52 protein-coding genes, 1 tRNA gene and 1 other annotated feature (2 of these 54 cut by a window edge) are annotated in these 57,671 nt (G+C 47.3%); of the genes, 7 read left to right on the forward strand and 46 right to left on the reverse strand.

What is annotated here, in order from left to right:
• The 28 genes from Q7C19_RS07920 to Q7C19_RS08055 all read right to left on the reverse strand — a co-directional run.
• A protein-coding gene (locus tag Q7C19_RS07920) for a bifunctional folylpolyglutamate synthase/dihydrofolate synthase (RefSeq protein ID WP_375091933.1) crosses the window boundary here: on the reverse strand, positions 1-314 show its start. 931 nt of this gene lie to the left of the window's left edge; 314 of the gene's 1,245 nt are visible here — the first part of the coding sequence; its start codon is at positions 312-314; the stop codon falls past the left edge of the window.
• Positions 315-368: 54 nt separating this feature from the next.
• Positions 369-3,005, reverse strand: a complete 2,637-nt coding sequence (locus Q7C19_RS07925) for a valine--tRNA ligase (protein ID WP_375091934.1) — start codon at positions 3,003-3,005, stop codon at positions 369-371.
• Between the two features lie 50 nt (positions 3,006-3,055).
• Positions 3,056-3,285 (reverse strand) — a binding site (T-box leader).
• Positions 3,286-3,339: 54 nt separating this feature from the next.
• Positions 3,340-4,650: a glutamate-1-semialdehyde 2,1-aminomutase gene (hemL, locus tag Q7C19_RS07930; RefSeq protein WP_375091935.1), complete on the reverse strand. Its 1,311-nt coding sequence runs from the start codon at positions 4,648-4,650 to the stop codon at positions 3,340-3,342.
• Positions 4,647-5,636, reverse strand: coding sequence for a porphobilinogen synthase (gene hemB, locus Q7C19_RS07935; protein ID WP_035406433.1), 990 nt, complete (start codon positions 5,634-5,636; stop codon positions 4,647-4,649). Before hemB ends, hemL begins: the two co-directional genes overlap by 4 nt.
• The gene (locus Q7C19_RS07940; protein WP_290772038.1) at positions 5,633-6,313 is read right to left on the reverse strand and encodes a uroporphyrinogen-III synthase; all 681 of its coding nucleotides are present in this window, start codon (positions 6,311-6,313) and stop codon (positions 5,633-5,635) included. Before Q7C19_RS07940 ends, hemB begins: the two co-directional genes overlap by 4 nt.
• On the reverse strand, positions 6,303-7,229 hold the full coding sequence (gene hemC / locus Q7C19_RS07945) for a hydroxymethylbilane synthase (RefSeq protein WP_056062591.1): 927 nt from the start codon (positions 7,227-7,229) through the stop codon (positions 6,303-6,305). Before hemC ends, Q7C19_RS07940 begins: the two co-directional genes overlap by 11 nt.
• Before the next feature lie 83 nt (positions 7,230-7,312).
• The gene (hemA, locus tag Q7C19_RS07950) at positions 7,313-8,653 is read right to left on the reverse strand and encodes a glutamyl-tRNA reductase (protein WP_035406423.1); all 1,341 of its coding nucleotides are present in this window, start codon (positions 8,651-8,653) and stop codon (positions 7,313-7,315) included.
• 214 nt (positions 8,654-8,867) lie between these two features.
• The gene (locus tag Q7C19_RS07955) at positions 8,868-10,010 is read right to left on the reverse strand and encodes an AI-2E family transporter (protein WP_052018986.1); all 1,143 of its coding nucleotides are present in this window, start codon (positions 10,008-10,010) and stop codon (positions 8,868-8,870) included.
• 27 nt (positions 10,011-10,037) lie between these two features.
• A complete protein-coding gene (locus tag Q7C19_RS07960; RefSeq protein ID WP_056062594.1) occupies positions 10,038-11,471 on the reverse strand; it encodes a glycosyltransferase family 2 protein in 1,434 nt (477 codons plus the stop codon).
• Positions 11,461-12,480 carry a HEAT repeat domain-containing protein gene (locus tag Q7C19_RS07965; protein ID WP_375091936.1) on the reverse strand — a complete coding sequence of 340 codons (1,020 nt, stop codon included), beginning with the start codon at positions 12,478-12,480 and terminating at the stop codon, positions 11,461-11,463. Before Q7C19_RS07965 ends, Q7C19_RS07960 begins: the two co-directional genes overlap by 11 nt.
• Entirely contained in the window at positions 12,480-13,226 is a 747-nt protein-coding gene (locus tag Q7C19_RS07970) for a response regulator (protein WP_035406415.1), read from the reverse strand. The genes Q7C19_RS07965 and Q7C19_RS07970 overlap by 1 nt, the downstream gene beginning before the upstream one ends.
• Entirely contained in the window at positions 13,227-16,274 is a 3,048-nt protein-coding gene (locus Q7C19_RS07975; protein ID WP_375091937.1) for a hypothetical protein, read from the reverse strand.
• Positions 16,275-16,458: 184 nt separating this feature from the next.
• Positions 16,459-17,040 (reverse strand): ribosome biogenesis GTP-binding protein YihA/YsxC, encoded by a 582-nt coding sequence (gene yihA, locus Q7C19_RS07980; RefSeq protein ID WP_023468975.1) that lies wholly within the window; start codon positions 17,038-17,040, stop codon positions 16,459-16,461.
• A gap of 1 nt (position 17,041) precedes the next feature.
• Positions 17,042-19,351 (reverse strand): endopeptidase La, encoded by a 2,310-nt coding sequence (lon, locus tag Q7C19_RS07985; protein ID WP_035406409.1) that lies wholly within the window; start codon positions 19,349-19,351, stop codon positions 17,042-17,044.
• A 69-nt stretch (positions 19,352-19,420) separates the two neighbouring features.
• Positions 19,421-20,686, reverse strand: a complete 1,266-nt coding sequence (gene clpX / locus Q7C19_RS07990) for an ATP-dependent protease ATP-binding subunit ClpX (protein ID WP_023468977.1) — start codon at positions 20,684-20,686, stop codon at positions 19,421-19,423.
• A 234-nt stretch (positions 20,687-20,920) separates the two neighbouring features.
• Positions 20,921-22,213: a trigger factor gene (tig, locus tag Q7C19_RS07995; RefSeq protein WP_290772025.1), complete on the reverse strand. Its 1,293-nt coding sequence runs from the start codon at positions 22,211-22,213 to the stop codon at positions 20,921-20,923.
• Between the two features lie 110 nt (positions 22,214-22,323).
• Positions 22,324-23,310 carry a hypothetical protein gene (locus tag Q7C19_RS08000; protein ID WP_056062604.1) on the reverse strand — a complete coding sequence of 329 codons (987 nt, stop codon included), beginning with the start codon at positions 23,308-23,310 and terminating at the stop codon, positions 22,324-22,326.
• Between the two features lie 27 nt (positions 23,311-23,337).
• Positions 23,338-23,862, reverse strand: coding sequence for a hypothetical protein (locus tag Q7C19_RS08005; RefSeq protein WP_231496831.1), 525 nt, complete (start codon positions 23,860-23,862; stop codon positions 23,338-23,340).
• Positions 23,863-23,964: 102 nt separating this feature from the next.
• Positions 23,965-24,038, reverse strand: a tRNA-Arg gene (locus Q7C19_RS08010).
• Between the two features lie 73 nt (positions 24,039-24,111).
• Positions 24,112-24,621: a metallophosphoesterase family protein gene (locus tag Q7C19_RS08015; RefSeq protein WP_214852973.1), complete on the reverse strand. Its 510-nt coding sequence runs from the start codon at positions 24,619-24,621 to the stop codon at positions 24,112-24,114.
• A 5-nt stretch (positions 24,622-24,626) separates the two neighbouring features.
• A complete protein-coding gene (locus tag Q7C19_RS08020) occupies positions 24,627-25,220 on the reverse strand; it encodes an XTP/dITP diphosphatase (protein ID WP_375091938.1) in 594 nt (197 codons plus the stop codon).
• Positions 25,217-25,972, reverse strand: coding sequence for a ribonuclease PH (rph, locus tag Q7C19_RS08025; protein ID WP_375091939.1), 756 nt, complete (start codon positions 25,970-25,972; stop codon positions 25,217-25,219). The genes Q7C19_RS08020 and rph overlap by 4 nt, the downstream gene beginning before the upstream one ends.
• Positions 25,973-26,779 (reverse strand): glutamate racemase, encoded by an 807-nt coding sequence (racE, locus tag Q7C19_RS08030; RefSeq protein ID WP_035406391.1) that lies wholly within the window; start codon positions 26,777-26,779, stop codon positions 25,973-25,975.
• Between the two features lie 86 nt (positions 26,780-26,865).
• Complete coding sequence (locus Q7C19_RS08035) at positions 26,866-27,129, reverse strand: phosphocarrier protein HPr (protein WP_012371023.1); 264 nt, start codon at positions 27,127-27,129, stop codon at positions 26,866-26,868.
• Between the two features lie 65 nt (positions 27,130-27,194).
• A complete protein-coding gene (locus Q7C19_RS08040; RefSeq protein WP_035406388.1) occupies positions 27,195-27,650 on the reverse strand; it encodes an acyl-CoA thioesterase in 456 nt (151 codons plus the stop codon).
• Positions 27,651-27,706: 56 nt separating this feature from the next.
• On the reverse strand, positions 27,707-28,513 hold the full coding sequence (gene sdhB, locus Q7C19_RS08045) for a succinate dehydrogenase iron-sulfur subunit (RefSeq protein ID WP_023468986.1): 807 nt from the start codon (positions 28,511-28,513) through the stop codon (positions 27,707-27,709).
• Positions 28,513-30,276, reverse strand: coding sequence for a succinate dehydrogenase flavoprotein subunit (sdhA, locus tag Q7C19_RS08050; protein ID WP_056062614.1), 1,764 nt, complete (start codon positions 30,274-30,276; stop codon positions 28,513-28,515). Before sdhA ends, sdhB begins: the two co-directional genes overlap by 1 nt.
• Before the next feature lie 19 nt (positions 30,277-30,295).
• Positions 30,296-30,913 carry a succinate dehydrogenase cytochrome b558 subunit gene (locus Q7C19_RS08055; protein ID WP_035406385.1) on the reverse strand — a complete coding sequence of 206 codons (618 nt, stop codon included), beginning with the start codon at positions 30,911-30,913 and terminating at the stop codon, positions 30,296-30,298.
• Between the two features lie 213 nt (positions 30,914-31,126).
• Between Q7C19_RS08055 and Q7C19_RS08060 the strand changes: the two genes are divergently transcribed.
• Together Q7C19_RS08060 and Q7C19_RS08065 are read left to right on the forward strand one after the other, a co-directional pair.
• Complete coding sequence (locus tag Q7C19_RS08060) at positions 31,127-31,564, forward strand: YslB family protein (RefSeq protein ID WP_035406382.1); 438 nt, start codon at positions 31,127-31,129, stop codon at positions 31,562-31,564.
• Between the two features lie 99 nt (positions 31,565-31,663).
• Complete coding sequence (locus tag Q7C19_RS08065; protein ID WP_023468990.1) at positions 31,664-32,278, forward strand: PH domain-containing protein; 615 nt, start codon at positions 31,664-31,666, stop codon at positions 32,276-32,278.
• A 42-nt stretch (positions 32,279-32,320) separates the two neighbouring features.
• Here Q7C19_RS08065 and uvrC read toward each other — a convergent pair whose 3' ends face one another.
• Positions 32,321-34,105: an excinuclease ABC subunit UvrC gene (uvrC, locus tag Q7C19_RS08070; RefSeq protein ID WP_056062620.1), complete on the reverse strand. Its 1,785-nt coding sequence runs from the start codon at positions 34,103-34,105 to the stop codon at positions 32,321-32,323.
• A gap of 82 nt (positions 34,106-34,187) precedes the next feature.
• Between uvrC and Q7C19_RS08075 the strand changes: the two genes are divergently transcribed.
• Both Q7C19_RS08075 and Q7C19_RS08080 read left to right on the forward strand, forming a co-directional pair.
• A complete protein-coding gene (locus Q7C19_RS08075) occupies positions 34,188-35,510 on the forward strand; it encodes a dihydrolipoyl dehydrogenase family protein (RefSeq protein WP_375091940.1) in 1,323 nt (440 codons plus the stop codon).
• A gap of 11 nt (positions 35,511-35,521) precedes the next feature.
• Positions 35,522-35,902 carry a VOC family protein gene (locus tag Q7C19_RS08080; RefSeq protein WP_035406375.1) on the forward strand — a complete coding sequence of 127 codons (381 nt, stop codon included), beginning with the start codon at positions 35,522-35,524 and terminating at the stop codon, positions 35,900-35,902.
• A gap of 60 nt (positions 35,903-35,962) precedes the next feature.
• Here Q7C19_RS08080 and trxA read toward each other — a convergent pair whose 3' ends face one another.
• The 11 genes from trxA to zapA all read right to left on the reverse strand — a co-directional run bounded on the left by trxA (position 35,963) and on the right by zapA (position 47,199).
• A complete protein-coding gene (gene trxA / locus Q7C19_RS08085; RefSeq protein WP_023468994.1) occupies positions 35,963-36,274 on the reverse strand; it encodes a thioredoxin in 312 nt (103 codons plus the stop codon).
• A 162-nt stretch (positions 36,275-36,436) separates the two neighbouring features.
• A complete protein-coding gene (locus tag Q7C19_RS08090; protein WP_375091941.1) occupies positions 36,437-37,402 on the reverse strand; it encodes an electron transfer flavoprotein subunit alpha/FixB family protein in 966 nt (321 codons plus the stop codon).
• A gap of 13 nt (positions 37,403-37,415) precedes the next feature.
• Positions 37,416-38,189, reverse strand: a complete 774-nt coding sequence (locus tag Q7C19_RS08095; RefSeq protein WP_035406369.1) for an electron transfer flavoprotein subunit beta/FixA family protein — start codon at positions 38,187-38,189, stop codon at positions 37,416-37,418.
• A gap of 74 nt (positions 38,190-38,263) precedes the next feature.
• Positions 38,264-38,842, reverse strand: coding sequence for a fatty acid metabolism transcriptional regulator FadR (locus Q7C19_RS08100; protein WP_052018985.1), 579 nt, complete (start codon positions 38,840-38,842; stop codon positions 38,264-38,266).
• Between the two features lie 71 nt (positions 38,843-38,913).
• On the reverse strand, positions 38,914-40,587 hold the full coding sequence (locus Q7C19_RS08105; RefSeq protein ID WP_056062630.1) for an AMP-binding protein: 1,674 nt from the start codon (positions 40,585-40,587) through the stop codon (positions 38,914-38,916).
• A 197-nt stretch (positions 40,588-40,784) separates the two neighbouring features.
• Entirely contained in the window at positions 40,785-41,681 is an 897-nt protein-coding gene (locus Q7C19_RS08110; protein ID WP_035406360.1) for a YitT family protein, read from the reverse strand.
• Positions 41,682-41,864: 183 nt separating this feature from the next.
• Positions 41,865-42,272 carry a DUF350 domain-containing protein gene (locus Q7C19_RS08115; protein ID WP_023469001.1) on the reverse strand — a complete coding sequence of 136 codons (408 nt, stop codon included), beginning with the start codon at positions 42,270-42,272 and terminating at the stop codon, positions 41,865-41,867.
• A gap of 10 nt (positions 42,273-42,282) precedes the next feature.
• Positions 42,283-44,649, reverse strand: coding sequence for an endonuclease MutS2 (locus tag Q7C19_RS08120; protein ID WP_312085271.1), 2,367 nt, complete (start codon positions 44,647-44,649; stop codon positions 42,283-42,285).
• Entirely contained in the window at positions 44,650-46,365 is a 1,716-nt protein-coding gene (polX, locus tag Q7C19_RS08125) for a DNA polymerase/3'-5' exonuclease PolX (protein WP_290785298.1), read from the reverse strand. It lies immediately after the preceding gene.
• A gap of 45 nt (positions 46,366-46,410) precedes the next feature.
• Positions 46,411-46,959, reverse strand: a complete 549-nt coding sequence (locus Q7C19_RS08130) for a CvpA family protein (RefSeq protein WP_035406349.1) — start codon at positions 46,957-46,959, stop codon at positions 46,411-46,413.
• 3 nt (positions 46,960-46,962) lie between these two features.
• Complete coding sequence (gene zapA / locus Q7C19_RS08135) at positions 46,963-47,199, reverse strand: cell division protein ZapA (protein ID WP_029342308.1); 237 nt, start codon at positions 47,197-47,199, stop codon at positions 46,963-46,965.
• A gap of 120 nt (positions 47,200-47,319) precedes the next feature.
• Here zapA and rnhC point away from each other — a divergent pair, with 120 nt between their 5' ends.
• Positions 47,320-48,240 (forward strand): ribonuclease HIII, encoded by a 921-nt coding sequence (rnhC, locus tag Q7C19_RS08140; RefSeq protein ID WP_290751929.1) that lies wholly within the window; start codon positions 47,320-47,322, stop codon positions 48,238-48,240.
• A gap of 21 nt (positions 48,241-48,261) precedes the next feature.
• On the opposite strand, the gene Q7C19_RS08145 is transcribed toward rnhC, so the two are convergent.
• Positions 48,262-49,728 carry a UDP-N-acetylmuramoyl-L-alanyl-D-glutamate--2,6-diaminopimelate ligase gene (locus Q7C19_RS08145; protein WP_290751932.1) on the reverse strand — a complete coding sequence of 489 codons (1,467 nt, stop codon included), beginning with the start codon at positions 49,726-49,728 and terminating at the stop codon, positions 48,262-48,264.
• A gap of 248 nt (positions 49,729-49,976) precedes the next feature.
• Here Q7C19_RS08145 and Q7C19_RS08150 point away from each other — a divergent pair, with 248 nt between their 5' ends.
• A complete protein-coding gene (locus tag Q7C19_RS08150; protein WP_035406341.1) occupies positions 49,977-50,405 on the forward strand; it encodes a MarR family winged helix-turn-helix transcriptional regulator in 429 nt (142 codons plus the stop codon).
• Positions 50,402-51,589: an MFS transporter gene (locus tag Q7C19_RS08155; protein WP_035406338.1), complete on the forward strand. Its 1,188-nt coding sequence runs from the start codon at positions 50,402-50,404 to the stop codon at positions 51,587-51,589. Before Q7C19_RS08150 ends, Q7C19_RS08155 begins: the two co-directional genes overlap by 4 nt.
• A gap of 67 nt (positions 51,590-51,656) precedes the next feature.
• Here Q7C19_RS08155 and pheT read toward each other — a convergent pair whose 3' ends face one another.
• From pheT to Q7C19_RS08180, 5 genes are all read right to left on the reverse strand, one after another.
• Positions 51,657-54,053, reverse strand: a complete 2,397-nt coding sequence (pheT, locus tag Q7C19_RS08160) for a phenylalanine--tRNA ligase subunit beta (RefSeq protein WP_035406335.1) — start codon at positions 54,051-54,053, stop codon at positions 51,657-51,659.
• 12 nt (positions 54,054-54,065) lie between these two features.
• On the reverse strand, positions 54,066-55,088 hold the full coding sequence (gene pheS, locus Q7C19_RS08165; protein ID WP_035396564.1) for a phenylalanine--tRNA ligase subunit alpha: 1,023 nt from the start codon (positions 55,086-55,088) through the stop codon (positions 54,066-54,068).
• 308 nt (positions 55,089-55,396) lie between these two features.
• Positions 55,397-56,149: a TrmH family RNA methyltransferase gene (locus tag Q7C19_RS08170; protein WP_050677644.1), complete on the reverse strand. Its 753-nt coding sequence runs from the start codon at positions 56,147-56,149 to the stop codon at positions 55,397-55,399.
• A gap of 7 nt (positions 56,150-56,156) precedes the next feature.
• Positions 56,157-57,239: a M42 family metallopeptidase gene (locus Q7C19_RS08175; RefSeq protein WP_029342316.1), complete on the reverse strand. Its 1,083-nt coding sequence runs from the start codon at positions 57,237-57,239 to the stop codon at positions 56,157-56,159.
• Between the two features lie 12 nt (positions 57,240-57,251).
• A protein-coding gene (locus Q7C19_RS08180) for a dUTP diphosphatase (protein WP_035406331.1) crosses the window boundary here: on the reverse strand, positions 57,252-57,671 show its 3' portion. 63 nt of this gene lie beyond the right edge of the window; 420 of the gene's 483 nt are visible here — the last part of the coding sequence; its start codon lies off the right edge, out of view; the stop codon is at positions 57,252-57,254.

A 57,671-nucleotide genomic window follows, 5' to 3' on the forward strand; every position in this document is an offset into this window, starting at 1 on the left:
TCTTGAACCGCGATGGCAGCTGTAACAAGATCGTCTTCTGCGATCGGTACCCCATTCAACATGATTCGTTCCTCAAACTGAATGATGTACGGTGACGTGAATGTCCCGATTTGCAATTCTTCCGCAATTCCCATCTCACGCAAGAACGCGACCGTCGATCCTTTTCCGTTCGTTCCGGCGACATGAATCGTCGGAATCGCGTCCGGGTCAATCTGTAATTCCAGTAACATCGCCTGCATCCGTTCAAGACCTGGTTTGACGCCGAATGCTAGTAAGCTCGATAACCAATCCAATACATCTTCTCGCGTCCTCATGCTGTTCGCTCCTTTAAAAAAAGTGGCTCAAGGAGACTTGAGCCACTGCTGTAATTAGTGTGAGAGTTCGTTGATACGTGCTTCGACAGCTTGACGTTTTTCCGTATAATCAAGTGCTTTCGCTTTTTCTTCATCAATGACATGTGCTGGTGCTTTGCCGACGAAGCCAGGGTTGTTGAGTTTTTTCTCGACCCGTTCGACTTCTTTCGTATACTTAACGAGTTCTTTATTCAAGCGCGCGATTTCTTCCTCGATGTTGATCAAGTCTGCGAGCGGGATGAACAATTCTGCTCCCGTTACGATCGCACTCATCGCTTTTTCTGGCGCTGGCATTTGCTCTTCAATCCGGAGTTCAGACGCGTTCGTGAACTTTTGCAAGTACGAGCTGTTTGACGACAAGTCGTCTTGAACACGTGCGTCATTCGTCGAGATGAACAGTTGGATCTGTTTCGACATCGGTGCGTTCACTTCCGCGCGGATGTTACGAACCGAACGGATGACGTTCTGAACCGCTTCAAATGCTGGAACAGCTTCCGGGAAGTCGAGTGACGCCTCGCGTGTCGGCCATGCGGCACGTGTGATCGTCTCACCTTCATGCGGTAAGTGTTGCCAGATTTCTTCCGTGATGAACGGCATGAATGGATGCATCAAGCGCATGATCCGGTCGAGTGTATAGGCAAGAACCGAACGCGTCGTTTGTTTCGCTGCTTCGTCTTCTCCGTTGAGCGGCAACTTCGCCATCTCGATATACCAGTTACAGAAGTCTTCCCAGATGAAGTGATAGAGAATACGTCCTGCTTCACCAAACTCATATTTATCCGATAGACGTGTCACGTCATCAATCGTTGTCTGTAAACGTGTCAGGATCCACTTATCTGCGAGTGATTTTTCGCCTGTCAAATCAATCTGATCAAACGTTAAATCGTCCATGTTCATCAAGGCAAAACGGCTTGCGTTCCATAGTTTGTTCGAGAAGTTCCACGTTGCTTCAATCTTTTCCCAGTAGAAGCGGAGGTCGTTGCCTGGTGTCGATCCAGTCGTTAAGAACCAACGCAGTGAATCAGCACCGTATTTCTCGATGACATCCATCGGATCAATCCCATTTCCGAGGGATTTCGACATTTTGCGTCCTTCCGAATCACGAATCAATCCGTGGATCAAGACGTCTTGGAATGGACGTTGTCCCGTGAATTCATACGATTGGAAGATCATCCGTGATACCCAGAAGGCGATGATGTCGTATCCCGTAACCAGTGTCGATGTCGGGAAGTATTTCTGATAATCTGCTGCGTCCGTATTCGGCCAACCCATCGTTGAGAACGGCCAAAGGGCTGAAGAGAACCATGTATCGAGAACATCGTTGTCTTGCTCCCAGTTCTCGAGATCGGCTGGTGCTTCCTTGCCAACGTATACTTCGCCTGTTTCTTTATGGTACCAAGCCGGAATCCGGTGTCCCCACCACAGTTGACGGCTAACACACCAGTCACGGATATTTTCCATCCAGCGTACGTATGTGTTTTCAAAGCGTTGTGGAACGAAGTTGACCTTGTCTGGTCCTTGTTGTTCCTCGAGTGCTTTTTGCGCGAGTGGTTCCATTTTGACGAACCATTGTAATGAGAGATACGGCTCGACGATTGCATCTGAACGTTCCGAGTGACCAACAGAGTGCAAGTGTGGTTCGATTTTGATTAGAACACCTTCTGCTTTTAAATCTTCAACGATTTGTTTCCGGCATTCGAAACGATCCATGCCTTCGTATTTACCTGCATTCTCGTTCATCGTTCCATCTTCATTCATGACGAGGACACGTGGTAATTCGTGGCGGTTACCGACTTCGAAGTCGTTCGGGTCGTGTGCAGGTGTAATCTTCACGACACCTGTACCGAACTCCATGTCGACATATTCATCCGCAACAATCGGAATCTCGCGACCAACAATTGGTAACGTGATCGTTTTTCCGACGAGGTGAGCGTAACGCTCATCCTTCGGGTTCACGGCAATCGCTGTATCACCAAGCATCGTCTCAGGACGTGTCGTCGCTAGTTCAACATGACCTGAACCGTCCGTCAGTGGATAGCTGAGGTGGTAAAACGCCCCTTCGATATCCTTGTAGATGACTTCGATATCCGAGATCGCTGTTTTCGTCGCTGGGTCCCAGTTAACGATGTATTCGCCACGATAGATCAAGCCTTTTTCGTAAAGTTTAACGAAGACTTCTTGAACTGCTTCTGACAACCCTTCGTCGAGCGTGAAGCGTTCACGCGAGTAATCGAGTCCAAGACCGAGTTTTGCCCATTGTGCACGGATCGTTGACGCATACTCTTCTTTCCATGCCCAAGATTGCTCGAGGAATTTCTCACGACCCATTTCAAGACGTGATTTCCCTTCTGCCCGCAGTTTTTGTTCGACTTTTGCTTGCGTCGCGATACCGGCATGGTCCATTCCTGGTAAATAAAGAACGTCAAATCCTTGCATCCGTTTCATCCGCGTCAGCATGTCTTGTAACGTCGTGTCCCACGCGTGACCAAGGTGTAATTTACCTGTGACGTTCGGGGGTGGAATGACGATCGTGTACGGCTCTTTTTCTGGATCTTGATCGGCTTTGAAATAGTCACCTCTCACCCAAAAGTCGTACCATTTTTCTTCCGTTGCCTGCGGATCATACTTCGTTGGCATTGATAATTCCTGCATCTTGATCGCTCCCTTTTTGTCCATAATAAAAACGGCTTCTCTCGTCCTATGCTAAGGACGAAAGAAAGCCGTTGCTTTTTTCCGCGGTACCACCTTAGTTCATCCAACATCGGATGCCCTCGAGCCACGTAACGTGTGGAGGACGGATATCGCTCGTAAGACTCACGATACCAGCTCGTGGGGTGACCTTCCTCCTGTTCGTCCGTCACATCTTTCAGCCAAGGATGTGTTCTCTACGCCGGTACGAATACAGGACTACTCTTCCCGTCATCGCTGTTGCCATTTTCTTCTTTATTCATTTTAGCCGAGAGTTCAAGCAATCGTCAAGAACTGCTTAACGATCGAACTCAACTTGGAGTTCCTTGAACGTCAATTCGACGGCTTCAATCGTCTGTTCGATATCTTCGTCCGTATGGGCAATCGAGAGGAAGAGACCTTCGAATTGTGATGGTGGTAAGAAGACACCACGCGCCGCCATCTTTTGATAATACGAACGGAACATCTCAAGGTTCGATGTTTTCGCTTTTTCGAAGTTCGTGACACGTTCATCCGTGAAGAAGACACCAAACATCGCACCCGCACGGTTCGTCGTCAGTGGAATGTTATATTTCGCCGCAGCATTCAGGTAGCCTTCAGACAGACGGCTCGCTTTCCAGTCGAACTCTTCATAGTGCTCGGGTTTCAATTGCGTCAGTGTCGCTAGACCCGCTGCCATCGCAAGTGGGTTCCCGGATAACGTACCTGCTTGATAAATTGGACCTTGTGGTGCGATCTGTTCCATGATGTCACGACGTCCGCCATAAGCACCGACTGGCATTCCGCCGCCGATGACTTTACCGAGACACGTGATATCCGGCGTGACACCGAAGTGTCCTTGCGCACAGTGGAATCCGACACGGAAACCAGTCATGACTTCGTCAAAAATTAATAACGCACCGTTTTCTGATGTGATTTCCCGTAAGCCTTCAAGGAATCCTGGTTCTGGTGGCACGAAGCCCATGTTCCCAGCAGCCGGTTCGACGATGACACCCGCGATATCGTCGCCGTGTTTTTCAAACGCGATCCGGACAGCATCCAAATCGTTGTAAGGAACCGTCAGTGTCATGCTCGCAATTTGCGCTGGAACGCCTGGTGAATCCGGTAGTCCAAGTGTCGCGACACCTGAACCTGCTTTAATCAAGAGTGAGTCCCCATGACCGTGGTAACAGCCTTCGAACTTCAAGATTTTTGTCCGACCTGTATAGCCGCGCGCGAGACGAAGGGCAGCCATCGTCGCTTCTGTACCCGAATTGACCATCCGGACGACTTCGACCGACGGTACACGACTGATGACGACTTCCGCCATCGCTGATTCGATTTCTGTTGGTGTCCCGTAACTCCAGCCACGCGTCGCTTGTTCTTGAATCGCTGACGTGACGATTGGATCGGCATGACCGAGAATCATCGGTCCCCATGACAGGACGTAATCGATATACTCTTTTCCGTCGATATCATAGAGCTTTGATCCTTTCGCATGATCTGCGAAAATTGGTGTCATCCCGACCGATTTATAAGCACGCACTGGACTGTTGACACCACCCGGCATGAGCGGGAGTGCCCGCTCGAACGCTTCTTTTGATTTTGAGTTCTGGTTAATTAAGCTCATTTCGACCCCTCCAGGTAACGACAAATGTCTTTTGCGAAATAGGTGATAATTAAATCAGCTCCTGCTCGTTTAAAGCCAAGCATCGTCTCAAGGACGATTCGTTCTTCGTCGATCCAGCCGTTCAGGGCTGCAGCTTTGACCATCGCATACTCACCCGATACGTTATACGCAACGATTGGTAGATCAATCCGCTCGCGCACATCACGAATGATGTCCATGAACGCAAGCGCAGGTTTGACGATCATGAAGTCAGCTCCTTGATCGACGTCCGCTGTTGCTTCTCGGAACGCTTCGCGACGGTTTGCTGGGTCCATTTGGTAGCCTTTCCGGTCGCCTTCTCCTGGTGCCGAGTTTGCCGCGTCACGGAATGGACCATAATAAGCAGATGCATATTTAACGCCATAGCTCATGACCGGAATATGGCTGAAGCCGTTCTCGTCCAACCCTTGACGAATCGCTGCGACGAATCCGTCCATCATTGATGATGGAGCGATGACATCGGCACCCGCCTGAGCTTGTGAGATGGCTGTTTTGACGTGAAGCGGTAATGACGCATCATTATCGACCGTTCCGTCCGCAACGATTCCACAGTGACCTGTCGACGTATATTCACATAAGCATGTGTCGGCAATGACCGTTAGCTGCGGAGCAACTTTTTTGACGAGACGTGTTGCCTCTTGAACGATCCCGTGATCGTGAAACGCACCTGATCCTTGCTCGTCTTTTAAGTGGTCGTGCGGGACACCGAATAAGATGACGGATTCGATTCCGAGTGCGACGACTTCTTCGATCTCAGCCGTCAGATGATCGAGTGATAAGTTGAAGACGCCAGGCATCGAGCTGACTTCGCGTTTGATATCTTCGCCTTCAGCAACGAAGATCGGATAAATCAAATCCGATTTATGCAACTGGTTCTCGCGGACGAGTGACCGGAGTGATGCGGTATGACGTAAACGACGGTGACGTGCGTATTCTAATGTGTTCATGCTGATTCCTCCTCAATGATACGATCAATCATGCCGTCCACCGTGAATTCACGGGCGACATGAATCGGTTGAAGTCCGGCTGCTTTTGCTGCTTGCTCCGTGATCGTCCCGATGACGATGAAGGTCGTCTTCAGGTCTAGCGGAGCAATCGCTTCGACAGCGGAAGGACTCTGCAGTCCAATATAGGTGGCATTTCTGATAAGAGCTTCAGGTAGTCGACGGGTGACGGTTTCATAGGTGATAATATCCTCGATCGTATATCGATTCAGTTTTCGTAACTGATCGACCGGTGCTTGCCGCGATCGGTTCCCTCGCGCAAAAACGATATGATCGCCGTCAGACAAGTGTGGTCCCAGTTCTGCGACGAGTGCGTCTCCTGTAAAGGTTGACGGACAAAAGTCGGCTGTTCGACCATACTTCGCAAGTGCATCTGCTGTCTTTCGTCCAACGACCGCGATACGCGTTTCTGCTAATTCAGGCAATGCATCAGCAACCCGGTGGACGCCATTCGGACTCGTCACGATGAGCCAATCAATTCCCTTCGGCAACGTAAACGAAACAGGTCGCGTTTCAATGACTGGATAATGCACTGACTCGATTGCGACGTCACGCAGTCGCGCCATCTGCTCGTTCGTCGGTGGTCGACTTCCCGTGAACAATACCTGCTTACAAGTCATCCGGAAGTGTTGCGAGAATCTCACGACCGCCCGAAGCAAGCAGACGTTCGGCAACGTCTTGACCGAGATGCATCGGGTCAAGACCTGATTCGCGTTCGATTAGAATTTGCTCCCCATCGACGGATCCGATGAATCCGACAAGTGTCGTTGACATGTCTTCGTTGATCGTCGCGAATCCACCGACAGGAACGTGACAGCTACCTTCGATGGCTGCTAGGAAAGCGCGTTCTGCGTATGCCACTTTTTCTGTCATCTGATCATGGATCAGGTGCAGGAGATCACGTACTTCTTGATCATGTTCGCGACATTCGATACCGAGGATTCCTTGACCGACAGCTGGAATCATGTCTTCTGTTGAAAGATATTCCGATACGACATCTTCAGACCAACCCATCCGTTTTAAACCAGCTGCTGCAAGCAGAATCCCGTCAAACGGACCATTTTTTAATTTATCAAGTCGTGTATCGATGTTCCCGCGAATCGATTCGATTTTTAAATCAGGGCGGAGTTTTAGCAATTGTGATCCACGACGTAAGCTGCTCGTGCCGACAACCGCACCTTCTGGCAAGGAAGCAAGACCTTCTCCTGTTTTCGTGATCAAGGCATCACGCGCATCGACACGTGCCGGTGTGGCACCGATGATGAGACCATCCGGTAGTTCAGACGGTAAATCCTTCATGCTGTGAACAGCAAAATCGATTTCTTCGTCAATCATCTGCTGTTCGATCTCTTTTACGAATAACCCTTTACCACCGACTTTTGAGAGCGTCACATCCAAAATGCGGTCTCCTTTTGTGATGATGTTCTTGATTTCGAACTCATACGGCGCGCCGGCTTGTTTCAACTGGTCAATGACCCATTTCGTCTGTGTCATCGCTAGCTTCGAGCTTCGCGATCCAACAATGATTTTTCGCATGCTAAAATCCCCCTGTACAATGATAAAGGGGCGGCACAAGTCCGCCCCATGCATTTTCTATTGTAACACAAATCGTACTTTGTTCACCGGTTCACAGCTTTTGCTGAAGGTGTCGTCTCTTCTGACGTCACGATTTCATCTTCGAGCCCATCAAACAAGTCTTCGTTTAATGCGAACGTATCCATGAACTGCGCAATCCGCTCATCAGCATCCGGTTTCGCTGCCGCATCTTTGATGTAAGATAGCGGTTCACGCAACAATTGATTGATGATGGATTTCATGTGTTTACCAATGACGGTTTTTTCACGTTTTGACATCTCCGGTAATTTCCGTTCCAAGCTTTGCATTGTCTCTTGTTGAATCCGCAATGCTTGGTCTCGTAATTCCGTGATGATCGGCACGACACCAAGTGTCGTCATCCACCCTTCGAACTCAGCGATTGCCGCTTCGATTCGTTGTTCGATTTTCGCCGCTTCCTTCATCCGTTCCGCCATGTTTTGCTGGACGATCGATGTCAAATCATCGACATCATATAAATGAACGCCTGGCAAGTCACCAACGGTCGGTTCGATGTCGCGCGGTACTGCGATGTCAATCAACAAGAATGGACGATCGTGACGGAACAGCTGTGCTGCTGCGATGTCTTCCCGTTTGATGATGGCACGTTTTGCACCTGTTGAAGAAATGACGATGTCTGCCCGAAGCAAACCGCACTGCATCTCGTTAATCGAATGCGCTGATCCCTCGAACCGATTCGCGACCTCTTCTGCTTTGGCGAGCGTCCGGTTAAAGACCGTGATGTCACGAGCTCCTGCTTCATATAAGTTGAGCGTCGTCAATTCGCCAGTTTCTCCCGCACCGATGACGACAATCGATTTATCTTCAAGCGATCCGAGTAACTGTTCGGCAAGCGTGACGGCAGCAGCACTGACAGAAACGGCATTTTCACCGATTCCAGTTTCTGCGTGAGCCCGTTTGGCGAGCGTGACCGCTTCTTTGAAGAGTTTGTTAAAGACCGTTCCTGTCGTTTCAAGCTTCTGTGCCATGAAGAAGCTTGTCTTGACCTGACCAAGGATTTGCGTTTCACCGACGATCATTGAATCAAGACCACTTGTCACGCGGAACAGATGTTTCATCGCATCGAATCCTTCATGGATGAAGAGATACGGCTCGAGCTCTTCCATCGTCAAACCAAACCAGTTTGCAAGGAAACGTTTTGTATAATACCGTCCTGTATGTGGCTGATCCGTCACGACGTACAGTTCCGTCCGGTTACATGTCGAGACGATGACACTTTCAAAGATACTTTTTTCATCGCGCAATGCGACGACCGCTCCCTTCATCTCATGCTCCCCAAATGAGACTTGTTCGCGTATTGATACAGGCGCTGTTTTGTTATTCAAGCCGACCACTACGATATGCATGCGCTCTACCCCTTACGTCCAAAGATTTCGTTCCGATCTATCTTTTCGTTCTCTATCCTACATTATAACCATTATAAAAAAGATTCCAATCAATTTATAAACTAAAATGAGTCGAAGTTGTGAAATCTTCTTCATTTTTTCTCTTCTTCTACCTTATCCCTCTCCCGTAAAAATCACAAACCCTCTGCTCCTAAAAAGAGCAGAGGGTTATACTTTACTTCAACGATTCAGGTGATACCGTCACGTCCGGTACGTCGAGACGTTGCTGACGTAAACGATAAATCCGAGCGATGTTCTGAATGACGACTTTTGAGACCGCATAGGTCGGAACTGCCAAGATGACACCGATGATGCCACCGATTTTCCCGGCAACGAGCAAAACGATGATGATCGTCAAGGGATGGACCTTGAGTGTTTTTCCTTGAACGTAAGGAGAAATCAAGTTCGATTCGATTTGTTGCGCGACGACGATCGTGATGATCGCATAGACCGCTTTGATCGGATCATCAATGAATCCGACAATGACTGCCGGGACGGCACCGATGTAAGGTCCAAGATACGGGATGATGTTCGTCACCGTACAGAATAAGGCAAGTAATAACGCATATTGAATGTCAGCAATGAAAAAGCCGATCAAGGACATCACACCGACGCAGATTGAGACGATGACCTGTCCGTTGACGTAATGCTTCACTGTCACGTGCATGTCGTGCAGAATTTTACGCGTTTCCGTTTCGTAGCTACGCGGTAACAATTTCACGACGGAGTCAGGGAATTTATACCCGTCAAGCAACATATACACTAAGATGAACGGCACTAAGACGATGATTAAGACCGTCGAAGAGATGACACCGAAAATCGTTCCAACGGACGTCGAGACGGACTTGAAGACGGTACCGACATACGATGTCGCTTCATTCGTCCACTTATCAAATAAATCTGTATTCTCATGTACCCAGGTCGAGATAAAACGATTGTCCATCAGCTGATCGCGTAAATTTAACGTTTGATCACGCAATTCGATGACGAGCGTCGGAATGCTCGTTGCAAAATCTGTCACCTGCTCAACTAAGATCGGTCCGATTGAAGCGACGGCGATCGTCAGGATCGTGATGAAACCAAGTAAAACGATCAACACGGCAAGACCACGTTTCTTGACTCGTTTTTGCAACGCATCTACGATCCCAAGCGTGAAGTAATAGAAAATACCCGCAATAATGAGCGGTGGGAAGATCAATGCCAGCATGACTTTTATCGGCTGGAATAAAAATGAGATCTTTGTACCGACCCAGATGACAAGAAAAATCACTAATACCCAAATTAATGCTTTAAACCATTTGTTTCGTAACAAATCCACCTAGCATATCCTCCTCATACCTATTCGTCAGCCGACTTTTTCCTCGGTGACGTCTTCGAGACGTTGGCGCTCCATCTGTCCCCAGTTTCCTCGACCAGTCAAGAATTGAATCAATCCACCTAGTTTGAAGAAGACTAAAATCGGACGGTACCAGAACGACTCGGTCAAGGACCATAAATACAACCGAATCAATTCTTTGACATTCTTGAATCGGTGCATCGTCCACTCTTCCAATAATACGGCACCTGCTGATAATAAGGAACCATAGAGTAAAGCGACGACCAATAAGACGATACCAAATTCAAAGTTAAGCGTCCCGACGAGCAGGTTGAGCGGAATGATGAAATATCCGATCAGTTCAACGATAGGTCCGAGTAATTCAATCAAAAAGAAATATAGCATCGAAACGCCACCAACAGAACCATACTTCGGATTACCGATCATGCGCTTATGGGTCCAGAGTGTCTCAGCTAGCCCACGGTGCCAACGTGTCCGTTGCGACCGCAACACTTCCATTGACTCCGGAGCTTGCGTCCAACAAACTGGTGCCGGAACGTACTCGATGCGTTTATCGAGTTTATTTTCCTTCATGTATCGGTGCAAACGAACGACAAGTTCCATATCCTCACCGACAAGTCCTTCCTTATATCCACCTGCCTGGACAACGATGTTCTTTTGGAACAGACCGAACGCACCAGAGACAATCAATAAGATGTTGAAACGGCTAAGTCCAAGGCGACCAAATAAGAATGCTCGGAAATATTCAATCATCTGCATCAAGACGATCCGTTGTTTTGGTGTCCGAATCTCGACGATTTCACCACCTTCAATCGTACAGCCATTGACGAGGAAGATTGAACCGCATGTCGCGACGACCTCTTCGTCGGACTCGACGATCGGTTTCATGACTTTTAATAGGGCATCCCGCTCTAAAATCGAATCCGCGTCAAGCGAGCAGAAATACGGATAACTGGAATGGTCGATACCGGCATTCAAGGCATCCGCCTTTCCACCATTCTCTTTATCGATAACGATCAAACGACTATCGATCCGCGAACGGTAGACTTGTTTGACCGGCTTCGAACCAATTAGAATCCTCGGATAGCGGATTTCCTTCTCCAGCTCATACGATCGGAACAATTCGTCCATCGTTCCGTCCTTTGAACCATCATTGATGACGATGACTTCATGCTCCGGATAGTCAAGTGCTAGCAAAGCTTGGACACTCGAGACGATCGTATATTCCTCATTGTACGCTGGTACAAGGATACTGACCGGCCGTGTATAGAGAGAGCGCATCAGTGGCAAGTAAGAGCTCTCTTTCCGACGGAAGCGTTGCCGTCGCACCATTTGAGCTGAAATCAGGTAAAGCATCGAATAGAACACGATGACGAGTAACATATAAATCAACACTGTCCATGAAAGGACTTCAATAATGGCTTGGATTGTCTCAGACGACATGATGTTTCATCTCCTTTGCCAACCGTTCTGTAGCTTTTTGACGCGCATAGCGGTCGGGGTGTGTACTTGATACCTTCGCCAATTGTTCGATCCCGCCACAAGCAAGCAGCGCATCAAAGGCAGCCGTCCGGACCCACCACGATCGACTACCGACAAACGGTAAGATCGCTGGTATCGCATCGGCTGGAACGACATGTTCTAGGAAACGAAGGGCAAGCATTTGCTCAACCCAACTTGATTCTTCTTCCAAGTAAGGCACATATAACTTCCAGTCCTCCTCAAGCCCGATTCGCGTGAGCGCACGAAGGGCACGTTTTCGGATTTCCGGATTATCATCTGTCGTCTTGTCACGAACGAGTGCGATATAACGTGTCTCATCGCGATCAAAGATCAACTGAAGGATCGCTAACTTAAAGGACAGTGTCAATTCTTCAAACGCAGCCACCCATTCCTCTAAGTCTTGACTACGACCGACCGCAAGAATCGCACCGAAGAAACTAATCCCATTTTCTTGCTTGGCGATGGCGATCGCATCTTGCGGTGATAGTGAGACGAGGGTCCGAACGATGACATCGCTCTCTTCTTTTTCAATCGTGTTTCCCCAACGCGCATGAATCATCGGTGCGACTGCTACCAAACGGAATTGAGAGACGGCCTCATAAGCGTTCAAGCGACGGTCAATCCGGCGATGCTTCAATTGTTGTTCGTAATAGGCATGCATATTAGCAGCGACAAAAGCTTGCACTCGTTCGAGATGTGCCGGTGTTGCCGTCAAGTTAGACAGTGCGAAGAGCTCAAGCTCAGCTAAATCCTCGTTTCCTTTTTGAACCGTCGGCATGTCCTGACGTTCACCTGTCGCATAGTCGTAGATGTCATCTCGAAAGACAAGTTGCCAATCGCTACGGGCATGCTCGCGGTTGGCGCGTTTTCGTTTTTGAACGACGAGATAGACCAATGCTCCACCTTGTAAGAAAACGAGTACAACGATAAATACTAGAATCGCCTGCATCATCGGCCATCCTCAACTTTTCGGATCCACGCGCGGAATTCTTCGATTTTTAACGGAAGGGTCATAATGTAATCAACACCTCGGTCAATCGCAAGAACATGATCGCGTTCACGGTTGTACATCGAGATCATCATCGATTGGAACGGTGCAACACTCTGATGTTTTGCTCGCAGTAGTAATTCCAGCCCATCTGCTCGTGGTAATGCTGACGTAAACACGAGTAAGTACGGACGGGATGCTACGTACTCGTCAAGGAATGTCTCTGCTCGTTCGAATGTTACGAACCGTTCGAAGCGTTCCGTCAGTTCCCGTTCCATCATCCGACGGATATGCGGATCTTCCGTTACGACGACGACATCCGCGATATGATGGATTTTTTTATAACGCGCTAGCCGGTCAAGGACAAGCTCCCGCGATAGTGTCGCCGGTAGAATTTCTCGCGCATTTTCTAAACCATAGAAAGAAGTCTCTGTATTAAAATACACGACGGGAATTCGTTCCTCGATGACAGGTTCGCTTGCGAGAACGACATCGGCATAAGAAATGTCCGTCCGCACGCACCATCCCTCTTCAATCAATCCGTTGACCGCCTCCGGCATTTGTCCGACTGTGTGCACGAACAAGGTATTCGTCGACGATTGCCGGACGGTTTCTTCCGTCCATTCAATCGTCGAACTGACCTCACGATCTTGACTTGTTGATTCAAACGACTGATTGATTAATTTCCACATCTCTTCACGTCGCATTTAATTTCCTCCCTCAGTGAATGCTTTTTTCATCGTCCGATAGACAGGTTTCAGTTCTTCTCGCTGTTGCGGATTCGTCCACTCTGCCCAGTTGTAGAAACCACGATCTTTTTCAGGGATACGTGTCTCACCGACTTGACCTGTGACTTCGATTCCTTCCGTAATCATCTTCGCTTCTAATCCATCTTTCCAGAAGTCACCGATGATTTCATGTTTACTAGGGTCTCGCATATTCAAGACCATCCATGGAATACGGAGCTCTACGGTTGGTTTCGTGATATCTGAGATATCTGTCAAGATATCGTCTGGTTCTCCTTCATGTAGAACACCCGTGTCCCACTTGACGGCTGGTTTGACGATTTTTTTCGTCACCGGGTCGCGTCTTGCATAATCGAGCATTTGATAAATTGGAACGAACTTACCGCTGTCTTTTTGATCAGACGGTGGTTTTACCATCTCAAACGGCATCTTGAGACCATAGTGATAACGGAAGATATCATAACGAGCATCGACATCGATGCGCGCCTTCTGATCGATCGTCAGGCGATATTCCGCTCCTTCGTCAAGCATCAACGGACCGACTTTCGTATTCCCATCGTTTGGTTTCGTCGATAGCGCAAGTGTCGTCGGCTCTGCTTTTTTCCGGTCGATACGCAAATAGAGATAGGCTTCGTCGGATGTCATATATATCGCTTGATCCTTATTTTCAGCGACTGGTGCATACCCTTTCCAATCATCCAATTTCCCGTCAATGACGATATCTGAACGTAGGAAACCAAGCATACCGAAATGTTGTTCGCTCGTCTGGACATTCGACCAACGGGGGCGCGTATTGGCATCATCATAATCCATCGTGTTCCACGTCCGCTTGAACCATTCATCTTGCCAGATGAAGACGAGTCCACCGGCTGTTTTGACGTCTTTAATGTCTTGATAGAGTTGTGCGACGAGTTCGCCTTGTTTCTTCTCACTGACATGCCCTTGATCGAAACCATTTGGTCCGAGGTGCGTCTTCCCGCGAGAACTCGGAATTCCGAATTCTGATACAAGTAGCGGCATATCATGATAATCCTTCATCTTCTTCAAGTAACGGGCATACGATTCAGATCCTTTGTCCGTTTTTTGACTGTACTCTTCCTTGATGAACGAAGGATAGTACGGATAGATGTGGTAAGACGCGAACAAGCCACCCGGGAAATCCTTCGTTGCTTTTAAGTGATTGAAATCAATGGAGACGAGGTCCTGTTCTTCCTCAATCTCTTTTGGGTGTTTCAACGGATCCGTCGTCGGCCAGTTCGTCGAACCGATTGGTCGTGTTGTACCGTACTCTTTGATTTCGTGTGCAGTCGCCGTATCCATCCGACCTGCTAACCACGATTCGAAAGGAGACGCTTCTTTCGTCGTCGTTACGTATTGTCCTTCGAAACGTGTTCCTTTGTTCTTTTTATTTGTTTCAACGACAGCTTCCGGTAACCATTCGATTCCGAAGACGAATGCTGAAACGTATTGTGAGACGTCTGAAGTGTATGTTCCGGAAGCATGACCAACAACTTCTTTAACGACTGCGTTTCCATGAATGACATCAACCATTCGTTTTGCTTCCGTATCTGTCATCTTCATGAACTTTGGATCGAATGCATTTTTTAGTTCCTCGAACGGCTTCTCTTCGACCCACATGCCTTGCATGAGATAAATCGGTTGTTTCGCCTGTTCGTTGTAAGCTTTTAATGCATCGTAAAAAGCAGGAGGGTGCAACGTGTACACACGAATCGTATTGACCCCCATCGCTCCGATTTCCTTCAACCAACGATCATATTCGTTTCGGCTGATGGCATGTTCCCCAGGAAATGCACCTGGTCGACCAAGTCCAATGTTGACACCCTTAACGAAGTACGGCTTCCATTCACCATCTTGATACATCTCAAGTGTGTCCTGTCCTTCACGAGCTCGGGTCCGCAACTCTTGGTTACCGACCTTCGTTTTTGAAAGTGGTTTGACTTTCGCAGTTTGTGTCGAGATCCGTTTCGTATCCTCAAGAATCCGCGTCAGCGTCGGGGCGTAAATCTTCCAGAAGAACGCCGATTCACTTTCCGCGCTATCGAGGATGAACTGTTTGCGGAACCAATCGAGACCACTGTATCGATAATAACGTGGGATATCCGCGACGTCCGTATAATCACCAGCAAAATAGTGACCACTTCCTTGCGTGACATACGCTGGAAACTCAAGCGGCAACTGGTATTTTCGAAGCATTGCTTGTGTCTGTTTCGAAGGGTTCCAAGAGAAATGCGCTTGTTGTTTCCCGCCATCTAGTTCAAGAATCTCGAACCAGTAGTTATAACGGACCTCATCTTTTGCATTCCCCTTATTTTGATCCCACTTGTAAAGTAAAGGAGTGTCATCATTGACGAAAAAAGCTTTTTCGGTCGAATCATTAATAAAAACATAACCCGGACCTGATAGTTTGAACTCTTTTTCTTTCGCTTGTGTTTTTAATTGAGCTACGACGTTTTTCTCAAGACCTTGCAGTTTTGTTAAATCTGGGAAAAATCGACCGATCCATCCTGTCCAAGCCGTCCCGAATAATTGTCGAAACGCATTGGACCGCTCGACTGACGTCGGACTTGCTGCTGTATTAAATTCCGCCACGACGGTTTTCCCTTGCGAAATCGCTTCAGTTGCGAGCTCGACGTCTTCTGTCGTCAAGCCACCACGATGTTCTTTTTTCCCGTTGACGTCATATGATTTTCCGTACGTATCCGTAAACAACAGCACATCTGCTTTAGAGGCTTGTTGTAACATTTTTTTACCTTGTGTACCATCATAACGGTTGATGTAGTCCGAATACGTATAATCTTGCCCTTGCATATTTCGGATCTTTAAGTGATTCAATAACCACGTCGTTCCGGCATGCTCTCGCTCTTCCGTTCCGTTCGTGTAATCAAATAGCGCAATGTTTAATGTCTTTTCCTGCTTCAAGAACCAAATGGCAAATGGTGTCAGAACGAGTAAGACGACGATTGCGAACGTCCATTTATAACGCCTCATATTGGCATAGCCTCCCACTAGAACAATTTGTTCCTATCATTGTAACGTGAATCAAATGATGTTCATATAATGGAAATCAAAAATGTTGTAAGGAAATAATTAGATACTATTTTTAGATTACTTTAAACCCTCATAAAAAAAACGTTTTGTTCTCCTATTATAGGGGAACAAAACGTTTCATTTTTTACAGAAGACGATAAATCGCTTCCCATGCGGCATCGACGCCTTCTCCTGTCTCAGATGAGAAAGGAATTAAGGTATCTTGACCATCAAATTGCAATTTACGTTTGATTGCCGCGATATGTTTATCACGTTGACTCTTTTTGATTTTATCGAGTTTTGTCGCAACGACGATGACCGGTAGATCGTAATACTTCAAGAAATCGTACATCGTCACGTCATCCGCAGACGGATCATGTCGGATGTCGACGAGCTGTACGACACCTTTGAGGATTTCACGTTGTGTGAAGTACTTCTCCATCATCTTGCCCCACGCTTCACGCTCCGTCTTCGAGACTTTCGCATACCCGTAACCCGGTACATCGACGAACATGACTTCATCATTGATGTTAAAGAAGTTCAAAGTTTGCGTTTTACCTGGTTTCGAAGATGTCCGCGCGAGTGCTTTTCGCTGAACCAGTTTATTGATGAAAGAGGACTTTCCGACATTCGATCGCCCTGCGAGTGCCACTTCTGGCAACAATGGCTCCGGATAATGTTCCGGGTTTACGCCACTCGTAATAAAATCAGCTTTATAAATTTTCATGTTACTCTCCTTTTAATGCATGTTCGAGCACTTGCTCCATCGTCGCGACCGGAATGAATTCCATTCCTGCGCGGACGCTTTCCGGGATATCATCGATGTCCCGCGTATTATCTTGTGGTAGAAGAACGGTCGTTAAGCCCGCACGATGTGCTGCGAGTGACTTTTCCTTTAGTCCACCGATCGGTAAGACCCGTCCACGTAGTGTGATTTCACCTGTCATCCCGACGTCCCGGCGAACCGGACGCTTCGTCAAGGCGGAAATCAGTGCTGTTGCCAGTGTGATACCAGCAGATGGACCATCTTTTGGTACAGCACCTTCAGGGACGTGGATGTGGATGTCTTGCGTTTCGTAGAAGTTCGGTTCGATGCCAAGGGACGTCGCATTTGCTCGGACGAAGCTGTACGCAGTTTGAGCGGACTCTTGCATGACGTCACCGAGTTTCCCGGTTAACTGCAGTTTCCCTTTACCCGGAGCAAGACTGACTTCGATCGTCAACGTATCGCCCCCAAAAGCAGTATACGCTAAACCAGTCACTGCGCCAATCATATCTTCTAGCTCGCCTTGACCATAACGATAGATCGGTTTACCTAGGAAATCATCTAGATTACGCTTCGTCACCGTCACCCGCTTCTTCTCACCCATCGCGATTTGTTTTGCTGCTTTCCGGCAAAGTGAGCCGAGGACACGTTCAAGATTACGGACACCGGCTTCTCGTGTATAACGACGAACGACTTCTTCTAGCGCGTCTGCTTTGACCGTCAATTGACTCTTTTTCAGACCGTGTTCAGCAAGTTGCTTCGATAATAGATGACGAACGGCAATTTCCGTCTTCTCTTGTTCCGTATAGCCACCAATCTGAATCAGTTCCATTCGGTCGAGCAACGGTCCTGGGATGTTCGAGACATCATTTGCTGTCGCAATGAAGAGGACATTTGATAAATCGAACGGTTCTTCGATGTAGTGATCGGAGAAGCTGTTGTTTTGTTCCGGATCAAGAACTTCAAGCATCGCGGACGATGGGTCACCACGGAAGTCATTTGACATCTTATCAATCTCATCCAGTAAGAAGACCGGGTTATTCGTTCCTGCTTGTTTTAAACCGCGGATGATTCGACCTGGCATCGCACCGATATACGTCCGGCGATGTCCACGGATCTCCGCTTCATCGCGCACGCCACCAAGTGAGACGCGGACAAACTTCCGCTCGAGCGCTGTTGCGATGGAGCGAGCAAGCGACGTTTTCCCGACTCCTGGAGGACCAGAAAGACAGAGAATCGGACCCCGTAGCGAATCCGTCAATTGACGAACAGCGAGATACTCAAGAATTCGTTCTTTGACCTTTTCTAGACCGTAATGATCCTTTTCGAGCTGTTCCGAAGCTGCTGAAACGTTCAAGAAATCATCGGTTGCTTCGTTCCACGGTAACGAGAAGAACCACTCGAGATAGTTGCGGATGACACCATGTTCCGGACTTGTCGCCGGTACGACAGCTAAACGACTGATTTCCTTCTCGACGTTCGCAACCGTCGTTTCCGGTAAATCAAGCATGGACAGTTGCTCCCGGTATTTCGTCGCATCGCTTTCAACGGACGCCGACTCGCCACCGAGTTCTTGTTGAATCGTCTTCAATTGTTCCCGCAAGTAATACTCGCGTTGCGATTGTTCAATCGTCTTCTTCGTCCGTTCACGCATCTCACGTTCGAGTTCGACGACTTCATATTCATGTTTCATGACGTCAAGCAACATCAATCCCCGTTCGACCGGATCCTGTTGTTCGAGGAACTCCTGTTTCTTCGAGATATCGATCGGTAACTTCGACGTGATATAGTCCGTCAATGAGTCGAGACGTTCATAGGTCTCGAACCGACGACGCTCATCTGTTCCGATGCCTTTGATACGAGAGACGAGTTGACCGAACTGTTCTTTAATTAGACGAACGAGCGCTTCTTGTTTCGCCCCTTTGATGTCCATCTTCTCGATTGGTTCGATGACTGCTTGATATCCTTCGTCCGTCTCCTCAACGTTTTCAATCCGGACGCGTTCCTTCCCGATAACGCGGACACGAACTGTATCATTCCCAAGTTCACTCATCTTCGCGATTTGAACAAGTGTACCGACCTGATGCAACCCGTCGACAGACGGCTCTGCTTCTGGATCACGTTGCGTGACGACGACGAGATCGATCTCGTGTTCCTTTGATGCAAGTAAGGCTTTTAAGGATACCGGACGCCCGACATCAATCGTCAATCCGATCAACGGATACGCGACGACACCGCGTAACGGTAAAAGTGGATATTGTTTTTTCTTCATTCGAATTCCTCCTAAACAAAAAGACTCGGAAAGGCGTACAAGTAGCCTCCGAGCCGATTTGTCACGGTGTTACGCCGTTTCTTTTTCTTTCCCATGTTCAATTGTACCATCTTTCAACTCAAGCGTTGGACCGCGCTTACCAGTCAACGTTTCTGCTGTAATGATGACTTTCGCGATGTCTTCACGCGATGGAATTTCGAACATGATATCTAGCATAGTTTCTTCGATGATTGAACGAAGACCACGCGCACCTGTTTTACGTTCGATTGCGAGCTTCGCAATCTCAAGAAGTGCATCTTCCGTGAAGTCGAGTTCGACATCATCAAGTTGAAGCATTTTCTTATATTGTTTCACGAGGGCGTTTTTCGGTTTCGTCAAGATTTGAACGAGTGCCTCTTCATCGAGTGGCTCGAGTGTTGCCATGACTGGCAAACGACCGATGAACTCAGGAATCAAACCAAACTTTTGAAGATCTTCTGGCAATGCGGCTGCTAGAATTTCTTTTTGTGTGAGGTTACGGTTCTCTGAATCGTTTCCGAAGCCGATGACTTTTTTACCGAGACGACGTTTGATCGACTGATCGATACCATCGAATGCTCCACCAACGATGAACAAGATGTTCGTCGTATCGATTTGGATGAATTCTTGATGCGGATGTTTGCGTCCACCTTGTGGCGGTACACTTGCAACAGTTCCTTCCAAAATCTTCAGCAAGGCTTGTTGAACACCCTCACCAGAAACATCACGTGTAATTGACGGATTTTCTGATTTACGAGCGATCTTATCGATCTCATCAATGTAGATGATTCCTTTTTCAGCCTTCTCGACATCATAGTCCGCTGCTTGGATGAGTTTCAACAGGATGTTCTCGACGTCTTCACCGACATAACCGGCTTCCGTCAAACTTGTTGCATCTGCAATCGCAAACGGTACGTTTAAGATACGTGCCATCGTTTGGGCAAGAAGTGTCTTACCGCTACCTGTTGGACCGATCATGACGATGTTTGATTTTGAGAGCTCGACATCATCTGCGCGACCACCAGCATTGATTCGTTTGTAGTGATTATACATCGCTACAGATAACGATTTTTTCGCTTTTTCTTGACCGATGACATAATCGTCAAGTGTCGTACGAATTTCATGCGGTTTTGGAACATTCTTCAGCTCGACTTCTTCTTCTGTACCGAGTTCTTCCTCTACGATTTCATTGCAGAGTTCGATACACTCGTCGCAAATGTAAACGCCAGGTCCAGCAACAAGTTTGCGTACTTGTTCTTGTGTCTTTCCACAGAAAGAACATTTTAGCTGACCTTTTTCTTCGTTGAATTTAAACATAAAGGTCCACCCCTTTAACGTGGAAATTGTATGGACGCCTGTAGCATCCCGTCTCACGTTTTACTATTTATGATTGTAGCATGAACAAGGAAAGTCTTTCAAATCCTGGACGAACGATTTACAGTTTGATGTCCTGAACCAAGGATTGTTTGTCCTTGTTTGACCTATCGTACAAAAAAATCGACTCCAAGACCAGAAATTGGGCTTGAAGTCGATCGAAAACCATGAAATGGCTTATTTTGCTTTTGCGTTGTCGACGAGAACATCGATAGCTTTACGGAATTGAAGATCTCCTTTAAGCGTTTCAAGACCACCTTGTGGTGCAAGCATCGTTTCAAGTTGATCTGCAGGGATGTTGTAGAGTTCTGACATTGATTGAAGTTCAGTTTGAGTTTCCTCATCTGTTACTTCGATTTTTTCGTCAGCAACGATTTGCTTAAGGACGAGACGTGCCTTAACGCGCTCTTCCGCTTGCTCTTTCATTTCAGAACGCATTGCCTCTTCTGTCGTTCCAGTCAACTGGAAGTACATGTTGAGGTCGATGCCTTGTGATTGAATACGTTGTGTGAACTCTTGAACCATACGCTCGACTTCGTTTTCGACCATGACTTCTGGAAGATCAACTGTCGCGTTTTTCGTAGCCGCTTCGACTAACTCATCGCGCATTGAAGCATCAGCTTCTTGTTTGCGTGTGTTTTCGAGACGCGTACGGATTTTTGTTTTCAACTCGTCGAGTGAAGAAACTTCTTCATCCATCTCTTTTGCGAACTCATCTGTCAATTCAGGGAGCTCTTGCGCTTTGACTTCATGGATTGTTACTTTGAATGTAACTGGTTTTCCAGCGAGTGATGCTTCGTGGTATTCCTCTGGGAATGTCACTTCAAGATCTTTTTGCTCGCCAGTTTTTAAACCGATCATTTGCTCTTCGAATCCAGGAATGAAGTTTCCAGAACCGATGACGAGTGAGTAGTTCTCAGCAGTTCCGCCGTCGAATTGGTTTTCCCCATCGAAACCTGCGAAGTCGAATACGACTGTATCGCCATTCTCGATGACGCCATCTTCTTTAACGACGAGTTCTGCACCGCGTTCTTGCAATGTTTTGAGTTCAGCGTCGACGTCTTCGTCAGTAACGTTCGTTTCAACTGCTGTGTACTCAAGACCTTTGTACTCACCGAGTGTAGCTTCTGGCTCGATGACGAACGTGATTTTGAATTCGACTGGCTTGCCTTTTTCGAGTGTTTCAACGTCGATGTTTTCAAGCGCGATTGGCTCGATTCCTGATTCGACGACTGCACCTTCGATTGTGTCCTTATAAAGGATATCGAGTGCATCTTGGTACAGTGCTTCTTCACCGTACATTTTGTTGAACATTGCGCGTGGCATTTTTCCTTTACGGAAACCTGGTGTGTTCAAAGTCTTAACGACTTTCTTGAACGCTTGGTCTACCGCTTTATCAAATGCTTCAGCAGGCGCTTCATACGTGAGGACGCCGAGGCTACCTGATTGTTTTTCCCATTTTGCAGTCATGCTGAGTCCCTCCAAAATTGTCAATTAGCGTACATGTGTGTACAACAAGTCACATTATAGCACAATCGTTCTGACGATTACCACTGTTGAACGAATCGTTTCCAGATGTCTCAATCGAAGTAAATCTGCTCGAATGCGATGACTTCCGGATAGAGGATATGCACCCCCTGATATAATCGCTTCGCTAGCGGACTCAAGTCACGTTCCGGCTCTTCTTTTTCAAACGACAGACCGGCTAGTTCTTCGCATGCGAGAAGCCACTTCTCCATATCCGACCCGATTGCTTCTCGTTCTTCAAGATGAATCAACTGGTCCGAACGTAAGACGAGCAAGGCTCGAAAAGGATCCATTTTTTCTAATGTATGCATCGATGCGAGTAACGCTTGTTGTTCCTGTTGATGCGCAATCAGCACTTCTTCTAAATCTTGACGCGTCGAGATCGTCCAGTGTACATCTAAATGTGGCACATAAATGTCTGCCGGATAGGACAGATGCTCAATCACACTTCCTAATAACTGATCGATGACGAGTAGGCTTTGATGTTCTGTATCCTGAGCACGAAGATACTTGTGTGTGATGTAGTCAAAGAGCGCAGGTGTCCGTTCGAATTCAGCACCAGCCAAATGGCGCATTTGTTCGACCCAGCTTCCATGTTGCAACACATGCATCAACGCCGTTCCGGAAGTTACAGTACTCTGAGTAACATTGTTTTTTTGAACCGGTGTCGTCTTTTGTTCTCGCACCGTCATCCGCTGTTTGATCTCGTCTAACCGAAGCGCAAGTCCATACGGCAGATACGGTGACGCCGAGCGTAGAGCGAGCTTCATTGGATACCGTTCTCCGAGTTCATAAAGAAAGAGTGCGAGCACTTGCTCCACACCCTCGACTTCAAGAAAACGTTCTGCTACAGTTTCGTATCGTTCACGGTCATGCAGTAATAGCGGTTGAATGACATAGAGTCGGTATAATACGTCTTCTCCTGTCAATTGGTCAGTCTCTAATTCCTTGACCAGCCGTTCCTGTTCAGATGCGGGCAAACGGAGGATGCGCACTCGTTCCGCTTCTAATTCGTGTTCCATCCAGCGGGATGTCCCCATTTTCCGACACTCCTTTTAATTCACTGTTCAGTTTGTGAATGGATCAAGCAATGATGTCCAGTTCGTGATCGCCTCTTGTAATTTCCCTGCTTGTTCGATGCCAAGACGATTTAATGTATCGAGAGAGACGTCTGTTTCAAGAAGTCGTGTGATATCTTCTGATTGATTCACGAACTGCTCGAGCTTTGCACTTAAATTTTGTAACTCTTGCGGTGGATTTTCAAGTCCCGCCAATCGTTGGTCGATTTGGTCCAGCTCTTGATTGAACTGATCAATCGTTCCGTTTTCCTTTAACTTTTCGACTTGTTGGTCGAGCGCTTGCTCCGGATTCGTGGATTCGCGTGCTTTCGCAGCCGCTTCATTCAAAGAAGAAGATAAGTCGGACGTGACTTGTGCCGTATCTTTCGCAATCCCTTGAAGTTCTCCAGCATAATCGACACTATTTTTCACATCGTTGACCTGTTGTTTTGCATCATCAACTGTATTTGAAATCTCACTACACCCTACAAGAAACGTACTGAGTAACAGGACTGTACCAACTTTCTTCCACATCGCTTTCATCCCTTTCGAGTTCATGATACCTTAATTATAAACGAAAATTGAAATAAAAAAAAGAGACCGCCCTCGTAAGGGCAGTCTCTATTTTAATTATAGCGTCCCAAGAGGGATTCGAACCCCCGACCGACGGCTTAGAAGGCCGTTGCTCTATCCTGCTGAGCTATTGGGACGTGTCAACACGAATAAACTATACTAGAACAATTCTTTCGTGTCAATCACATTACAAAGATTGCATTTATTTTATTACAAAAATGTTCCGTCGAGGTGAAGTGCATTGACGCGATCCCCGTTCATGTCAAGAAAATCGACAGAATAGCGGTCTTGTTCTACTTCAAGAATCGCATACGTCTTGTCTGGGCGATGGCGTGGCATCCGAATCGATCCTGGATTGATGAATAACACACCATCCCGATACTCCGCCTTCGCAACATGAGAATGACCATACAAAACGATATCAGCTTGCTTTTCGTTCGCATGATGTTGCAAGACATCTAGGCTATATTTGACGTCCTGACGATGTCCGTGGACACAGAGGACCTTATGCTCGTCCATTTCCGACGTGACTTCTTCCGGGAAATCGTGTCCATAATCACAGTTCCCCCGTACAACACGATATGGATATAACGATTCAATGTCGCGTGTCAATTGAGAGTCTCCACAATGAAAAGCCAAATCCACGTCCTGATGCCGTTCGAATATCGTAAGCAGTTCTTGTTCTAGTCCATGGCTATCACTAACGATCAACGCTCTCATTTTCATCACACTCCTAGGAAAGTAGTTAAGTCCTGTTCGAGCTTGCGCAATGCATTGCCACGATGACTGATCATCGCTTTTTCTTCTTTCGTCAACTCAGCAGCCGTTTGTCCACTTGCCGTGACGAACAATGGGTCATAACCGAAACCGTTCGATCCCGTTGCTTCAAAACCGATTCGCCCTTCCATTGTTCCGCGTACCGTCAATGTTTCGCCTGTTGGTTTTGCTAGCGCGAGTACACAAACGAAGCGTGCCGTCCGCTCCTCTTCCGGAACACCTTCTAACTTTTCAAGTAGTAGAGCGTTGTTCGCTGCATCCGACTTTTCAAGACCCGCGAAGCGTGCCGAGTAGACACCTGGAGCGCCATCTAAAGCATCGACTTCAAGACCTGAATCGTCAGCAAGTACTGCGTGACCAAAGTAGGATGCTGCTTCTGTTGCTTTTAAGAGTGCATTCTCCTCGAATGTTTCACCTGTCTCATCCGTTTCTTTAGCATCCGCATGATCGAGTAACGACTCGACTGTATAGCCGAGACGCCCAAGCATGCTTTCGAGTTCCTTCACTTTACCAGCGTTATGTGTTGCGACGATGACTTTCATTTATGTTCCCCCACTTCTTCTCCTACATACCACCACGAAACACCGAGTGTCTCGCGACCGGCTTCAATCAGTTCCTTAATACCTTTTTCCCCAAGTTCGAGCATTTCGAGCATCTCTTGACGGGAAAAGGTCGACTCTTCTCCTGTTGCTTGCATCTCGACGATTTTACCGGATGAGGTCATGACGAGATTGAAGTCGACTTCAGCTGCAGCATCCTCTTCGTAGCATAAATCAAGTAAGGCATTCGATTCGACAATTCCAACTGAGATGGCGGCGATGCCCTCTTTGATTGGTGTATCGGTCAGTTTTCCCGCTTGAATCAGTTGATCGATAGCTCGAACGAGTGCTAAAAATCCACCGGTGATCGATGCTGTTCGTGTTCCGCCATCAGCTTGAATGACGTCACAATCGATCCAGATCGTCCGTTCACCAAGTTTTTCTAGATCGACGACCGCCCGAAGCGATCGGCTAATGAGACGTTGGATTTCCATCGTCCGCCCCGTCTGTTTGCCGCGAACGGCTTCTCGTGCAGTCCGCTGAGCGGTTGCCCGCGGTAACATCGAATATTCCGCATTGATCCAGCCTTGGCGTTTTCCACGCAGAAATGGTGGTACCCTTTCCTCGACGGTCGCCGTGCAGAGGACTTTCGTATCACCCAGTTCAATCAAAATCGAACCTTCCGCGTGTTTATTGATGTCAACTGATAACTGTACTGGACGGAGATCGTCCGCCGTTCGTTGGTCTGTCCGCATTTAATCTTCCTCCGTTCCAAGGACGATGCGCTCCGCATGAATGGGCTGATCGAGCCAGTCCGTTGCAATTTGGTCGAATGAGCGGATATCGCCTGTCGCGTAATAACGATGTTCTGGTGTTTGTGTCACATCTGCTGAAATCGTGTTGTAGTCAAGTAGTGCTGCTACTTCGAGTGCGGTTTCATCCCCTGAAGAGATGAGTTGAACGCCTGGTCCGATGACCCGTCCAATGACATCTGCTAAGAGCGGATAATGGGTGCACCCGAGTATTAGTGTATCCATATCGTAATTCATCAAAGGTCGTAGCGTATTCGCAACGACACGTTCGACGTATGCGCCATCCGTCTGCATCGACTCGACGAGCGGAACGAATGGCGGGCACGCTAACGATTCAACGACGACTTGTCCTTCGACATGTCGTAACGCCTTCTCGTAGGAATTACTTGTAATCGTCATCTTCGTTCCGATGACACCGATTCGTTTCGTACGTGTCACCTTGACTGCTGCACGGGCACCCGGATCGATGACACCGATGACAGGTATATTTAAACGTTCTCGCGCTTCTTTTAAGACGACAGCCGTAGCTGTATTACAGGCGATCACGATCAATTTCACATCTTGTTGTACGAGATAATCAATCATCTCCCACGTAAACTCACGAATCTCTTCTTCTGGACGCGGACCATACGGACAACGTAGTGTATCCCCGACATAGATGATTCGCTCATGGGGCAACTGTCGCATCAATTCACGTGCGACCGTCAATCCACCGACTCCGGAATCCAGTACTCCAATCGCTCGATTCACTCTTCTCCACCTCTTTCTCTCAATCTTATGGTAACAAAAAAGGACGACGGTGCAAGACCGGCGTCCGAGAATGTACGATTACAGGATTACTGAGCAAGACCTTCGCTAGTCAGCATATCTGAAAGAGTCGTGATTGCTTCAGAAGCATCGTCACCGTTTGCAACGATTTTGATATCTGAATCTTTCGCGATTCCGAGTGAAAGAACACCCATGATTGACTTCAAGTTGACAGTCTTTCCGTTGTATTCCAAGTTGATGTCTGATTGGAATTTAGATGCTGTGTTGACGAGCTGAGTAGCGGGACGAGCGTGAATGCCTGAATCCGCGATGACTTTGAATGTTTTTTCCATGATTAAGAAATCTCCCTTCACTAATAACGTACTAGTGAGTCGTTTTCGAATATGTGAACTCATTATCAAATGATAACGGATTCGAATCGATTCTGCAAGGAATTTTTATATGTCTCACTCCATGGGAATGCTTTCCCGGCACGATTGATTTGTACCATCGATGTCCGTCCTGTGAACATCAGTTCACCCTGCTCATCAAATGCCGCATAATGGACGTCACACGATGCACTTCCGACATGTACTGGGTACGCATAGACGGCGAGACGTGTCCGTGGATACACTTGGCGAATGTAATTACACTGGGCATCCGCAACGACGATGATCCCGTCTTCTGCAAGCGAGTATCCGGTCTCCTCTAACATCAATGTCCGAACGTCCTCGAAATAGACGAACGGTACCCGGTTATTCATATGACCATAGGCATCCGTCTCTGCAAAACGAACAGCGACGTCGAGTCGTGTTCCATGTTTCATTTGTTCAAGCCATGATTCGAGTTCTGGAATATAAGCTGGTACGCGCACAATCGGTTCCTCCTGTCTGAATGAAAAAAGAAGGAGCAGGCTCCTTCTTTAATAACTTATGAACTAACTGCTTCACCTGTCCGTCCTTCGTCACTACCGAAGAACTTCTTGAATGAGTGAAGTGTCGTCTGACGGTTCATCGCTGCGATCGAAGTCGTCAGCGGAATGCCTTTCGGACAAACCTCGACACAGTTTTGAGCATTACCGCACTGCATGATCCCGCCATCTTCCATCAACGCTTCAAGACGTTCTTCCTTATGGAAGGCACCTGTTGGATGCGAGTTGAATAGACGAACTTGCGAGATCGATGCTGGTCCGATGAACGTCGAACGATCGTTGACGTTCGGACATGCTTCGAGACACACGCCGCATGTCATACATTTCGATAACTCATATGCCCATTGACGTTTGTTCTCTGGCATCCGTGGTCCTGGACCTAAGTCGTACGTTCCATCGATCGGGACCCATGCTTTAACCTTTTTCAACGCATCAAACATGCGCTGACGGTCGACTTGAAGGTCACGAACGATTGGGAATGTCTGCATCGGTTGAAGGCGGATCGGTTGTTCGAGTTTATCGACGAGTGCCGTACACGATTGACGTGGTGTACCGTTGATGACCATGGAACAAGCGCCACATACTTCTTCTAGACAACCCATATCCCAGTTGATCGGTGTCGTTTTTTCACCGGCTGCATTCACAGGATTACGACGAATCTCCATTAAAGCAGAGATGACGTTCATGTTCGGACGGTACGGAATTTCAAACGCTTCATCATACGGTTTACCATCAGGTCCATCTTGACGTTGAACGATGAATTGAACCGATTTTTGCGTAGTAGATGATTCGAGTGGTGTCGCCATTATGCTTTCACCTCTTTCTTCGACTTCTTACTGTAGTCGCGTTTCCGCGGTGGAATCAACGACGTGTCGACATCTTCATAGAAGATTTCTGGATGACCATTCGTATAACGAGCCATCGTCGTCTTCAAGAACTGTTCATCATTACGTTCCGGGAAGTCCGGTTTGTAGTGCGCCCCGCGACTCTCGTCACGTTTTAAGGCACCGAGCGTAATTGCTTCGGCTAGGTCGAGCATGTGATCGAGCTGACGGATGAACGATGCTCCTTGGTTACTCCAACGCGCTGTGTCCGTTGCCGAAATGCGCGTGAACCGATCACGAAGTTCCTTGATTTTCGTGAGTGTCTCTTCGAGCTTATCGTTATAACGGACGACCGTGACATTATCCGTCATGATTTCTCCAAGTTCACGGTGGATCTGATACGCGTTTTCTGTACCTTCCATCGATAAGATATCGTTAAAACGATTGATTTCTTCGATCTTATGCGCTTCGACGACGTCTTCGCTCATCTCATGAACCGATGTCTCAAGTTCACTCATATACGCGATCGCTGACGGTCCAGCGACCATTCCGCCATATACCGCAGAAAGAAGTGAATTCGCTCCGAGACGGTTTCCTCCGTGCATCGAATAATCACATTCGCCTGCTGCGAATAGTCCAGGAATATTCGTCATCTGATCGTAGTCGACCCATAGTCCACCCATTGAATAGTGAACAGCCGGGAAAATTTTCATCGGTACTTTTCGTGGATCATCACCGACGAACTTTTCGTAGATTTCAAGGATTCCACCGAGTTTGACGTCGAGTTCTTTTGCGTCTTTATGTGATAGATCAAGATAAACCATGTTCTCCCCGTTGACGCCGAGTTTTTGATTGACACAGACGTCAAAAATCTCGCGTGTCGCGATATCTCGTGGGACAAGGTTTCCGTATGCCGGATATTTCTCTTCAAGGAAGTACCAAGGTTTACCGTCTTTATACGTCCAGACGCGACCGCCCTCACCACGTGCTGATTCACTCATGAGACGTAATTTATCATCCCCAGGAATCGCTGTCGGGTGAATCTGGATGAACTCACCGTTCGCATAGATCGCACCTTGACGATAGACAGCTGCTGCCGCTTGTCCTGTGTTGATAACCGAGTTCGTCGATTTTCCGAAGATGACCCCAGGACCACCTGTCGCGAGGATGACAGAATCCGCGGCAAATGCCTCGATTTCCATCGTCCGGAGGTTTTGACAAACCGCTCCACGACAGATGCCATTGTCATCGATGATGGCACGAAGGAATTCCCATCCTTCATATTTTTCTACCAAACCTTGCGCTTCGAACTTACGAACCTGTTCATCTAATGCGTACAATAACTGTTGCCCCGTCGTCGCTCCAGCGTATGCCGTCCGGTGATGCAACGTTCCTCCGAAGCGTCGGAAGTCGAGTAACCCTTCCGGTGTCCGGTTGAACATGACACCCATGCGGTCGAACATATGGATGATCTTCGGTGCTGCTTCCGCCATTTTTTGAACAGGTGGTTGATTTGCGAGGAAGTCTCCACCGTATACCGTGTCATCGAAATGCTGATATGGTGAATCCCCTTCCCCTTTCGTATTGACTGCTCCGTTGATGCCACCTTGTGCACAAACAGAGTGTGAGCGTTTGACGGGTACGAGTGAGAATAACTTAACTGGTACGCCTTGCTCTGCTGCTTTTATCGTAGCCATCAGACCGGCAAGCCCTCCGCCGATGATGACAAGATTCTTGTTCGCCATGTTGTCAGTTCCCCTTTCCTTACAACACGCCTGCAAACGTTAAGATCGAGCGTACGCCTACAAACGATAAACCGATGAATACGAGTGCTGCCACGTAAGACATCGCCCGTTGAGATGCTGGTGACTGCGTGATTCCCCAAGTAATACAGAACGTCCATAGTCCGTTCGCGAGGTGGAATGTCGTTGCCAAGATCCCGACGATATAGAACGCTAACATGAATCCGTTATCGACGATGTTCTGCATCATGCTCGCATCAACTTCTGTTCCCATCGCAGCGGCAATCCGAGTCTCCCAAACGTGCCATGTGATGAACACGACGAGGAACACTCCGCTAAACCGTTGCAAGACATACATCCAGTTCCGGAAATATGTATATCGTCCTGTGTTCGCAGAACCCGTGAATGCGATGTAAACACCGTAGACACCATGCAAGATGATTGGAATGAAGATGACAAAGATCTCTAAGAACAATCGATACGGAACGCTCCCCACAAATTCCGCGGCCTTATTGAAGTCTTCCTCACCACGTACGATGAAGTAGTTCGTCGTTAAGTGCGAAAGTAAAAATAACCCGATTGGAATGACGCCGAGCAGTGAGTGTATTTTACGACTCACGAAATCACGATGATTCGCCATCCAAATCCCCCCTTTTGTTTGCCAATCAACCGTTGGCGCATTTTGGTAGAAAAGCGCTTTCATAAGGAAATTCGTCTTTTCATCACTTATTCTACTCCTGTCCTTTTTAGAAGACAACCCGAGCCGTTGCATTTAACTGCAAATTTTTTCAGGAAAACAATGACCTGCTAGAATCATCTCGGTATAATGGTTGGCAGATAGGAGTGAATCATGATGGATGTTACACCAAACCAAACACCACTTTTCGGAATCGAACTGATCCGGGATTATGTGTTAACCGATCTTCTAGGATCGGATTATCGGCAAGTCATCTACTGGGCAGGTAAACGTCTCGCGCGTCAATTCCCTGTCGTGGATGAATCTGAATTGGCCTCATTCTTTGAACAAGCCGGTTGGGGAATGCTCGAAATCAAGAAACGTAAAGGAACGGTCATCTCGTTCGTACTGTCTCCTCCTGATACGACGAGAGATGAACGGCCACAAGGCTACTTTCAACTCGAAGCCGGTTTCCTCGCTGAACAGTTTTCTCGTTTTAACGGATGTGTTGCGGAAGGATATGCTGAGACGAGTAAAGAGTTTGTTCAAATCACGGTCCAAATCGATCCAAAAGATCCACTCGAACCAATCGGTCGAACTTTACATAGAATGTGACAGGAATCTTTATTTTCAACATCGAAATAGATTCATGAAACTTTTTGTAGCAAGTGATCGTAAAATCATGCGTACACAAATTGCGAGGAGGAACTTTACATGTTCAAAAAACTAGCAGCAGATTTAACGGGATTCAGTGATATCGGACAAGTCATTCATCCTGATGATTTCGACAAGGCAGCCGCTGACGATTATGTTTTACATGAAGACGGCGAAAAAATCTATTTCTTGATCAAGTCCAAATCTGACGAGTATTGTTTTACGAACTTAGCCTTGATTCACCTTGATGGAGAAAGTGCTGTCAGTTCAAAACGTGTACTCTACCGCTATCCATATGCACATTATCCAATTCGCCACGTCATGTTCGAAACGGCCGGAACAGTCGACCTCGATGTCGAGATCAAGTTCGAGATTGGTGGCAAACATTATTCGATCGACGTTGATAAAAAACAACTGGAGCACGTAAAGGATCTGTATAAGACATTACTTGCCATCGCTGAAAAACAATACGAAGGACAAAAGATGCTCGAGTTCGCGAATAGCTCATTAAATCATTCGGTCACGATTCTCGGTGGTCTTCGCCAAGGCGACATGAATGTTCCGCAAACATTCAAGGAGTTGTCTGAACAATCCTTCGAGTGGCTTCAAGGTCACTACCATCAGTGGAACCAGCGTGATTTCGGTTCGTACTACGAGAAGTACATCAACAACTAATGCCATAAAAAAAGCCGCTCTCTTCACGAGGACGGCCTTTTTTCATTCTTCATTCGCTTGGCTTAAATACTCAGCAACGGTTTCCGCTAATTTCACAGGCAATCCTGCCTCAGCCAACTGTTCGATCGTCGCACGTCTTAGACTACGCATCGACCCGAAATGACGGATCAGCTGTTGGCGTCGTTTTGGTCCGACTCCTGGTATCTCATCGAGCAAGGAACGGGTCATCCCTTTCGAACGAAGCGAGCGGTGGAATGTGATCGCGAATCGGTGGACCTCATCTTGCATACGCTGAAGTAAATAAAATGCACTTGAGCGAGGGCTGAGTTCGATCAATCGCGCATCTTCTCCAAACAACAACTGACTCGTCCGGTGTTTGTCATCTTTTTTTAATGAGCCGACCGGCAGGGATAGGCCGAGTTCATCTTGAATGACTTCTAAAGCAGCATTCAACTGTCCGACTCCTCCATCAATCAGGACGAGATCCGGAAGGCGCGCTCCCTCAAGTAACAAGCGTCGATAACGCCGACGAACGATTTCCCGCATCGATTCATAGTCATCCGGTCCTTGAACCGTCCGAATCTTGAACTTCCGGTATTCTTTTTTCAGTGGTTTACCGTCTTCAAAGACGACGAGCGCCGAAACGGCATCCGCTCCTTGGATGTTCGCATTATCGATGATCTCGATTCGGGACAATGGATGAACATTGATTGCATCAGCGAGTTCTTCTACTGCCTGAACGGTCCGTTTCTCATCCCGCGCGAGTAGTTCGAAACGTTCCGAAATCGCGTTTTCAGCATTTTTCGTTGCTAAATCAAGTAATTTCCGTTTTGATCCTCGGACCGGAACATGAATTTTGATCGAGAGCGCCTCTTTGAGCAGAAGTTGATTAACGAGTGGTGGTACATACAGTTCACTTGGTTTGATGTTCTTCTCATAGAACTGGACGATGAAACTCTCGAGTTCCTCTGCTGGTGTTCCGTAGATTGGGAAGAGCGAGACATCACGTTCAATCATCTTTCCGCCGCGGAGGAAGAAGACTTGGACACACATCCAGCCTTTATCAACGTGGATCCCGAATACATCGCGTGATGTCAAATCTGCTGTAATCATGTTTTGCTTGTTCATGATCGACTCAATGGCTCGGACCTGATCCCGTAATTCTCCGGCACGCTCGAATTCCATCGTCTCAGCTGCTTCCGCCATCTTGTGCTTCAAGCTTTCGACGAGTTCCTTCGTGTCTCCGGACAAAAAACGTCGAATTTCCGAAACGAGCGCTTTTTGTTCCGACTCGAGATTCGGGATTTCGCATGGACCGAGACACTGACCGATATGGTAATACAAACAGAGCTTCTTCGGCATCGGCTGGCATTTGCGTAGCGGATATAAACGATCTAACAGACGTTTCGTTTCGTTCGCTGCATATGCATTCGGGTAAGGACCAAAATAATGTCCGCCATCCTTCTTCAACTTACGCGTCGTAATCAAGCGCGGATATGTCTCATTCGTAATCTTCAGATAAGGATAGGATTTGTCATCCTTCAACATGATATTGTACTTCGGATCATGTTTCTTAATAAGCGTCATCTCAAGCAATAACGCTTCTAGTTCACTCGCTGTAATAATGTATTCAAAATCACGAACTTCCGCAACGAGGCGTTCCGTCTTGATATCATGTGCTCCTGTGAAATAGGAACGGACACGGTTCTTGAGATTTTTTGCTTTTCCGACATAAATGACTTCACCAAATTCATTTTTGTGTAGATAACATCCCGGCTCATCAGGCAAAAGGGATAATTTCGCTTTGATATGTTCTTGATGTCCCAAATAAATGTCTCCTTTCACCGTTTTTAGTTTTATTCGTTCGGGTAAATACCATACATTGATTATGACATACGGAGGATGAAAAATGCGTACATATGATTGCATTGTGATTGGAACAGGTTCCGCTGGAAATCAAGCGGCTTATAAATTTGCTGAAAAAGGACTACGTGTTGCCATCGTTGAAAATTTCACGCCAGGGGGCACATGTGCCCAACGTGGGTGTGACGCTAAAAAAATTCTGCTGACGGGTAGTGAGACGAAGGATGCGGTCGAGCGCTTGCTCGGATATGGCGTAAAGGGATTAATTTCAATCGATTGGCGCCAGTTGATGGAGCGCAAGAATGAATACACGCGCGCCATTCCGGAACAAACACGAAAACGATACGAGGAAACGGACATCGACTATTTCCACGGCGAACCCCGCTTCGTCTCTTCACACCGTCTCCAAATTGGTGAAGAAGAAATCGAAGGGAAGCAATTCCTGATCGCAACTGGTTTACGCCCTCGCGAGTTATCTGTACCCGGTAGTGAACGTTTTATAACGAGTAATGAATTTTTGGAACTAAAAGACCTCCCACGTCGACTCGTCTGTATTGGTGGCGGGTACATCTCGTTCGAGTTCGCGCATCTTGCTCGGATTGCTGGTGCAGACGTCACGATTGTTTTACGTTCTAACCCCTTAAAACAATTCGAGAGTGAACTCGTCGATGTCTTACTCGATGCTACGCAAGCACTTGGCATCTCGATCATCAAAGAAGCAGAGGTCGTCGCTTACGAAGAGGAATCACTTCGTTTATCGAACGGTGACGTGTTGAAGACGGACGTCGTCTTGAATGCGACTGGACGTGTCGCAAGTATCGACCAACTCGGACTCGAAGAAATCGGTGTTTCCCATAATGAAAAAGGAATCCATGTCAATGCGTACCTGCAGTCTTCTGTCGAACATATCTATGCCGCAGGAGATGTCGCTGTCAGCGGGAATCCCGCGTTGACGCCGTTTGCTGGAACCGAAGGACGACTCGCTGCCGATAACATGCTCGAAGGGAATAACCGGAAACTGGAACTGCTCCCTGTACCTAGCGTCGTATTCACTGCGCCGAACCTTGCCCTCGTCGGTGAAACGGAAGTTTCCTTAAAAAAAGCAGGTATTCCGTACCGTGGTCGCTTGATTGATACGTCCTCTTGGCAAACGAACGCACGCATCAAGGATAATTTTGCTCGGGCGAAAGTGCTCGTGGGGGAAGAGGATCAAGTACTAGGCGCACACTTCATTGGTGTCAATGCGGCGGAACTCGCAAATTATTTCTCGTTTGCGATGCAACACCGGATCCCTAGTACTTCGATGCAACAGACTGGATTTGCTTACCCGACACCTGCTTCAGACATTGCTTCGTTATTCGAGGATTGATAGGAGGCTTTTTGATGATTCAATACGGCTATACGATTTTATACGTTGAAGACACTGCACGGACGCTGACATTCTATCGAGACGTTCTTGGCTTATCCGTCAAAGCGGAGCACGGAAGCTACATTGAGTTCGAGACCGGTCAGACAACACTTGCCTTCAATACTCGTGAAGACGTGCAACGGTTGATTCCGGATTACACGATCCCAAGCGGAAAAGCGCAGCAGACGTTAGAGATTGGTTTCGTCACGGATGACGTCCCTACGCTTTTTCAAAAGGTGGAAGCTGCCGGATACAAGACCGTACTCACGCCTGTTGAAAAACCATGGGGGCAAGTCGTTGCGTACGTGCTTGATCCGGATGGTCACCTCATCGAACTTTGCACACCTATGTAATCTAAAAAAACAGACCGTTCTGCCTGTGCAGAACGGTCTGTTTTGATATGCAGGAAAGAATTAGTTAGATGTTTCAACGAATTCTTTAAGTGCGTCTTTTGGCATGAAGCCCATTGTTTTGTTGACAGGTTGTCCATCTTTGAAGAGAACGAGTGTCGGGATACTTTGAACTTGGAATGCTCCAGCTACTTCTGGGTTTGCATCTACGTCAACTTTAACGATTTTTACATCTTGCATGTCAGCATCGAGTTCTTCAAGAACTGGTGCGAGCATACGACATGGTCCACACCATGTTGCCCAAAAATCAACAAGGACGAGTCCTTCTTGTGTTTCTTCTTTAAATGATTGGCTAGTTGCGTGTACGATTGCCATTGATCATAACCTCCTAATGAGTAGATCAACCCGTTAAAAAAATGGGTGATCTCTTTATTGATTCGAGTATATCATAGCAGTCTCTTCCAACAAACGAAACTGCTCACGTGAAGAATTCGTAAAAAATAACCGGTACCATCTGCATGGCACCGGTACATTCACTCATCCGTGAACAAGCATTTTTTTGAATTCAGCTGTCAATAGTGGCACGACATCGAACAAATCTCCGACGATGCCATAGTCCGCGACAGAGAAGATGTTCGCTTCCGGGTCCTTATTGATCGCAACGATCACTTTGGCATTCGACATCCCTGCTAAGTGTTGGATCGCACCTGAAATCCCACACGCGATATAAAGATCCGGTGTAACGACTTTACCTGTCTGACCGATTTGAAGCGCATAATCGCAGTAATCCGCATCACAAGCACCACGCGAAGCACCAACTGCTCCTCCAAGGACATCCGCTAGTTCTTCTAACGGTGCGAAGCCGTCTGAGCTTTTGACACCGCGCCCACCCGCAACGATGACTTTTGCCTCTGATAAATCAACACCACCTGTTGCTTTACGTACGATGTCTGCGACAATCGTCCGTAAATCCTTCAGTTCGACCCTGACCGACTCAACGGTTCCTTGTGAACTCCCCGTTTCGAGCGGATCGATGTTATTCGGACGGACCGTAAAGAGTGTCTTGCCTTCTGCGACTTTGACTTTCTCGAATGCTTTCCCTGAGTAGATCGGTCGGATGAAAGTTGCTTCCGCGCCTTCCCCTGCAATCGCCGTCACATCACTGATTAGACCGGCTTGCAGTTTTGCCGCGATCTTCGGTGATAAATCCTTGCCGAGCGATGTATGACCGAAGACGAGCACGTCGGGTGACGTCCGGTTCATCAACTCGAGGAAGACTTGTCCATAACCGTCTGGCGTGTAGTGTAGAAGACGCTCATCCTCGACGACGAGGACTTGGTCCGCTCCGCGTGATGCTAATGCGTCGGCATCCTTAGCGACATCGTGTCCAATCAGGACTGCGATGACTTCATCCGCGACACGTCGCGCTGCTGCGATTGCCTCAAACGACACATTCCGTAAACTGCCATCCCGTGATTCTGCGAGTACTAATGCTTTTGTCATTCGTTTCTCCCCCTTAGACCACTTTTGCTTCGTTGCGTAATAATGATGCGAGCTGTGCGACTTGCTCGTTTAGTTCACCTTCGAGAATCTTACCGGCTGCTTTGTTCGGTGGTAAGAAGCGTTCAATCGTCTCTAGACGTGGTGCGAGTTCATCTTCATCGAGTTCGAGATCATCGAGTTCGAGTTCTTCAAGCGGCTTCTTTTTCGCTTTCATGATCCCCGGAAGACTTGGATAGCGTGGCTCATTCAGTCCTTGCTGCGCAGTCACGAGTAACGGAAGTGTTGTTTCAATCGTTTCTGTATCCCCTTCAGCGTCACGTGTCACGACAGCCTTCGTGCCGTCGAGTTCGAGTTTTGTGATCGTCGTCACGTAAGGAATATCGAGCAATTCTGCGACGCGTGGTGCCACTTGACCACTTCCGCCATCAACTGCGACGTTTCCAGCGATGATAAGATCGACTGTCTGTTCTTTTAAATAACCAGCAAGTACTTCAGAAATCGTGAAATGATCCGCCTCTTCGATGTCATCCTCAATCGAGATGCGTACTGCTTGATCCGCTCCCATTGCGAGTGCTGTTCGTAATTCTTTGTCCGCGTCTTCCGGACCGACCGTCACGATCGTCACAGTTCCCCCTTGTGCATCACGGACACGAATCGCCTCTTCTACCGCATATTCATCATATGGGTTAATGATGAACTCAGCCCCATCCTCATCGATTTGACCATTTTCGAGTTGGATTGCTTCTTCCGTATCGAATGTGCGTTTCAACAGTACATAGATTTCCATCTCATGCTCCCCCTTATCGTCTATTCACCATCATTCTTTGTATCCGCTTACATAATTGTTGTCATGAAAAGGGCTTAACTCAGCCCTTTGATCAACATCCGATGGATCCCGTCGCGTGTCTCAAGCAACTCATATTTGAATCCACTTGCCATCCAGCTCGTCACGACCTCATCGATTGTTCCGAAGATCATCTGACGCGCTAACCGATAATCGAGTTCGTTTGAAAACTCGCCTGTCGTCATCCCGTGCTTGATGACACGGTCAATCAGATGCAGGTACGGTTTCAAGACGGCGGCAATGTTTTGGCGCATGTCTTGATTGGATTGACGTAGCTCGATTTGCGTGACGACAGCCAAATCATAATCAACGGATAATTGCTCAAGATGTGCCTCGATCAATGCGGCCAATTGTTCTGTCGCTGACGTGTGATTCGCGATTTGTCCTTCGGAATACTCGATGAAGCTTCCCATTTTCGCTTGGAATAGCGAAATCAGCAGGTGTTCTTTATTCTTGAAGTACAGATAGATCGTTCCATCCGCAACACCGGCTTCCTTTGCGATGGCGGTCACCTTCGCTCCATGGTAGCCGTTTTTAGCGATGACTTTTACGGCGGCATCAATGATGCGGTCACTCTTTGACATTGTTCGTTTCATTCCACTATCTCCTAACGCATAAAATGAATGATGGTTCATTCATATTTATTCTATCATGCCATTTTGTCCTGTCAACTGCTTTCTTCGAGTTGTTTGGCACGTTCTTCTTCAACAAGAACACGACGGAGAATCTTCCCGACGAACGTCTTCGGTAACTCTTGTCGGAATTCGTACTGCTTTGGCACTTTAAATGACGCTAACTGTTTACGACAGAATTGATCAAGCTCTTCTTCTGTGACCGTCATCTCATCCTTGACGACGATGAACGCCTTGACGGTCTCTCCACGATAGGCATCCGGAACACCGATGACGACGGCTTCCTTGACGGCCGGATGCTCGTACAAGATTTCTTCGACTTCACGTGGATAAATATTAAATCCGGAAGCAATGATTAAATCCTTTTTCCGATCAACGATCCGGAAGTAATGATCTTCGCCGATATAGCCAAGGTCTCCCGTGTGCAACCAACCGTTTCGAAGAACAGCTTGCGTCTCTTCTGGTCGTTTCCAGTATCCTTTCATGACTTGCGGACCTGTGACGATGATCTCACCGATCTCACCAGGAGTTGCGGGTGTCTCTCCATCCGCTTGGACGATTTTCGCTTGCGTATCGGGTACCGGAATACCAACCGTTCCAGGAATCCGGCGATCCCAGATACAGTTCGTATGAGTCACCGGACTCGTCTCAGACAAACCATATCCTTCAACGATTCGTCCGCCCGTTAATGCTTCGAATTTTTCCTGGACTTCGACCGGCAGTGGAGCTGAACCTGAAATACAAGCTTCGATTGAAGACAGATCATATTTCTTTAGCTTCGGATGGTTCAACAGACCGACATACATCGTCGGTGCACCAGGGAACAGATTTGGTTTTTCCTTATGAATCATTTTCAATACTTGTTCGATGTCGAATTTTGGAACGATGATTTGCTCATAGGCATTAAAAATACCGAAATTGAGGTTACATGTCATGCCATAGACATGGAAATACGGAACGACAGCTAACAGTTTTCGTCCATCTCCCCGCTCATATTTATAAAACCATTTGTCGATTTGCTCGACATTCGCACTCAGGTTATAGTGCGTCAGCATGACACCTTTTGGAGCACCTGTCGTTCCACCCGTATATTGAAGAACCGCGACATCTTCTTTCGGTTGAATCGCAACCGGTGTAATCGGTTCATAACCACGTAGCGATAAAAATGGAATCGAACCCGTCGTATCGATGACGATGTTGTTATCTTTCCGTGCTTTAATGGGATACAGTTTATTTTTAGGGAAGGGAAGATAATCCGCGATGCTTGTTGTCACGACCGTTTTGAGTGCCGTCGCCGCTTTGACGCGAGATGCTTTCGGATAAAGTAGGTCGAGGGTCACGAGCAGATGTGCACCTGAATCGATGAGGATCTGTTCGAGTTCACGGTCCGTATAGAGCGGATTCACCTGCACGACGATTCCACCAGCATAGAGGACAGCATAATAACTGATCATATACTGGGGACAGTTCGGTAACATCAGTCCGACACGATCTCCTTTTTTGAGGCCATGCTCTTGAAGTAAACTTCCGAGTGCATGTGCTTCGTCGCACACTTCACGAAACGTCATACGTTTCCCTAAGAAACTTAAGGCACGTTGTTCTGGAAAATCAGTCGCTGCCTCATCAAGTGCCTGATAAAGAGGTATTTCTCGGTAATCAATCGATACGGGTACTTGCTTTGGATAATCAGATAACCAAACGGATTCCATACGTTTCCCTCCCTGATAATGAATTACTATTCATTTTCATTATACGTTGATTTGAATTCGACATGCCAGTAAAATCCAAAAAAAGAAATTGAATCTGCTTGTTTTTTTGGTTATTTCAATCAAAATTTTAATACTAAAAAAGCAGCACCTCCCTTTCTCGATTTCCGAAAAAGAGAGGTGCTACTTTTGAATCCATATTACCGGGAGGGATATGTGAATCCTTCCCCGATGACTTCTCGCACTTTATGAATGACGACGAAGGCGCGGGGATCCGCTGCTTCGACGATTTGTTTCAACGGTGCCAGTTGTCGTTTATCGACGATCATATACAACATGTCATTCTTTTGTTTCGTGAAATGACCATGACTGTGGATGACAGTTGCGCTACGTCCGAGCGTCTCCGTCAGAATCGTCGCAATTTCTTCTTGGCGATGGCTAATGATCGTGACCGCTTCGCGGACATTCAATCCTTCGCTGACGAGATCAATCAAATACGAACCGATGATAATCGCAATTAACGTGTACAGCATCGTCTCTTCTCCAAATAGAAAACCTGACGCACCGACAACGGCGACATCGATGATGAACATCGAGACTGCGATACTGAGATTCAAGTATTTATTCATCAGTCGAGCGATAATGACACCACCGCCCGTCGTTCCTCCCGCACGAATGACGAGTCCGATTCCGACACCAATCAAAATACCCGCATAGACCGTACCAATCAAACGGCTATCCGATGATGTCGCAAGGTTTGCTGTCGAAGAGAGGACAAACGATGTGACGGCGACTGAGATGACTGAGTAAAGCATCGTCTTCCGGCTAAGGAATCGATAACCGACAACGAACAGCAAAGCGTTCGCAAGCAAGGAGACAAGTCCCGTATCCCAACCGTAAAGATAGTAGAAAATGACCGTGATCCCAATCAATCCACCTTCTGAGAGATCATTTGGAATCGTAAAGTAGTTGATTCCAAAGGCGAGAATCGACGACCCGATGATAACCCAGAAGATGTCCTTCCAAGAAATCAATTGCATCGCCTCAAAAGCACGGCGTCTCGTTTCTGTCGTTGTTGATGTTTTTCGTACGTTCATATGCGTTCCTCCTTTTTTGATTAGGCGTGGCTCAATAAAAATTCCGTACTGAAACGATGTCAGTACGGAATGATCACACGGTAAGACCGGTTCTTTTAATTAAATACAATCCAGAGGATACCGACAACCAAAAAGGCGATCGAAACCCCGAACATGATTTTCGCTAAACGTTCTAACACGGATTCACCCCACTAACGCTGATCCGATGACGTAGGACATGCCGATCGATAAAGCGCATGAAATGATACCGACAGCAATGTTGCCATTCTCGATTTCACGGTCTACCGGCAAATTCGGTGTCAGGAATTCAAAGATCCAATATGTCGATATCAACAATAAGAAGCCAAAGGCACTTTCAAGAAATATCGACCCGACTCGTTCTTCCCCTTGAACAGCGAAATGAACGATATTGGCGAGTCCGATGATTTTTCCACCTGTTGCTAACGCAACGGCGATGTTGCCACTCTTGATATGTTCCCAGTTTTTATACCGGGTTGTCAACTCAAAAAGTGCAAGCCCCAAAATGATCAGTAATCCCGCGACCGAATAGAGCGCTGTCGTATAGACATAGACGTTCTCAAAAATGTTCATCTTGCTTTCCTCATTTCAGTTCGATGATCGTCACACCGTGTCCGCCTTCACCTTGACCACCTAACCGGTGACCTTTGACGTGACGATGACCTTTCAAGAATTCTTGGACACCTTGTCGCATCGCTCCCGTACCCAGGCCATGAATGACACGGATGTGGTCGTAATTCGATAACAAGGCTTGGTCCATGAAGCGTTCGAGCTTCGACAACCCTTCTTCGACACGCACGCCACGTAAATCCAGTTCAGCCGAAGGTGTCGATTGTTTCGTCACACTCGTTCCACCAGAGCGCCCTTTCGTTTGTGGACGTTTTGGTGTACTGCCAATCTTCGCGAGATCTTCCGGTTTGACGTTCACCTTCATGATGCCGACTTGGACGGTATACTCGCCGTTCGCCTGTTGGTTGATAATGTAGCCTTTTTGATTGAAGGTCGTGACTTTAACTTCTTCGCCTTTATCAAATCGCGGCGTTTGGTCGTATTTTGCTTTTACTTTAGCTATCCGCTTCTCTTGCAGACTCGGCTTCGCGTCTTCGAGTCGCTTCCGCGCCTCGATCAGTTCATGCTCTTTGACGGCACCAGCGTCTCGTAATTCCTTCAGACGTTTGATGACGCCTTCTGCTTCTTTTTGAGCGCGTTCGACCGCACGTGTTGCTTTTTCTTCCGCTTTTGCCAGAATTTCGTTTTTCTCTTCCTGGATCTCAGCTTGTTCTTGCTCGAACTGCTCTCTCTCTTCGACAAGTCGTTTTTTCTCTTCTAACAACTGTGCCTCTAACGTTTCAGCCCGCTGTTTCGCTTCTTCTAATCGTTCGATCATCGTCTCGACAGACTGTGCGTCGCTACCGATCTGACCACGTGCTGCGTCGATGATCCGGTCTTCGAGTCCAAGACGTTTTGAAATCTCGAACGCATTCGAGCGTCCAGGTACACCGATGAGTAAGCGATAGGTCGGACTGAGTGATTCGACATCGAATTCCATCGACGCATTGACGACCCCTTCTCGGTTATAGCCGTACGCTTTTAATTCTGAATAGTGCGTCGTCGCTGCCACACGTGCTCCGCGTCGCTTCACTTCATCAAGAATCGCGATTGCTAGGGCAGCCCCTTCTGTCGGATCCGTTCCCGCACCTAACTCATCGAACAGTACTAGACTCATAAAATCGATTTTTTCCATCATTGAGACGATGTTCGTCATGTGTGAACTAAACGTCGATAAGTTTTGTTCAATCGACTGTTCATCCCCGATATCGGCATAAATCGCATCAAAGACACTGAGCTCCGTCTCATCTGCAGCTGGCACGTATAGTCCCGATTGCACCATCAATTGCAAAAGACCGATCGTCTTTAAGGTAACTGTTTTACCGCCGGTGTTCGGACCGGTGATGACGAGTGACGTAAAATCCCCACCCAGTGATACGGTAATTGGTACGACTTCCTCTTTCGGGATGAACGGATGCCGTGCTTCCTTCAGAATGATATGGCGGTTTTCGTTCAAGCGTGGCTCGACCGCTCCAATCTGATGACCGTATAATGCTTTCGCCATGATGAAATCAAGTTCTGCTAATACATCCAGATTGATGCGTAGCGAATCACCAACGCTACCGACAAGTGCCGATAGTTGTGCAAGAATTCGTTCGATTTCCGCCCGTTCTTTCAAACGCGCTTCTTGAATTTCGTTGTTCGCAGAGACGACAGCTTGCGGTTCGATGAACAACGTTGCTCCAGAAGCCGACTGATCGTGGACGATTCCGCCGAACGCTTGACGGTATTCTTGTTTGACCGGTACACAATAACGATCGTTTCGCATCGTCACGATGGCGTCAGACAGCATCTTCGCTTTACTACGTAAGACGTTATCGATTTTTGAACGAACTTGTCCTTCGAGCGAGCGTAACTGACTGCGTAACGCTCGTAATTTATCACTCGCTGAGTCTTGGACAGTCCCTTGATCGTCGATGGCATGGCGAATCCCCTGTTCGATCTCGACGAGCTTCGTGATTTGCTCGATTCGACTATCAAGGCGCGGTAATCGTAGATCCGCATGGTCTTCGTGTAGCCGTTCTTGGAACGCCTTCACTTGACGTCCCGAGTAGACGACGTCTGCGACGGCTAGAAGTTCACTCGTCGAGAGGACAGAGCCAATCTCTGCCCGTTTGACTTCACTTCGGACGTCCGTCAATCCACCGAACGGATAACGGTCACGCAACCGGTAGACCGTCGTTGCTTCCGTCGTGACAGCTAACAGTTCCTTGACCTGCTCGAAGTCTTCCGCCGGACGCATTGCCCGGACGAACTGTGCTCCGAGTGAACTAGCCGTGAAGGCGAGCATGTTTTCTTTTAACTTCTCATATTCTAAAACGCGTAATGCGTTGGCATTCATTTAATCCACTCCTAAACGTTTTCGACCGAAGAATTCGAGTGCTTCTTCAGCAGACCACGTATTGATGACATCAGACGCCTCCAAATAAGCTTTACGAGCATGGAGGACTCCAAGTTTCATATCTTCTAACATTTCTGGTCGGTGTGTATCCGTATTAATTAAAATCTTCACGCCGGCAGCCTTCGCTTTCGCAAGCGAACTTGCCGTTAAATCAAAACGTGCTGGATTCGCGTTCATCTCAAGCGCTGTTCCTGTCTCCGCTGCTAGTTCGATCAATCGATCGACATTGACGGCGTATCCTTCTCGTCTTCCAATGATTCGTCCCGTCGGATGAGCAATCAAGGAAACATAAGGATTACGACAAGCATTCTCGAGCCGCTGCATGATCTCTTCCTCCGTCTGATCGAACTTCGAGTGGATCGAGGCGATGACATAGTCCATTTCTTTTAAGAATTCATCTTCATAATCAAGTGATCCATCGGGCAAGATATCCATCTCGACACCACATAAAATTGTCATATCGGGATGTTTCTCACGTGCCGCTTCGATTTCAATACGTTGTGCACGCAGACGTTCTTCCGTTAATCCATTGACGAATTTCATATATTTACTATGATCCGTGATCGCCATCCATGTATATCCGCGTGCAGCACAGGCATCGACTAGTTCTTCAACAGACAACGTACCATCTGACCATGTCGTATGCATATGCACATCGGCTTGAATATCTTGTTCCGTCAAGAGACGTGATAAATCTTGCTCGAATTCATGACGTCCCGCTCGTAATTCAGGCGCGATGAACGGTAAATCATATCGCGCAAACAATTCTTCTTCTGTGTTCGGTTGCACTAATCCTTGCTCGGTCTCGACACCATATTCAGAAATACTCTCTCCTCGCTCTTTTGCGAGTTGGCGCATCCGGACGTTGTGATCCTTCGAACCCGTAAAGTGATGTAATGTAGATGCATACGCCGCATCATCCACGATTCGGAAATCAACCGCGATATAATGAACGTCTCGTTTTAAGATGAGCGATACTTTCGTGCTGCCAGCTGCGATGACTTCATCGATGAGCGACAGTTCTAGAAGCTGCTCCTTGATTCGTTCCGGTTCATCCGTTGAGAGAATGAAATCAAGGTCCTTACACGTCTCTTCTGCTCGACGGAAACTTCCTCCAACTTCAAAACGAATGATTGCCTCAAACGATGCAAGTGTCTGATTCAATTCAGCGACGATCTTTCGCATGACACCGTATGGTAATCGCTCCGGTCGTGTTTCAAACGTTTCAAGTGCTTTAACGTACTTCTCGACCGTCTTCTTGCCGAATCCAGGCATCGCTTCGACTGTACCATCTACTAATTTCTCTGCAAAGGAATCTGCATCAATGACGCCGACTTCATGCAGTTTAGCGAGCTTTTTTCCACCAAGACCTGGAATCTTCAATAAGGCGATCAATCCTTCTGGCACTTCTTGTTCGAGTTCTGTCAGTGCCGTGCTCGTTCCCGTTTCCCGATATTCCTCTAGAACAGCAGCCGTTCCTTTCCCGATCCCCTTCATCGCCGTGAAATCCTCGATCGCCATGAAGTCAGCATCGGATGCTTCGAGAATACTTGCTGCTTTCCGAAAAGCATTAATCTTAAATGGATTTTCCCCTTTGACCTCTAGGTAGACCGATATCCGTTCCAAATGACGCATCGCATCTTGAATCGTACGCATGTGCAGTTCTCCCCTCAAAAAAAGCTCCCAATCGTGGGAGCCTGTTTATTTTATCAATCCAACTTGATCCATCAGCCAGTTCGCAAGAAGCGGGGTGTGCTGGATAATGAAGCTTGCTAAACTCGAGTCCGCGATCGCATCCTGTATCGATTGGATTGGAACGAATGCCGCTAAGAACAAGAGCAGGAAGATGAAGATGTACATCTCGATGAAACCAAAGACGCCACCTAATAACCCTTTGACTTGTTTTAGAATCGGGACATTCGTCAACGAATCAAACATCGACAATAAGATCGATAAGATGATTTTTGTACCGAAGAACAGGACGACGAACCAAAAGGCTTTGTAGAACACCTCATCGAGTCGTGCTGAACTTGGAATCGCGAACATCGTCAAATCGATTCCCGCATCATCCAGTGTAGACGGATATGGTACCCACAATCGGAATTTCGTAGCCAGTTCCTCATAGAACGACAGCGCAACGATGAAGGAAATGATCAGGCTGAGCAAATGACCGGCCTGCAACACAACTCCCCTTCGGACCCCTGTCATGACACCTAAGGCGAGAAGTAATAAGATAACGAGAGAAATCATAGTTTATAGTTCACCCAAATTCTTTTTAATTTTTACATAATCACTACCAATATTAAGCGCCGCTAGGACGGCGATTTGACGAACGTCGAGTTGTGGTGCTTGTTCTCGGATTTCTCGAATCTTCGTATCTACGAGGAGACCCACTTCGCGTACGTGTTCTGGCGACTCCGTTCCGACAATCGTATAATCATTGCCTGCGATATGAATCGTCGTCCGGTTCAACCCTTCTGAATCAGCCATTTTTCTGTCCTCCTCATACTTTGCTTCTTTCATATAGTACCATCATTTTCGTTTTAGGAAAAGAAGTCCCCCATCGGTCTTAAGGATGGTATGCTTAATCCCGGAAAGGGAGGTTATCCTATGGGAACGACCGTTTTACGCTTATCTAAAGAAAAACAGGACTTAGTCATACAGAACTTCAAACAGAACGAGACGAAGTCTCCTCCGTATGCCCGTTTTGCTGCTAAGATTCCTGGTTGTGTCATCACGATTTATAATTCTGGAAAAGTGATGTTTCAAGGACCGCAAGCCGAAGCTATCGCTACACGTTTCGGTACGGCTTCGCCGACTAAGTCGAAAGAACCACTTGTTTCAACGTTACCGAATGGTTTTTCGGAATGGTCCGTCGTTGGTAGTGACGAAGTCGGGAAAGGCGATTTCTTCGGTCCACTCGTCGTCGCCGCTTCCTTTGTTGATCGAAAGCAGATCGCACTTCTTCACGAACTCGGTGTCCGAGACTCCAAACATTTGAACGATATCGAGATTCGTCGAATTGCTCGCGATCTCCATGCTGTCATTCCGTACACATATCGTATTCTACATAATCCAGAATACAATCAGATGCAACGGTCGATGACTCAAGGAAAGATGACTGCCCTGATGCATAATGATGTAATCGAGCGGCTTCTTGACCAACTGGAGACGAAACCAGAAGCGATTTTAATTGATCAGTTCGCCGAAAAAAGTGTCTATTATAAACACCTATCTGGTGTTATGAATCCTGTTCGAGAAAATGTCTACTTCTCGACTAAAGCGGAACAACTTCATGTCGCCGTCGCTGCTTCATCCATCATCGCTCGTGCGATTTTTCTCAAGGAAATGGACAAGTTAAGTGAGTCAACAGGTGTCGTCATTCCTAAAGGTGCTGGCGCCAAGGTTGACCAAGTCGCGGCTTCACTGATTTTACGTTATGGCTCTGACAAACTGCGTGACTGGACGAAAGCTCATTTTGCGAATACAAAAAAGGCACAACAATTAGCTACGAAACGAAACCGACCATGACCCTTGCGGAATGGTCGGTTTTTAAATGACGGATTCTCCTTCAGACAGCCGTTCTAGTTCCGCAAGCAGTATATGTTTTTCATTAAAAGGAATCGTTTTAGTTCCGATTCGTTCCACCTCATCATGCCCTTTTCCGACAATGACGACGCGTTGTCCTCGATGTGCGAGATGCGCGGCTTGTACGAGTGCTTCATGACGAGACGTGTGACACCCAATTAACCGCTCTTTCGGAACATCAACAATTAACTCATCGATGATCTGATTCGGAGCCTCTGATCTCGCATCATGAACAGTTGCTATGATATGTTCGCAATATTTACTTGCGATTCGTCCCATCTCCGCTCGTTTTGATCGGTCACGCTCTCCAGCTGCACTCAAGACAATCGATAGCGACTCGCCTATATAAGTAAGTGCCTGTAAACATTTTTCTAGACCATCTGGGGTATGCGCATAATCGAGATAGATTTCGCAAGAAGTCCATTCCAATCGTTCAAGTCGTCCTTTCGGTAACTCCAGTTCTGGAATATGACGAATCAGTGCATACAGATTGGCATTGCCTGCCCGCAATAATCCCATTGCTGCCGCTAAATTCGCTGCATTGAATTCACCAAGTAAAGCTGTCGGTACACGTGTCGTCGTCTCATCGATCCGGACATTGATGGTGTCGGTCAGCCATTCGACTGCGATTTGTGACGTCCGGTGTGGTTGCGTCGTATACCAAATAACTGGTTGCAAAGGTGCGGCATCTCGCATGACACGACTCCAACCGTCTTCTCGATTTAAGACGATGGTCTGTCCGTTTGACGCAGCAACTTGTTGAAATAACAAAGCTTTCGTCTTGGCGTACTCTTCCATCGAATGATGATAATCAAGATGATCATGCGATAAATTCGTAAAGGCTGCCGAATGGAAGGAAACTCCCTCGACTCTCCCTTCAGCGAGCGCATGAGAAGACACTTCAATAATACAATCCGTCACGCCTTGTTCAACCATCTCGAACAATAATCGATGCAAAATGATCGCTTCGGGCGTCGTATTTGGCGTCTCGATGAGTTCTTCATCGATCCGTGCACCGACCGTGCTGATCATGCCGGCTTTCACACCAGTCGCCCGAAAGAGATCGTACGCTAATTTCGTTGTCGTCGTTTTTCCGTTCGTTCCTGTTACACCATAAACACGCATTTTTTGACTCGGTTGGTTGTAAAAGCGATTCGCGACTTGACCTGCAAGTCGTTTTGTATCCGGTACGATGATGATAGGAACTGGAAAGTCGGGAAACGGGCGTTCAGCCAAAATTGCCACAGCTCCATTTTTGATTGCTTGATTGATATAATCGTGACCATCAACGGTGTAACCGTTGATACAAATAAACAGTCCATTCGGTTTGATTTGACGTGAATCGGTGGCGATATTCGTAATCAATGGATTGATTGCTTCATTTATAGGAATTGGCAATAATTCAGTCAGAAGCTTCGCTAGTCGATTCATGATGTACTCTTCCTTTCTTCTCTCTATGTCCAAATAGTACAGTCAACTTATCGTAAGAGTAAGCACTCGATGTTTTAAGTTGAACAAATACCCTTTTACGGAACATACCCCGTTCGAGCATTGCTTAATCTTTTTCATTTAAGAACCTCATTCCTGTTAATACATGCAAGAAGTTTTTTCATCTTGCACCTCTCACCCAGCTTTGATACACTCTTAAGGTTAACTAGTTAACTAAAGGAGAAATAAAAATGCTTTATACCCAAGAAGATGTCCTCGGACAATTATCCAAAGTATCACGTCTCGTCAAACGAGAAGTTGATGCTACCTTAGCTCCATATTCCTTACATACGGGTCAATGGGCGCTATTGAAAGCAGTTGCGTTATTACAACCTGTTTCACAAGTTCAATTGGCACATTATTTGATCATCGAAAAACCAGCTGTGACAAAAACCGTTTCACGTCTTGAGACACTCGGATTCATCACTCGAACGAAAGAAGGACGAACACACTTCGTCTCGTTGACACCTTTAGCCATCGAACGGTTCGACCAAATCGACGCTGCTGTCCAAGAGACACATCAACGATTACTTGCCACCTTCCCCCTTACCGATCAGCAACAACTCGGTGAATGGATGACACACTTACTCACTCTACATCGACAGGAGGAATCCTCATGACCACTCGATTATTTTCACGTCATTACGTCATGACGTTGGTCATCAATCTATTGCTCTTCATCACGTTTTACCTACTCAATGCCTCACTGCCTTTACTGGCTGCTAAGCAGTTTCCAGTCTCTGCTTCAGCACTCGGATGGATTGTGACTAGCTTCATCCTGGCAACGGTCTGTTCTCGTCCATTGATTGGTCACTGGTTGGATCGTTACGATTTGAAGCGCGTCTTGATGATCTCTGCGACTCTCTTTACAATGATGAGCATTTGTTACCTGCTCGTCCTACCACTGGAATCATTCTTCTATTTGATCATCATCCGTATCATTCATGGTTTTAGTTTTGGGATGTTGTCTTCTTCAATCAGTCTCGCTGTCACGACATTGATCCCAAAAACACGTCAAGGCGAAGGTATGGGATATTTTGTACTATCGATGAACTTGGCATCCGTTCTTGGTCCTGTCATCGGTCTAACCTTTATTCAAGAAAAAGCCTTTGCTCTTTATTTCGTCACGGTTGCTGCCCTAGCCATCATCGCCTTATTGTTAATGATGCGTTTGCCACTAACAAGCCAACATATTCCAAGCACATCCGCATTTCGTTTAAGCCAGTCTCTCTTTTTATCGCGTCCACTTTTGTTAGTAGCGACCCTTTTGGCAGGCGTTGCAATTTCTAGTACTTCAGCGTTCATTTCACTGTATACGGACTCGATCGGACATGTGGCATATGCTTCTTATTTTTATGCGTTAGTTGCTCTTGGAATGGTCGGGATTCGACCAATTGCCGGAAAACTGTTCGACCAGCGGGGTGCCGCATTCGTGTTATTGCCATCGTTTGTTCTTTATATGATTGGCTTTGTCATTCTCGGCATGTATCCTTCTTTTGCCGGTTTATTGACTGCTGCCGTCATCATTGGTGTCGGTTCGGCGTCTATCTTCCCGGGTCTTCAAACCGTTCTCTTGAATTTCGCACCTCCCGCACAGAAAGGGAAAGCCATCTCGACCTTTTTCCTTGCTTACGACACGGGCTTCGGAATCGGTGCCTTGATTCTCGCCACAGTCGCAAGCGGTATCGGCTATTCGAATATGTTCTTATCCTGTAGTCTAATCGTTCTCGTAAGTGGTCTACTGTACTTTATCTTTACGAAACGACAAGCTACATCATCTGAAGCAGAAGAACTAGCTTCTTAAATCTATCTCGTCAAACGAAAACAGCCACCTTCCTCTAAGAGGAAAGCGGCTGTTTTTTTTATTCTGATTATGCACGAAGTTCCGCATTGAAAGTTTCTTTCACTGCATCAACGACTCGCTGTTGCGCTGTCGTAATCTCTTCGTCGACGAGCGTCCGTTCTTTGTTTTGGTAACGAAGAGAGAAGGCGAACGATTTTTCATGTTCTCCAACGTTCTCTCCCGTATAGACATCGAATAATTCGATTGCCTGTAGAAGTGGACCGGCCGCCTCCGTCATGACATCGACGATTGATTGTGCCGTCACTGATCGCTCAACGACGATTGCTAAGTCACGTGTCATCGATGGGAACCGTGAGATTTCCGAGTAGACCTGTTCTTCCTTCGAACGCAATGCCATTGCCTCTAACTCGAAGACGTACACTTCTTTTAGACCATACTGTTCTTTTGACAGACCAGGATGCACTTGACCGACGAATCCGATTGCTTCTCCATCAAGCAGAATACGTGCCGTCCGCCCTGGGTGCATCGATGGAATGCTCGCTGCCTCAAACGTCAACGTGATACCAGAAGCAGATGCGAGTGTCTCGACGATTCCTTTCATGACGAAGAAATCTGTTTTAACAAGTGTGCCATGAGCACGGTGTTGTTCTGATACACCAACTGCGACGCCACCAATCATTTCTTGTTCGATTGGAAGTGTCTCAAGTGAAGCATCTCGTTGTAGATAAACACTACCGAGTTCATAGAACGCGACATCTGCATGCTGTCGAGCGACGTTATGTTGTGCGACTTCAAGGAGTCCCGGAATGAGTGATGTCCGCAATGTCGAACGTGCTTCACTGATTGGCATCGCCAGTTTGACTGGATGCAGATCTTCCCGTTCATTGAATTGCATCGCGCGTTGCTCGCTCGTCAATGAATACGTGATCGCTTGTGAGAGACCCGCTCCCTGCAATGTCCGACGTAAATGACGACGATGGATGTTCCGTTTTGGTAAGAAACCACGGCTCGCTTCAGACGGTAAGCTTGAAGTCAGTGCATCATATCCATAGAGACGTGCGACCTCTTCCGCTAAATCAGCCGGAATTTTCAAATCTTGGCGGCGAGTCGGTACGCTGACCGTCAAGGCATCCCCCGATAATTCAACACCGAGACCAAGACGTTCGAGTAACGTTTGCATGACCGTTCCTTCAATTTCCATACCAAGACGATGATTGATGTACGAGACACTCGCTTCAATCAAATGATCGTCAAGCTCGAGCGTTCCGGCTTGAGCGACACCGGCTTGAACCGTTCCACCCGAGAGTTCAGCAATCAAAGCTGCAGCACGATCGAGTGCTAACAAGACACGACGTGGATCGACACCTTTTTCAAAACGCGCACTCGAGTCAGAACGGAGTCCAAGAACACGGCTCGTCTTCCGGACAGAAATCGGTGCGAAATAAGCAGACTCTAAAATGATCGATGTCGTATTACCGTCCACTTCGGTATTTGCTCCACCCATGACTCCAGCAAGCGCGACCGGGCGTTCACCGTCTGTGATGACGAGCATCGAAGAATCAAGTGTCCGCTCGACTTCGTCTAACGTCGTGAATGACTCCCCTGCACGTGCTTGACGCACGACGATTTGTTTCCCGAGTTTTTCGGCATCGAATGAATGAAGCGGCTGACCTGTTTCAAGTAAAACGAAGTTCGTGACGTCGACGACGTTGTTGATCGGACGAATGCCGTTCGCGATCAAGCGGTTTTTTAACCAAGTCGGTGATTCTTGAATCGTCACCCCTTGGATTTCTCGTGCCGCGTAGAACGAGCAGTCTTCTGAATCAAGCGTCACTTCTACTGTCGTCGCTGGCTCTGCTTCTTTGACTTCAACGACCGGGAAAGTCGGTGTCGTGTCATAAAGCGCGGCCACTTCGTGTGCGACACCATACATGCTGAGACAGTCCGAACGGTTCGGTGTTAAGCCAAGTTCGAGGATTTCGTCGCGAAGACCGAGTAATTCCAAGACGTCTTGTCCTGGTGTGACTGGTTCACGGAACGTATGGATCCCGTCCTGCTCATCTTCTCGGATATATTTTTTTTCGAATCCGAGTTCTTCGAGTGAACAGATCATCCCTTCCGAGACGACACCGCGCAATTTGGCACGTTTAATTTTAATCCCTGGCAAGCGAGCTCCGACACGCGCGACGATGACATCTTGTCCGGCTTCGACGTTCGGTGCACCACAAACGATTTGAACTGGTTCGTCTTGTCCGATGTCAACTGTCGTAACGTTTAATTTATCTGCTTCTGGATGTTTTTCTTTCGTTAACACACGTCCGACGACGATGTTGTTTAACGCTTCATCCCGGACATCGACGCCTTCGACTTCGATTCCACTCTTAGTAATCAAATCAGCCAGGTCTTGTCCTGATGTATGACTGACATCCACATATTCGTTCAACCATTGTTTTGAGACTAACATCTGCGTTCCCCCTTAAAACTGTTCGCTGAAGCGAACGTCATTCGTATAGAAGTGGCGAATATCATCGACACCGTATTTCAACATGGCAATCCGTTCGATGCCCATTCCGAATGCAAAACCTGACATTTTCGTGCTATCATATTCGGCCATTTCGAGAACGTGAGGATGAACCATTCCAGCACCTAGAATTTCAATCCAACCCGTCTGTTTACAGATGTTGCATCCTTTACCGCCACATTTGAAACACGAAACGTCGACTTCGACGGACGGCTCCGTGAACGGGAAGAAACTTGGACGTAAGCGGACTTCACGCGCTTCACCGAACATCTGCTTCGCGAAGGCTTCAAGCGTTCCTTTTAAGTCTGCCATCGAAATCGATTCTCCGACGACTAGTCCTTCGACTTGCATGAATTGATGCGAGTGCGTCGCATCATCTTCGTCTCGACGATAGACTTTACCTGGGCAAAGAATGCGGATCGGTTCACCTTTAGAAGCGAGCATCGTCCGTGCTTGGACCGGCGACGTATGCGTTCGCATCAAGATTTCTTCCGTGATGTAGAATGAATCTTGCATATCACGTGCTGGGTGATCCTTCGGCAGATTCAACATCTCGAAGTTGAAAAGATCTTGCTCGACTTCTGGACCTTCCGCAATCGTATAACCGAGTCCGACAAAGATGTCTTCGATCTCATCCGTCACCTGTTGCAAGAGGTGCGCATGACCGACCTTTTTCGGACGACCTGGTAACGTGACGTCAATTGCTTCCGCTGCCAGTTTCGCATCCATTTCTTGTTGTTTGACAGCTGTCAGACGTTGTTCGAGTTGCTCTTGGATCGCTTGACGGACCGTATTAGCGATCTCACCGACGACTGGTCGTTCTTCCGCTGATAACTTTCCCATTCCTCGTAATACTTCTGTGATTGGTCCCTTTTTCCCGAGATACTTGACTCGGACGTCATTAAGATCTTTTTGTGTTGTTGCCTGATCGACTAATGTCAACGCTTCATCGCGTAATGCTTCTAATTGCTCGCGCATCTTTCCCACTCCTTTAGTTGAAGATATAAAAAAACGTCCCTCCGGCAAATGCCGAAGGGACGATGTAAACACCGTGGTACCACCCTTGTTTGACTTTTCAATCGAAAAGTCCTCCAATTGCGCGATAACGGGCGCATCCCGTCACGATCTCTCGTGCGACTCCGGAGTGAATTCGGTTAGCAGATTCACGAAGCAGTTTTCAGTCTATGACTGCCTCTCCCTGATTGAATCATTCCCTAACGTACTCTGTTCCATCAACGTCCATGATGTATTCCTGATGTTCACTTTAGCATGAACGCTTGTCGGTTTCAATCCACGCTTGCAAAATGATAGAGCAAAATGCCAGCCGCTACTGCCGCATTCAATGACTCCGCTTTACCGCGGATCGGGATGTAGGCACGCTCATCACAATAAGAGAGCAATTCTGGCGCAACGCCTTGTGCTTCGTTCCCGATGATCAAACCAAGTGCATCCATCGGTGCGATCGTTTGATAAGACGTTGCTCCTTCTAACGCCGTGCCGATTACCGCAATTCCTTGCTCGTGCAGTGCATTGACTGCCTCTTCGAGCGGCATGGAGATGACAGGTAGGTGGAACAGCGATCCTTGAGTCGCACGGATGACTTTTCCGTTATAGACGTCAACTGTTCCCGGTCCGACGACGACACCATCGAATCCAGCTGCGTCAGCTGTCCGAATCATCGTCCCGACGTTCCCTGGATCTTGTAGACGATCGAGCAACAAATAGCGTCCTCGTTCTAATTGTGCCGAAGCTTGTTTCATCTCACAGACAGCGAAGATGCCTTGCGACGTTTCCGTCTCAGCCAGTACTTTGATGACGGCTTCATCGATCGTAAAGACATCGGCATTTCTTTTCCAAGAACCTGGTACTTGGTACGATTCACGCACGATCAATTCCTTGACGATTCCAGCGCGAACCGCCTCTTCAATCAGATGTTCTCCTTCGATCAAGAAACGGTTCGTCTGCAGACGTCCTTTTTTCGTTAAGAGTTTTTTCCATTGTTTAACGATTTCGTTCTTTGCTGATGCGATGTGCTTCATTATTTTATTACCCCTCGTAGATCGCTTGGACGGTCTCCGCATCAAGACGTTTTGTGACAGCAACGACTAAATCGACGGCTGCTTCGAAATCGGCTTTATGCATGATTGAGACGTTCGTGTGCAGGTAACGAATCGGTACAGTCAATGCAAGTGATGGAACACCTGTATTAGACAAATGGAATTTCGCTGCATCCGTTCCGCCACCTGGCGTTAAGTCCAGTTGATACTTGATATTTTCTTCTGTTGCGACTTTCGTCACGAAATCGATCAATCCACGATGTGCGATCATCGTTGCATCGAACATGATGACTTGAACGCCTTCACCTAATTTCGACAATGCCTCACGATCGGTCATTCCTGGTGTATCACCCGGGATACCTGTATCGACAGCAAAGGCGATTGATGGTTTCAGCAGGTGTGCGACGGTTTGAGCCCCACGTAACCCGACTTCTTCCTGAACAGTCGCTCCTGCGAAAATCGTGTTCGGATGTCCGTCTGCTTTTAAGCGTTTGATTGCTTCGATTGCGATAGCACAACCAATCCGGTTGTCCCACGCTTTTGCCATCAAGAAGTTCTCATTTTTCATCACAGTAAATTCGCAATGTGGAACGACCGTATCACCCGGACGAATTCCCCAACCGTCGACTTCTTCTTTTGATGAAGCACCGATATCGATGAACATATCTTTAATGTCGACCGGCTTATTGCGCGCTTCCGGTGGTAAAACATGAGGTGGTTTTGCCCCGATTACGCCTGGAATGACTTCACCAGATGACGTCACAATATTCATACGCTGTGCCAAGAGGACTTGTCCCCACCAACCACCGAGTGGTTGGAAACGAAGGAATCCTTTTTCATCGATCTTCGTGACCATGAATCCGACTTCATCCATGTGACCAGCAATCAATACACGCGGTGCATCTTCGCCTGCGCCTTTATGTTCAGCAAACAGACTACCGAGACCATCTTGGTGGAACGCTTCTGCATGAGGTTCTAAATATTCACGCATAAGGCTTCGGACTTCTTTTTCGTTTCCCGGTACACCTGTTGCGTCCGTGAGACGTTTTAGCATATGTAATTGTTCATTCATCTGATTTCCTCCTTAGTAACCGTTGTCTTGTCGCACATGGTTTGCTTCATTTTTAGAAATGTAAGCCTTGAAAATCATATCCTGTGTAAAGCCTAGTGTAGCACCTAATGCAAGGTATGCACCAATCAGAACGTCATAACTTTGTTCCGTCCGCGAGATCGCAAAAACGTTCGTTTTGTTATAGACGTCTAAAAAAGCATCTGTTGCTGTCAAATAGAAGTCACCTTCTGTAAAATGACTCTTCTTGTACTCAAGCGCTAGACCTAGTGAGAGTAGAAAATGGACGCCATCGACATATTCCTCAAGAATTGTGACTTGAGCGGATGGTCCCTTGTTCGACCAGAACTTAAAGCAACGTGTCTCGTTCGCAAGTTCACCGAGTTCGACCAATAAGGCAAGCAGACGCTCGTCGAATTGATTGCCTGTTAATTG

This window comes from Exiguobacterium sp. PHA03 (assembly GCF_041945985.1).
Taxonomy (GTDB): Bacteria; Bacillota; Bacilli; order Exiguobacteriales; family Exiguobacteriaceae; genus Exiguobacterium_A.

Coding starts and splice junctions, on each gene's coding strand:
- Q7C19_RS07925 (WP_375091934.1), bottom strand. CDS start 3,005: ATGCAGGAATTATCAATGCCAACGAAGTATGATCCGCAGGCAACGGAA.
- hemL (WP_375091935.1), bottom strand. CDS start 4,650: ATGAGCTTAATTAACCAGAACTCAAAATCAAAAGAAGCGTTCGAGCGG.
- hemB (WP_035406433.1), bottom strand. CDS start 5,636: ATGAACACATTAGAATACGCACGTCACCGTCGTTTACGTCATACCGCA.
- Q7C19_RS07940 (WP_290772038.1), bottom strand. CDS start 6,313: ATGACTTGTAAGCAGGTATTGTTCACGGGAAGTCGACCACCGACGAAC.
- hemC (WP_056062591.1), bottom strand. CDS start 7,229: ATGCGAAAAATCATTGTTGGATCGCGAAGCTCGAAGCTAGCGATGACA.
- hemA (WP_035406423.1), bottom strand. CDS start 8,653: ATGCATATCGTAGTGGTCGGCTTGAATAACAAAACAGCGCCTGTATCA.
- Q7C19_RS07960 (WP_056062594.1), bottom strand. CDS start 11,471: ATGTCGTCTGAGACAATCCAAGCCATTATTGAAGTCCTTTCATGGACA.
- Q7C19_RS07965 (WP_375091936.1), bottom strand. CDS start 12,480: ATGCAGGCGATTCTAGTATTTATCGTTGTACTCGTTTTCTTACAAGGT.
- Q7C19_RS07970 (WP_035406415.1), bottom strand. CDS start 13,226: ATGCGACGTGAAGAGATGTGGAAATTAATCAATCAGTCGTTTGAATCA.
- Q7C19_RS07975 (WP_375091937.1), bottom strand. CDS start 16,274: ATGAGGCGTTATAAATGGACGTTCGCAATCGTCGTCTTACTCGTTCTG.
- yihA (WP_023468975.1), bottom strand. CDS start 17,040: ATGAAAATTTATAAAGCTGATTTTATTACGAGTGGCGTAAACCCGGAA.
- lon (WP_035406409.1), bottom strand. CDS start 19,351: ATGAAGAAAAAACAATATCCACTTTTACCGTTACGCGGTGTCGTCGCG.
- clpX (WP_023468977.1), bottom strand. CDS start 20,686: ATGTTTAAATTCAACGAAGAAAAAGGTCAGCTAAAATGTTCTTTCTGT.
- tig (WP_290772025.1), bottom strand. CDS start 22,213: ATGACTGCAAAATGGGAAAAACAATCAGGTAGCCTCGGCGTCCTCACG.
- Q7C19_RS08000 (WP_056062604.1), bottom strand. CDS start 23,310: ATGGGGACATCCCGCTGGATGGAACACGAATTAGAAGCGGAACGAGTG.
- Q7C19_RS08005 (WP_231496831.1), bottom strand. CDS start 23,862: ATGTGGAAGAAAGTTGGTACAGTCCTGTTACTCAGTACGTTTCTTGTA.
- Q7C19_RS08015 (WP_214852973.1), bottom strand. CDS start 24,621: ATGAGAGCGTTGATCGTTAGTGATAGCCATGGACTAGAACAAGAACTG.
- Q7C19_RS08020 (WP_375091938.1), bottom strand. CDS start 25,220: ATGAAAGTCATCGTCGCAACACATAACGCTGGTAAAGTGAAGGAACTC.
- rph (WP_375091939.1), bottom strand. CDS start 25,972: ATGCGGACAGACCAACGAACGGCGGACGATCTCCGTCCAGTACAGTTA.
- Q7C19_RS08035 (WP_012371023.1), bottom strand. CDS start 27,129: ATGGAAAAAACATTCAAAGTCATCGCGGATTCAGGCATTCACGCTCGT.
- sdhB (WP_023468986.1), bottom strand. CDS start 28,513: ATGGCGACACCACTCGAATCATCTACTACGCAAAAATCGGTTCAATTC.
- sdhA (WP_056062614.1), bottom strand. CDS start 30,276: ATGGCGAACAAGAATCTTGTCATCATCGGCGGAGGGCTTGCCGGTCTG.
- Q7C19_RS08055 (WP_035406385.1), bottom strand. CDS start 30,913: ATGGCGAATCATCGTGATTTCGTGAGTCGTAAAATACACTCACTGCTC.
- Q7C19_RS08060 (WP_035406382.1), top strand. CDS start 31,127: ATGGATGTTACACCAAACCAAACACCACTTTTCGGAATCGAACTGATC.
- Q7C19_RS08065 (WP_023468990.1), top strand. CDS start 31,664: ATGTTCAAAAAACTAGCAGCAGATTTAACGGGATTCAGTGATATCGGA.
- Q7C19_RS08075 (WP_375091940.1), top strand. CDS start 34,188: ATGCGTACATATGATTGCATTGTGATTGGAACAGGTTCCGCTGGAAAT.
- trxA (WP_023468994.1), bottom strand. CDS start 36,274: ATGGCAATCGTACACGCAACTAGCCAATCATTTAAAGAAGAAACACAA.
- Q7C19_RS08090 (WP_375091941.1), bottom strand. CDS start 37,402: ATGACAAAAGCATTAGTACTCGCAGAATCACGGGATGGCAGTTTACGG.
- Q7C19_RS08095 (WP_035406369.1), bottom strand. CDS start 38,189: ATGGAAATCTATGTACTGTTGAAACGCACATTCGATACGGAAGAAGCA.
- Q7C19_RS08100 (WP_052018985.1), bottom strand. CDS start 38,842: ATGAAACGAACAATGTCAAAGAGTGACCGCATCATTGATGCCGCCGTA.
- Q7C19_RS08105 (WP_056062630.1), bottom strand. CDS start 40,587: ATGGAATCCGTTTGGTTATCTGATTATCCAAAGCAAGTACCCGTATCG.
- Q7C19_RS08110 (WP_035406360.1), bottom strand. CDS start 41,681: ATGAACGTACGAAAAACATCAACAACGACAGAAACGAGACGCCGTGCT.
- Q7C19_RS08115 (WP_023469001.1), bottom strand. CDS start 42,272: ATGAACATTTTTGAGAACGTCTATGTCTATACGACAGCGCTCTATTCG.
- Q7C19_RS08120 (WP_312085271.1), bottom strand. CDS start 44,649: ATGAATGCCAACGCATTACGCGTTTTAGAATATGAGAAGTTAAAAGAA.
- polX (WP_290785298.1), bottom strand. CDS start 46,365: ATGCGTACGATTCAAGATGCGATGCGTCATTTGGAACGGATATCGGTC.
- Q7C19_RS08130 (WP_035406349.1), bottom strand. CDS start 46,959: ATGATTTCTCTCGTTATCTTATTACTTCTCGCCTTAGGTGTCATGACA.
- zapA (WP_029342308.1), bottom strand. CDS start 47,199: ATGGCTGATTCAGAAGGGTTGAACCGGACGACGATTCATATCGCAGGC.
- rnhC (WP_290751929.1), top strand. CDS start 47,320: ATGGGAACGACCGTTTTACGCTTATCTAAAGAAAAACAGGACTTAGTC.
- Q7C19_RS08145 (WP_290751932.1), bottom strand. CDS start 49,728: ATGAATCGACTAGCGAAGCTTCTGACTGAATTATTGCCAATTCCTATA.
- Q7C19_RS08150 (WP_035406341.1), top strand. CDS start 49,977: ATGCTTTATACCCAAGAAGATGTCCTCGGACAATTATCCAAAGTATCA.
- Q7C19_RS08155 (WP_035406338.1), top strand. CDS start 50,402: ATGACCACTCGATTATTTTCACGTCATTACGTCATGACGTTGGTCATC.
- pheT (WP_035406335.1), bottom strand. CDS start 54,053: ATGTTAGTCTCAAAACAATGGTTGAACGAATATGTGGATGTCAGTCAT.
- pheS (WP_035396564.1), bottom strand. CDS start 55,088: ATGCGCGAGCAATTAGAAGCATTACGCGATGAAGCGTTGACATTAGTC.
- Q7C19_RS08170 (WP_050677644.1), bottom strand. CDS start 56,149: ATGAAGCACATCGCATCAGCAAAGAACGAAATCGTTAAACAATGGAAA.
- Q7C19_RS08175 (WP_029342316.1), bottom strand. CDS start 57,239: ATGAATGAACAATTACATATGCTAAAACGTCTCACGGACGCAACAGGT.